This is a genomic window from Luteibacter anthropi, from assembly GCF_011759365.1.
GTDB classification, from domain to species: Bacteria; Pseudomonadota; Gammaproteobacteria; order Xanthomonadales; family Rhodanobacteraceae; genus Luteibacter; species Luteibacter anthropi.
Genome location: NZ_JAARLZ010000002.1, coordinates 574,311 through 631,981 on the forward strand (window position 1 = coordinate 574,311; position 57,671 = coordinate 631,981).

Here is a 57,671-nt window from a genome sequence, read left to right on the forward strand (position 1 = left end):
TCTACGGACAGTACGCCTGCATCCACGAGTTCTCCGAGGTGGATTACGGCCCCGACCTGGACAAGATCGACGTGCCGGTGCTGCTGATCCATGGCGACGACGACCAGATCGTGCCCATCGATGCCGCCGCCCGTGCCGGCGTGAAGCGCCTGAAGCACGGCACCCTGAAGGAGTATCCCGGTGCCCCGCACGGTCTGGTGGTCACCCACCAGGACCAGTTCAACACCGACCTGCTCGCCTTCGCCCGCAGCTGATCAGCTGCTGCACGAGAGCATCGAGCACCCCACCCGGTTGCGCGCCCACTCCGGCCGGCGCGCAGCCAGGTGGTCCCGGCCGGGCTGGTCGTCATACGGGCGGCGCAAGGCATCCTGCAATTCATGGATGCCTTCGTCGTCGCCCTGTTCCGCCCGGTCGATGGCCTGCTGCGCCAGGTAATTGCGCAACACGTAACGCGGATTCGAGGCGTGCATCAGCGCCATGCGCTCGCCTTCCGGCGCACCTTCTTCCCTGACCCGGGTGGCATAGCGGCGCAGCCAGCCGTCCAGCGGCTCCGCGATGGCGGCCCGGCGGGCCTCTTCGTAGAACGCGAAACCCACGACGCCGACATGAGGGGCATCGATATCGAGTTTCGACAGGTCGCGGTAGAAGATGGTCATGTCCATGCCTCCCGCAGCCAGCAGGCTACGCAAATCCTCGATGAGCGCCTCATCCCCGGGCCGACTTTCCAGTAGCCCCAGCTTTGCCAGGGCAAACGCCGCATCGGTGGCTTCGAAGGTGGCCACGTAGTGATCCAGCCCCGCCTGCAGCGCCTCCGCGCCATCGAACAGCGGCGCCAGCGCCTGCGCCAGCCGTTGCAGGTTCCACCAGGCGATCCTGGGTTGATGGCCGAAGCGGTAGCGCTTCTGGCGGCGGTCGGTGGTGTTGGGTGTCCAGTCGGGGTCGAAGTCGTCGACCCAGCCATAGGGGCCGTAGTCGATGGTGAGCCCCAGGATGGACAGGTTATCCGTGTTCATCACGCCATGGACAAAGCCCACGCGCATCCAGTGGGCCATCAGCAGGGCTGTGCGCTCGCACACGTCGCGATAGAAGGCCGCCAGGCGTTCCGCGGCCGGCAAGGCCTGGATCGCAGGGAAGTGCGTGGCGATGGTGAAGTCCACCAGCCTGCGCAGCAGGTCGATGTCGTTGCGTGACGAGGGCAGCTCGAATGAACCGAAGCGGATGAAGCTGGGCGCCACCCGGCAGACGATGGCGCCCGGCTCGGCAGCCGGGTGGCCGTCATAGAGCATGTCGCGCACCACGTCATCGCCAGTGGTCACAAGGGACAGCGCCCGGGTGGTCGGCACGCCCAGATGATGCATGGCTTCGCTGCACAGGAATTCGCGAATGGACGAACGCAACACCGCGCGGCCGTCAGCACCGCGCGAGTAAGGCGTGCGCCCGGCTCCCTTGAGCTGGATTTCCTGGCGACCGTGGCTGGCGGTGAGCACCTCACCCAGGCCAATGGCCCGGCCATCGCCCAGTTGCCCCGCCCACTGCCCGAACTGGTGTCCACCATAGGCCATGGCATAGCCGGTCATGCCCGGCAGGCTGGCATTGCCCGAGAACACGGCCGCAAAGTCGGGCCGCGCCGGGTCCACGCCCAGCATGGTGGCGACGTCGGTCGACACCGCCACCAGCCGCGGCGCAGCCACGGGCGTCGGCGCCACGAAGGAGTACGCCGCGCCTTCGACCTGGCGTGGCGTGTTCAGGTCCGAGGGGTCCGCAGGCAGCTCGCGGACGAAGGCATTATCGAAACGGGGATCGGTCATCGGCATCGGACACTGGAACGTTCAGTGGAATATCCGGGCGCCTGGGCGCCATGCAAGCCCTTTCGTCATGTCTGCCCTCCCGCCGGCCCCGAACTCGTGCAAACTAGCGCCCCCGATTCCATGCCGCCGCGCCCCATGCGTCCGTACCGCCCGCTCGCCGCCCTGCTCGTCGCCACCCTGGCCATGACCGCCGGCGCGCAGCCCGTGGCCGCCATCCAGCGCAGCGACAAGACCCTGGTGGAGCTGATCAACGGCACGATGGGCACGCTGCCCAACGCCATGGACATGCTCTCGCGCAAGCTGCCGGGCGGCCTGCACGCCACCCAGGACGCACCGCCACAGATCGTGCGCAGCGAGCCCTTCGTCACCCGCGACGGTTTCCGGGTGAGCGCTTTCGAGGCGCGCGGTTTCGACGAGGGTGGCGACGTGTCCATGGTCCGCTTCACTTCCATCCAGCTGGAGCAGCGGCCGTGCTTCTCGCGCGCGGAGCTTTCCGCCGCGTTCCACGTGACGGGCACGGACACCCGCCTGCCCACCGCGCCGTCGATGCTGCCCAATCGCTATCTGATGATGCAGATGTCCTGGGGCCGGCTTTCATTCGGCACGTCGCAGGAAAGCGGTGACTGCGTGATCGCCATCGTGGGCGATGCCACGGGCGACACGCCGGGGGCGCGCATGCCGCTGCCCATGCCCCAGCCCACCACGGTGCCTGGCATGCCCGACCTGCGACACACCTGGCCCATGCCCTATGTCGCCTCGTCGGTCGACGGACAGATGGATGACGAAAGCCCGATCCGGGCGCTTCCGTCATCGGGCGGCACGCCAGGGAATCGCTAAAAAGCACGCCTGCATCGCGATGCGAATGCAGGCTTCTCGTCAGCCGTTGGGCCGGACCGGCCGCAACGATTCAAACTTCTGCTGGTATTCGTCGGTGACCTTGCGGGCCTCGTCGCCATTGGTGATGACGCGCGGCGTAATGAGCACGATCAACTCCGTGCGCTTGCGTCCACGACTGGTGGTGCCGAACAACCTGCCGAAAACGGGTATCCGGTTGAGTCCGGGAATCCCTGTGTCGGTGAGGTCTTCGGTCTGCTTGATCAGTCCGCCGAGCAGTACGGTCTGACCACTTTGCACCGCCACCTGCGTTGCCACTTCACGCTGCTGGATGGGAAAGTTGCCCGTGTTGGCGTCCTTCAGGCCCGGCGAGCTCACCACCTGGTTCACGTTCATGTAGACAAGGCCACCGGGATTCACGCGCGGTCGCACGTTGAGGATCACGCCGGTGTCCTTGTACTCCACCTGGCCCACGGTGTTGTTCGTGTTCGAGTTGGTGTTGATGTAGGTCTGTGTGATGGGGATCTGGTCACCCACCTGGATGTGCGCCTTCTGGTTGTTCAGCACCACCAGCGATGGCGCGGAGAGAACCTTGGTATTACCGTTGGTTTCCATCGCGCGGATGGCGACCGAAAGCTCGTTGTTGACGAAAGAATAGAAGAAGCTGTCGGTCTGCGGGTTGTAAACGTTTCCGCCGTTGCCCAGCGCCCACTGCTGCTTGTTGCCGGGCTGTCCTACCGAGCCGTTCTTACCACCCACCAAGCCTTCCAGATACCACTGCACACCGAACTGGAAACTGCCCGAGAGGGTCACTTCGAGGATGCGCGTCTCGATCTGCACCTGAAGAGGCACGGTGTCCAGGCGCCGGATCGCCTTTTCGATTTCGTTCCACTGCGACGGCCGGCAGCGCACCATGATCTGGTTGCTGCCATCGACGGAGGAGATGCGCACGCCGTCTTCCGTGGTACCCGACGAGTGACGCGCCGAGCCGCTGCCGCTGCTGTCCGAACTGCTGTCACCAAGGCCACTGGTCACCGCGCCGCCCGATGCGCCCCCGCCGGCACCATTGGCACCCGCGGCAATCGACGACCCCGTCGACGAACCGGAAGGCGACGCGCTATTGCCGAATGCCCCCGTGGTGCTGCCCAGGCCCGAGCCACCACGATTACCGAGGTCGCTGTCGCCACCGCCGATCGTGCCTGAATTCAGGCCCGGCCCCACGCGACCGCCACGATCGCCTGAACGACCACCGGAGCTGCTGCCGTAGATGTCGGTGAGGTAATCGGACAGATCCGATGCCTGCACGTTGCGCACGTCGTAGACATACAGCTGGGGCTCGTTGCCACCACCGCTGTCGATGCGGTCGATCCAGCCCTTCACTTCCTCCAGGTACGCCACCTGCGGGCTGATCACCACCAGGGAGTTGGTGCGCTCGATGGGAATGAAGCGCAGCAGGCCCGCCATGGGCGTGTTGCCCTTTTCACCGAACAGTTTGTCGAGCGTGGGCGTGAGCTCCTTCACCTGCGCGCGCTGCATGCTGAAAACCCCGACGGACATGCCCTTGAGCCAGTCCACGTCGAACGTCTTCACCGTGCGGTTGTAGTTGTCCAGCTCGCTGGTGGTACCCGCCATCACCAGCACGTTGCGCGTGGGGTCGGCCAGCAGGATCGAATCGGGCCGTGCGAACGGCTTGATGAGCTTCTGCATCTCGGTGGCCGAGATGAAGCGCAGCGGATACAACCGTGCCTGCAAGCCGCCAATGGGCGCGGTCGCGCCGATGCTGGGCACCACGTTGCCCGGCACGGCATCCTTCGTGGGCATCACCACGTAACGGCCGTTGGTGCGGACCAGGGCATTGCCGGTCCACGACAGCAGGGTTTCGAGAATGGGCAAGGCCTCCTCGGCCGTGACCGGCTGCGACGTGGAGAAGGACACGTTGCCCTGCACGCCCGGCACGATGGAGAAGTTCTCGTGCAGCAGGTCGCCCAGAATCGCCTTCACCACCGCCTCGACCGGCTGGTTCTCGAAGTTGAAGGTGACCGTGCCCGCGCCCTGCACCGCCGGTTTCGGCGTGGCAAGACCCACCGGCTTCACGAACTGGCCGGTGCCGCGCTCGATCTGCGGATGCATCACCCCGGGCTGCTGGACAACGCCGGAACCCAGTATCGCGAGCGGACCGGGAGCGGGTTTTTCGGTGCCAGCCATGGCTTCGCGTTGCAGTGCGCCATCGTCACTGGGTTGCGGCAGCGTGGAGCATCCGGCAATGAGGGCCGCGAGAGCGAACGAAGCTGGAAGATGTGGGCGCATAGAGGTCGAGTGTCGCAGTACGAGATGACGGGAACAAGATGTTGCGAATCGCAAGGCCTCGGGGACCGGTACACACCCTCCCGTTCAGGTCGGGGGCACGTTCTGCCAGCGCAGGATGGTGTAGAGGGGGATGCGCGGATCACGCGTGGGGAAGAGCTGGTCGAAGCGCACCGTCACTCGCAGCGTCGTCGCGATCTGCCCTTCGCCCTTTGCCGTGGACTGGATGGTGACGACGGACGAGCCCTGGGCGAACCCGGCGGGCACGCTGCCCAGCATGGCCGGCAGCCCGGTGCCGGCCGGATCGTTGCGACGCTGGGTGACGTACGCCGCGACCGCACTGGCGTCCACGCCAGGCAGCGAGGACAACACGAGGGGAGGTGCGAAGTAAGGCTCCGGACGTGGTCGCTCAGACCAAAGCGTAACGGCCGGGGCTACCCGTGCGTACAAGGCGGCGTCCATGCCGAGCACCGACTGCAATTCATCGATCGACGGGAAGGGCCCCTGCCGTGGTGCATACGTGCGTCCCGACGACTCATATCGCCGGCGCGCATCCGGATCGGGAAAACGTGCAGGCTTGCGCCAGAACTCCACTTCGGATGCCAGCCGCGTGGCCCGGTCGGTATCCGCTCCTGCGGCGACGAACAAGCCTTTCAGGATATCGACGTCGGCGGCATTGAGATCGACCTTGCCCTTCTCATCTTCCACGGTCACCGTCACCACGGCCTGGTCGATCGTGACCGCGTAGGGCTGTCCATCGCCCACCCAGCGAGCACCGGCCGGCGGCGGTTCGGCATCGCTGCGCCGTTGCAGGTTGAGATCGTGGATGGCACGCATGATGCCCGCCTCGGCGAGGTAACGCGAACGATCCATGGATGCCACGTAACGTGTCTGTTCTCCTTCCACGCGTGCCAGGGAGGCGTAACCACCGATCATGATCGCCAGCAACGTGCAGGCCCACAGGACCACCAGAAGGGCGACCCCTCGCTGCGTGCCCCGATGCCTCATTGCAGATCCCTGCCAAGGCCACGGGCAATCGCTGCCCCATTCAATGCCGCCGCACTCTCGCGCGGCGCCACCCGCAGCGTCGGCCATGCCGCGTCGCGATCCTTGTCGTTCGTATCGATCTCCACCAGCGCCGGCAGTGTCGAACGATCGCTCCAGTGGTCGTACCAGGCCCCACCCTTGTCGGCATAGCGGAAGCGCATGCCCCGCAGATCGCCAAGCAACGTTTCCGACGATACCGGCGGCGCCGTCGCGACACTGGTAGGAAGCGTGCCGAAAGACACCTCCATGGTCTGCGCACCTTCGCGTTCCACCAGGTGAAGGGTCACGACCTGCGCACCCAGTTGCCCGAGGTAACCAGGCAGTGGCGCGACAAAGCGAAGTTCATCGGAGCGTCCGCTGAACACGACAGGTTTGCCCTTCTCATCCACCGCCCATGGCAAGGCCGTCGCTTCGGACAATTCACGCTGGAGGAAGTCCCTTGCACCGCGCAGGGCATCGAGCCGGTCGATGGCCGATGTGCCGCGCTGCACGCTCACGGTGGTCATCTTCACCCCGGAGTACACCCCCAGCAGCAACAGGGCCAGCAGGGCCAGCGCCGCAAGCACTTCAAGCAGACTGAAGCCACGTGCCGGCGTCATATCTCCCCGCCTTTTCCACGAGGCTTGATTTCGTCCTGGAGACGCAAGGTGATGAAATGCAACCTTGCCGTCGTCATCCCCTCCTTCCACAGCACGTCGAGATCGACGCGATACAGATGAAGGTCACTCGTATCTTCGGCGGCCGGCGTGATGGTCATATCCCAGCGGAACGTCGTGTCGAAACGCCCTTCGCTATGGCCGGCGATGAATGGTTCGCCATGTCCCAGTGCTTCGAGCTTACTGTCTGCCCACATGGCAGCGCGACTTTGCTTCGTGGCTTTCGTCGTCAGGTGAGTCGACGCACCGGACACCTGAACCAGTGCGCCAAACGCGATCGACAGCAGCAGGATGGCCGCGATCGTTTCGAGCAGGCTGAAACCCCTTTCGCGCAACACGCCCTTCCTCCGTCGGCGATCCACCGCAAGCGTGGCATCCGCATGTTTCAGCAGCACTGCGAAAAGAAAAAGGGAGGGGCTCCATGCCCCTCCCTCCAGAATTCCGGGTCCTTCCGGATTACTTCATTACTGCGTGACGCAACGGCTGGCGAACGAGGAGTCGATGCCCGGAGCCGTCAGGAACGACAGACCCTGGCCCGCACCGATCTTGGTCACGTTCGAGCGCACGGTGGTGTTGTACGGCGAGATCAGCAGGGACTGCACGTGCGCGAGATCCGCACCGTTGCCCTTCGCGTTGACCAGGAAGTAGGACACGGCAACGATCGGGTAGCCCGAAGCCGGAACGGCGTAGGCAGCCGGATCGACGACGGCGACGCACTGGGCGACGGCCGGGGCCGGCGACAGGCTGGCGAGCTGCGGACGGCCAGCGGCGTTGTTGCTGCCGATGATCTTGTCGTAGGTCACCGTGACCGGCAGCGGGCCGCCGAAGGTGGCCGGATCGACGAACGTGGTGGCGGCGCTATCGTTGGAGATGCTGGCGCGCTGGGTGCCGCTCTGGACCGAGTTGGCGGTTTCAGCGTAGCCGATGCTGCCCTGGTTGGCACCGATCGCGGTGATCACGCCCGGGTTGCCGGAGGCGCCGACGCTGGACGAGTAGGACGACAGGTAGGCCGCAGCGGCCGTCGCATAATCCTGGTTCGTCTGGAACTGCGTGGCCTGTCCATTGCCACCGAAGGTCGCATCCGTGCCGCACTTGGCCGACAGATGGTTCGTGAAGGCGAACGAGGTGCCGCTGCCGTCAGAACGATAGGCGATCTTGATCGGGCCGGTGACGGTCTGACCCGGCATCGGGACGATGGCCGAAGCGAGGGCAGCGTCTTCCCAGTTCTTGATCTTGCCGGAGAAGATCTGGCAAACCTGGCTTTCGTTCAGACGCAGCGCGCGGACCTGCGGCTTGTTGAAGACCACGGCGATCGCACCGGCGACGGCCGGAGCCTGCACCGGCTGGGCGCCAGTGGCCGTGTGGCCGGCCAGGTAGTTCGAGTAATCCGACGCAGAGAGCGGCGAATCCGAACCCACGAAGTGCGGCTGGCTGAGGCCGGTGCCACCGAAGCCGATGGGCGAGGTGCCATCGCAAGCAGCATTCACATTGAAGCCCGAGACGCTTCCGGCGAGGATGTTCTTGCCACCGCCGCTGCCGGTCTGGCAGTAGGTGGTGCCGACGCCGTTGGCGCTGCCGTAGGCGGCGAGCAGCGTGCCCGTGCTCGGCGTCATCAGACGGTTGGCCGTGTTGCCAGCGTAGCCGGCGGCCGGAAGGGTGGCACCGCCACCGACGAGCGTGGCGCTCTGTGCGAACGAGACCGAAGCGAGGCTCAGAAGAACAGCGCCCGCAACGAACTTCATGCGGGTATTGCAGAATGCATGACGCATGGTGTTTCCCCTTGCATAGAAGCCCCCCAGATGGGGGCCCGACAAGAGTGGCCTTCTACAGTGACGCCGTGTTTTCTTCCGCATGTCGTGATTTATTTTGCTTAGATGACGGCATACACATCCGCTTTACGTAGTCACCTCACTACGCCATACGCCGTCATATTCACTGTCATCACACACAAAAAAAGAGCGAAAGCCGAAGCTTTCGCCCTTGCATGCGCATCGGCCTGCACATCCGCATTTTCGGCGTCAGTGCAAGACTCACCTTCCCTGCATTCGCCCCGCAGTCCGTAAGACATGCAGGGGCGCCTGCTGCATCAGTTGTACTTCAGATGCTTTCGCTCTTCAGGGGTAAGCAGGCTTGCACGCGCACTGTCGATGGAACCTGTACCGATCACGCTAACAGGACTGGCGCCATCGGGAGCCGTGACACTCGCACCCGCATCCGAACCACCAAGCACGTGCACCGAGATGACAGAGGGAAGCTTGTCACGCGCGTCGTTCTGCTGCTTGCGTGCGGTTTCCTCCGCCGCCTTGGTTGCGGCACCCGCTGCTGCACTGGCCGCATTGAGTGCACCGATGTTGACGGACGCCACGACGGGAATACCCAGGGACTCACCCTTGACCTGAATGTTGTCGGCATTGGCCACACGCGCCGCAGCGATGAAGATATCGCCCGAAACACGAATGCCCGCATCACCTGCGTCGACCGTGCCTCGCGGAGCAATGAGATACACGCTTCCCGGCGGCGCACCTTCCACCGTCTGCAGCGTTGCGATACCGGCGCCGCTGACCTGACCGCGAGCATCCAGCCGGCACCAGGCGTCGTTGTCGCAAACGTATACCGGCGGCGGTATTTCCGCCGTGGTCTTCGCACCCTGGCCTGCGTTGATATCGCCGTTCGAACTCCAGATCACCATGTTGCCACCCTGCTCGGTGAATATGCGGCTCTGGGCCAGCAACACGCTGCGATCCGAGAAGATGTTGATATTGCCCTTCTCCAGGGTAAGGATGCCCATCGTGTTCGGCCCGGCAAGAACATTGCCGTTGGAATCCGTGATCTGGGAAGGGGCTGCCGTGCTTCCGACGATGATCTGTCCGCCCGGCCCCACCAGCGTCACATCACCACCCTGCTGGGTCTGGATCGTTGTGCTGCGGATATCCAGGTTGCCCGTATACAAAGGCTGCGCCGCACCGTTGCCACCACCTTCGCCGTTGCCGTTCGCCGTGTAGCCACGAGCTGCCGGGAACAGGCTGTCGAGCGCCTGATAGCCGCGCGCGTACTGGTTGTGGAACGGACTGAGGGCGTTGTTGTAGTCACTTCCCACCGTCGCAAGGATGCGGAACAGGACGCGTTCCGCAAAGAGCCTCTGTACGTACTCCGGCTCCCTGGACAGAAGCTGCCTGGCCTGTGCCACGGTCAACGTGATGACCGGCTTGTCTTTCACGTAACCGGTATCGACGACCTGTCCTGCAACACGACGGGTCATGAACGCAACCAGATCATCATCGAAGCTGCCAAGGCCGGAGGTCGCATCGGGCTGATCCAGGTACCGGGCCAGGAAGGCTGCCGTGTCTGTTCCGGGGCCGACACCGAACGCCACATTCACATCGGCGCCTTCGTGAGGCAGGGCTGGATTGTAAAGATTACCGACCGACTGGATGCCCGTAGGCATCTTTGGTGTAGATGTCGCAATCACCTCGGCCTGGGTGGTAAGAGGACCAATATCCCGACCCGCTTCCACAAGGAAACTTCCCGGGCCGCCCACAAGCATCTGCCCGGGCAATGCGTAGCCATTCAGGATGTAGCCGTCGAATCCCTGGGCCTGGAACGCCGTGTCATAGATGTCCCTGCCCGCCGCGATCCGCGTTATGTCGGCATCATGCGCATGCTGGCCGATGAAAGCCAGGTTCACGATATCCCGGCCCGCATAGATCATCGCCTGCTTCTGCGGAGCAATCAGAAGGGACAGGTAGTTGAAGCCATTGGGTGCCTCGATGCCATCCTTGATGTCGCCGTGCAGCGAATAGATTCGCACCGGTTCGTGGTCGTCTCCATGAAGCGGCGTGGCATCGTGATAGTTCAGCGGGGAATTTTCCGTGAATAGAATATACGTGCCCGACCGCGTTATCGGATTCAATGGCGAAGGCAGACTGGTCGCGGAATCGATCAATCCGAAGAACGACGCCCGGCTATCGGATACCGTCTGGCGGGAAAGGCTGATGTCATCGCTGGCCATGACCGTGAGATTGCCCTTGGCCGACGGATAGAGCTGGCCATCGGCAAGTATGTCGATGGCACCATCCAGCGCCGTCATCGACACGGTCGCGGGGAGGACGGGTCCTGCCACGCCGTTCATGCCAAACACGGCGCCTGGCGCTTTCAGGCTACCGAAGCGCAGATCGCCCGTCGTTGTGGACACATCGATCGACGAATCACTGCTGTAGGACTGGCTGTCTGCGTGGCCAGCCGGCAGAAGCGCCTGGAAGCCTGGCGCAGAATAGTAGGACGGGTTGTACACCCCGCCGAGATCCAGGCCATTCGTCGCATGAACAGAGACGTTGCCGTCCTGCATCGCGATAATGGTTGACAGAGGTGTTGAAGGCGCGCCTGCCGTGGCTGGCAGCGCAAACTGGGCCAGATCGGGCGACGCCCCGATGATTCCATCGGCATCGATGCGACCCTTTCCGCGAGCGACGAAGTAGCCACCGCTGAGGATGTCTCCTCCCGCGTGCACGGAAAGATCCCCTCCGCCGACCGTTACCACGCCCTGGCCTGACGGATTCATGTACCAGGTGGTCGGCAACGAGACGAAGAGCTGCGAAACGTCTCCACCCGCGTTCACCGAGACGTTGCCGCCAACGCTCATCACGCCCTGACCGAAGTTCCCGAAGTTGATGGACGAACGACTGCCGTCAGCCGCGTTGCCCGTCTGCATCCACTGCCACCAGTACTGGGCCAGCGATGCACCTGGTTTCGTGCGGGTACTGCTTCCGTCCGGGTCGGTGGGGTTCTGGATGGCATCGATATCACCCTTCGCGACCAGGCTGATATCTCCGGCACGATCAGGATTGACCAGCCCCGTGACAAGCATGTCCGGCTGGGTGTCTGCCTGCCCGGGCGCCTTCACCGAGGGCCGCAGGACCGCAACATCCGTACCCGCCGTGGTGCCGTCGGCGGGTACGCCCGCCGTATAGATGCCCGCCGGTGACGCGTTGTCCAGCCATCGGATATCGCCGGAGGAGGCCACGTCGATGGAACCGCTTCCCGTGCGAATGGTCGTGGGCAGCAAGACCGTCTTGCCGGTGTACTGGTTTGGCGCTCCGACGACGTTACGGTCAGTTACCGCATCGGGAATGGCAAAATGACCATCCAGCGTGACATCGCCCGACGACGCACCCACGGCCAGCGGATTGGCCGACGCGAAGTCGGCGCCGGAAACGAAGCGGAACGAAGAACTCTGGCCACCGAGGAGTGTCGCGGACGCAAACGATGCGGGCATGCCAAGCTTCGGCATGTTCGACGGACTGTTATCGGGCGTAGCCGGCGGCACGGGCAGGTTCGTCGGCGCGGTCGGCGGCAGCGCATCCGCACGAGGCGCAAATGGGGCATAGAAAAGCTGCGTGCCGATGTCGGTGGTGCCGACATTGAGCGACACATAGCTTACATAATCCGCATGCCCGCTGATGTACTTCGCATAGTTGGATGAATAAGCCTTGTAATCGCTATCCAGCGGCTGTAGCAGCGGTGACGGAGTGGTCTCACGGAAGCCCTGGAAATCGAAGAAGTTATCGAATATCCAACTCTGGTAGGCCGCGACATAACCGTCGTAACTGCTGAAGTCCCCGGGTTGCGGCGCGACCAGCGAACTGGGCTGGTACGAGTAGAAGCCGGGTCCCGAGTTGACCATGTTGAAGGTGAAGGCCCATTTGCGGTTATCGCCGTCACCTACTTCATCAATGTAGCGCCCGTAGTTGGCGTAATAGTCGGACGACTGCTTGCGTAGCGGGGCCTGAATAGGTGCCCAGTAGGGATCCTTTGTCAGGTCGGCCGTACCGCCGCCGGGCGTGCCGCCGTTCGACGCATCGCCGTTCTTCAGGTTGATGGTGCCGTTGTCCCAGAGGCTATGCGAATCCAGGTAAGCCAGCGAGCCCTGGTAGGCGGCAAGCGCCTTGTCATAGACCGGATCACGGACCGCTGCATCCGAACGCGGCGCAAACGGTGCGTAGAAGAGCTGCGTACCGATACCCGTGGTGCCGACGTTGAGCGATACGTAATTGACGTAGTCGGCATGGCCGCTGATGTACTTCGCGTAATTGGTCGAGTACGCGCCGTAATCGACGTCCAGCGGCTGCAGAAGCGGCGCAGGCGTCGTCTCGCGATAGCCCTGGAAATCGAAGAAGTTAAGGAAGATCCAGTCCTGATAAGCCGCCACGTAGTCTGCGTAGGTACCGTAATCTCCGATCCGGGGAGCTGCCAGCGTACTGGGACTGTAGGAATAGAATCCGGGACCTGAATTCACCAGATTGAAGGTGAAGGCCCATTGGCGATTGTCGTTGTCGCCGATTTCGCCGATATACCGGCCGTAGTTGGCGTAGTACGTGGTGGACTGATCCTTCATGGGTGCCTGAAGCGGAACCCAGTACGGATCTTTCGTCAGGTTGGCCGTACCACCGCCAGGCGTACCACCATTGGAGGCATCACCGTCCTTCAGGTTGATGGTGCCGTTGTCCCACAGATTCGTCGCATCCATATAAGCCTGCGATTTCCGGTATTCCCCCAGCGCCACGCTATAGCCGTTGTCGTCAACCGGGACCGGTGGATCGTTCAGCACGGCGCCGTTGTTCTGCTGGTAGAAGCCATCGCTGATGCTTGCCTTGACGTCGACGGTCCCGCCTGCCCGGAAGGTCAGGACGGGCGCCTCGGCACCATACCGATAGGCCAGCGAAATGTTTCCGCTGCTGTCAGTGGTGCCTGCGCCGAGGTTCCAGTTGGTGAGGATATGGATGGCCCCGGTGTCCACGTTGGCCGCCAGAGGGTTGTCCAGTTCCACACCGGGCCGGACGTGGATGTTGCCGATCGAGGCAAAGCGACTTCCAAAGGTGAAGCCGGGCTTCTGGATGAAGCCCATCAGCGTGCCGGGGCCGTTGGCGGCGTCGCCACCGGCATAGCCGTAAAAACCCGCATGGTCCGCGTTGACTGTCGACGGCTGGAAGAAATACTGCGACAGGTAGGATTTGAGCTGGTCGTCCCCTTGGGGTGCGTCGAGTACCTTGCCCGTTGCGTCGGTCCAGATGCCTGCCACCATCACGGGCTTGCCGGTCGACGGGTCCCGCATGAACCAGCCTGAGGGGTCCACGATGCCATCGAAATGCTTCGCCAGGTCGCCCGACGCATCGGCCGTGCTCCACACCGCATACGGTTCAACGGTGACATCGCGTGCACCGGTGAGCCCCGCCGGGCGATCGATCTGTACGGGCACGTCACCATCGGCAAGCAACGGTGCGCGGAAGCTGATGCGACCGCCCGCGATCGGCGTGCTGGAGCCACCGGCTACGTTGATCGTCGCATTGGGGCCGACGTGAATGCTGCCGGCATCGGCACGCTGCACGCGCTGGTAGCCGTACGTGGGATCCAGGCTGCCGTCGCCCTTCCCGGTCGTGCCAATCACGACATCGCCGCCGCGCTGCTCCGGAATGCTGCTGCTCGCGTCCAGCGAACCTTCCACGTCCACGCCGTCACGACCGTAGAGTTCGATACGCCCACCGACCGGACCCGACGCATCGATGCTGCCATCGATACGGGTGGTACCGCCATCGGCGTACAGGTATACCTTGTTCGCGCCGATGCGCTGGCCCGATGACAGCACCAGGTCGCCGTTGCCGCTGGTGATGTCCAGCAGGCCCGTAGCGCCCGCCGCCGAAGCGATGCGCGCCAGGTTGTCCAGATTCACCGCGGTACCCGCCGCGTAAGTGAAGTAGCCACCGCGCCAACCCGAGGCGGCATGTCCATCGATGCTGCCATCCAGACGCGCCGCCTGCGCCGCTTGCATGGTGAACGTGCCGGCGTCGCCGCCCGCCTGCCCACCACCGAAACGCAGTGACGAGCCGGCCGCCACATTGACGTTGCCCTTGCTGGACACCAGCGAGAGACGACCGCCCGGGGCATACGTCGTGGTATCGAAGAACGTACGGTTGATACCCGCCACGTCCAGCGTGGTCCCGGCAGCTACGTTGACATCGCCCTGCGTTGCGCTGGCCGAAAGCGCACCGGCGGTGGCGCGCACGTTCATGCCCAGGTCGATGTCCGAACCCGTGAGCGACAGGCTGCCACCAAGCGCATCGCGATCCAGTGCCTGGCCGGCAGCGCTCTTGAGCACCATGCTGCCCGTGGTGGTCAGCGCCGTATTGGCGGCACTGTCGGCAAGGAACACCGGTGCCGACAGGTTGACATTGGCCGCGCCAAAATCGACCGCGCCCGAACCCTGGCCCGCCATGCCCTGGCCTGCCGTCGCCGTGAAGGTGCCAAATCCGTTGAAGGCCGTGGCACCGGCGCCAAAATCGATTTCACTGGCGCTGACAGCGAGTCGGCCACGGGCCGCGCTGTTCGTCGCGCCCGGCTGTGTGCCCAGCGCGTTTCCGAACGCCACCGTGCCGGCACTGATGGAGACGTTGCCGCCATCACCGACCATCGTCGCCGCATTGAGGGTCAGCGACTTGCCGAGGGCAATCGCGAGATCGCCAAGGAAATCCATTTCGCCCCGGCTGCGCAAGGTCACCTGATCCGCATTGCGGAACAGGTTGAGCGTACGGCTACCGATTACCAGGCCATTGTCGCCACCGTCACGCCCGTCGGCGACGAAGGCAATACGGTTGGCATTCGCATCAATGGCCGAACCGGTGAACGATGCATTTTCATCGACGAGCATGCGTCCGGTGGCATCCAGCGTGAGCGCCGTGCCTCCCTGTACGACCGCGCCTGCGTCGATCGTGAGCTTGCCTGACGGCGTACCGGCCGGACCGTCGACGCCGGTCACCTGATGGCGGATCACCGCTGCGGTGCCATTCTGGGAAACGCGCACCAGTGCACCATCGCCGTTCACCGCCGGCGTCGGCTTGCCATCACTGCCCGTTCCAGGATTCACACCGAATACCACCGGCTGGCTGCCCACGGGGTTGGAGGTGCCGCGCGCCTGCAGGACGCTTCCTGACTCCAGCGTCACGCCATCACCGGTTCCGCCGTCCTTCGCCACCAGCATGATTTCCTGGCCCGCAAGCGGATGGCTGGCATCGTTGGAGAGCAGCACGCTGTCGGCCACCGTATCGATGCGGTCGCCTTCCGTCGTGCTGGTGCGCGTGCCGCCCAGCAACAGGCTGCCCGCGCCAAGCTGGGTCAGTCCATCGGCCGACAGGCCAAGGTAGCCGTCGCGCGCCGTGGTATCGGTGCCAAGCACCTGGATCGCCTCCGCGGCAATGTCTACCTGGGAACTGCGTCCCTTGCTGGCCGGCTGTGCCGTCAGCGTGGTGCCGAGATTCAGGCGCGAGCCGGCATCCAGCATCAGGCGTCCGGCGTCGGCTGCCAGGCGCGGAGCCACCTGGCCGGCCTTCGTCGCCTTGTTGCCGAAGAAGGTATCGGCATCCGTGAAGGTGTATTGCGAATACTGCTGCCAGACGTCGCGCGACTGCACCCGGAAGTTCGACGTCAGTGCGTCGTGCGCTCCCGAGAGCCCGTCGCCGAAGTAACCCGAAACCACGTACGAGCCATCCGGCTGCTGGACATTGCGCCCGGCAACACCCACGCCCGGCTGCTGGACGATCCGGAAGGCACCTGCGATCTCCGCATAGCGGGCCGGCAGGAGCGTGTACCAACCTGCCGGCAGGCCCGGCACACCACTCAGGTAAACCTGCTGCCCCACGGACGGGCCGTCGCCACCTTGCGCGGCGAAGGCCGAGTCGTATGACGCCACGTTCGGCTGCTTGCCGGGAAGGACGGCGTAGATGGGACGCCCGTCGGCATACAGCGGATCGCCTGACGATGGTTTGCCACCCGGCACCGTCGCCCGCTGCGCGAGCACGTCACGGCTGCCACCCGTACCCGGCACCCACTCACCTGCCTGCAATGAGCCGCCGCCGGAGAGATCGATGGTGGCGCCTTCATCAAGGGAAAGGTTGTCGCCATGCAGCGCGACCTGCTTGGAGGGGGGAGCCGTCAGGTCGTTGGACGCGGTGACGGGGGAGCCGTTGTAACGCCACTGGACACCATCGATCGTGCTTCCATAGGGCACGGTCTGGTTGTCGAGCGACACCGAGGTCACGCTGCCCTGTGCCAGGTGAACCGACGAGGTGGTCACCAGCGGGATCTGCTTCGGATCCAGCCCGATCGCTGCGGCTTCGCGCGTTGCATCCTTGACACCGAGGATGATGCTGCCCGAAGGAGCACGGATGGTGCCTCCCTGCTCGATATGATCTGCATCCAGGAGCAGTGTCCCGCCCGCAGAGAGAGGACTCTGCGAAGCGCCTCCGGGCAGCATCGTTATGGTGGTTTGTAGCGAATTGCCATGGGCATCCAGTGCCCCGCCGGCGTTGGCGATAATGGCGTAGCTGTAGTCCGTGACCGGATACAGCTGAGCTGCCTTGAATGTAAGGTCACCCGTGGCGTAGAGCACGCCGGTAATCTTCTGCCCGAGCGACGTGTATGCCTGGTTCGTAGGGGCGACGAAACGGATGTCGCCGCTGGCATCGAATGTCGCCGATGCCCAGTTTGCAAGGCTCAGCAACCCACCTATGTCGATCTGCGTGCCCGTCATCCGAAGCTGTGCGTCACCTCGTGTCAGTGACGGCGACGCCGTCGGGCTCATGAGGCCCACGAACGACAGGTAGGGTGCGTTGACCTCGACATGGCTTCCTGCCGTCGCGGACAGGCTGTTGGTCGCCGCCTGGAAGGCGCGACCCAGCGACAGGCTGACGTCGCCCGAGAAGACAACGGGCAGGATGTCCGTGCCATCGATGCCCAGCTGCAAGGTAGTGATACCCGAGTCGCGCAGCGTATCGGCCGTCAGGTTGAGTGTGCCACTGGCGCTGCCAGCCTCGATGGCGCCACGCTCGCTGGCGGCATCCGGCAGCTTGCCACCACTTGCGCTGATGACAAAACGGGTGGGTGCCGGATACCCGCCATTCTGGTTGATGACATGCTCACCACCGAGTGACAACGTGCCCCCCTCGGCAAAGGGCGAGCCCCCTTGCGCCTTCAAGGTGGCACTGCTGTAGAGTCCGGCTGCCGCCAGCATGGTGATCTTGCCGCCGTCACTCCACACGGGCGTGGCGACATAATCCGTATTCTCGCCATTGAGGCGCTTCGACGACACCGGTACGTCAAAGGTATCCGAGGTACCGGAGACATCCAGCACCGCGCCTGCCTCGGCCACCACATAACCACTGTTGGACGCCAGCCCGATACTGCCGCCATCGAGAATGGTACCCGTACGAGGAGATGCGCCTGTCGGCAATCCGCCGGTACTGCGGGTCACGGCAGCCGCAAGCGGATCGATCAGGGCGATGCCGCTTGCGTCCAGCTTGCTGTCCGACCCCAGCCATACGCGCGTCGATACGGCGGGCAGTGGCGTCGTGGTGATGAAGTCCCGGGTGCCGACATCGATCTGGCCACCGGGTGCCCTTACCGATCCATGGATAAGCGTTGCCTGCGTACCGCGCAAGGACACCGCCCCACCTGCATCGACATCCACGCCGGCCCCGTGCTCCACGGAGAGCGTACCCGTTGCGCCAGCGTAAGACGGTGCCCCGGCGCCGGGTGAACCGGGCAACAGGTTCCAGAACAGGTAGTCGCCGGCAGCCAGCGAGAAACCCGGGCCATGCCCGGTACGTGTATCGCGCGTTGCCCAGCGCGTATACGGAGCCAGCTGCGCCAGCGAGGACAGTGCCGGGTTACGGACATCGCCCCCCGTACCGAGCAGGCGCAGGGCATCGACGTCGGCAACGAGGTTGTTGTGGCGAACCGTGACCTGGGTGCCCTTTGCAATCGTTGCATCGGTGATCGCGTCGAGCTGGTAGTTGTCGAACCCCTGGCTTGCGAAGAACGAAGGATCCAGCCACAGGCCATTGGGATTGACCAGGTCCGTGCGCTGGCCGCCAATGCGGATCTCCGGCGCCTGTAGCGTCAGGGTGCCACCGCCGCTGAATCCTTCACTGAGGATCGTGCCGGCCATGGTGACGCGGCCACCATTGAGTGCCTTGGGCGGCGCGGGAATCACGCCATAGTCAAGCGCGCCGCCCGTGACGTAGGTACGCAGCGAAACATCGCCACCATGACCGGCCGGAACCCCGTGGGTGAGGCGGACATCCCCGCCCGCATCCACATAGCCACCACCGGAAACGTCGATGACACTTCCCTGCTGGAGGTTGATCGAACCCGTGCCGTCGATGCCCTTCGCCGCATCGCCGGAGAAGGCCTGCTGGGTCTGCAGGCTGATGCTGCCACCATTGATGTAGCGATAACCTGCCTGCTGCTCCGGTGCCTTGGCCGTGTCGTTCACCCACAGGCCGCGTGTACTGAGCGAGGCGCCGTCCGCCAGGGTGATATCCGCCGGCCGTACGGCATTGCGGTCAATCCCCGGCCCGGGTGCCGCGATAGGCTGGGTCGCGGTCAGCGAGATGCTCCCCGCCGGAGCGGCAATCGCACCATTGACGTCGATGCGGCCACCGGTGAGCGACACGCTGCCGCCCGCCCCCACCACCAGGTTGCTGCCCGCTGCCACCACGATGGCCGATGGCGAGGTGATGTCGACACTGTCAAAGCCGGCGCGGGCAATCTTGTCCGCCGAGACCACGAGCCAGCTACGCAGATCGTTATCGTCCGTGGCCGTGCTGTCCTGCGCGGCCAGCACATCTTCCCACGGTGTATCGGCGTTGAATCCGGGTGTGAGGTGATCAAGAACCAGCGACGACTGCTGTACCCGGATACCCATGCTGTAGGGCGCGCGGGTCAGTGCGGCCGGTGTTTCGTTGATGGTGATCTTGCCACCATGCGGCTGAGTGCCATTGGCCACCTGTCGCGTGCCCGGCGTCGCCTGAGCCGAAATATCCCCGTCGAGCACGAGGGCATCCGCGGCCCTCACCGTCATCGTGCCGGCATCGGAACCCACGACGAAGCCTTCGCTCCAGCGGTGGCTGCCGCCCATGATCGGCGAGTTGTACGTTTCGCTGACGCCCCAACGCGCATGGTTACTGGTGAACTGGCCTGCAAATCCCACGTACATCACGTTGGGATCGGCATCGGCGATGTTATGGATCAGGCCGTCGGCGCCCAGCAGGTTCGGCGTGTCGATCCAGCCGGCCTGGTAGGCCAGGTAACCGCCGTCCATGCTGATTCGGGAGCCGTCGCGCACAATGACCTGGCGACCGTCCAGGGTGACATTGCCGCCGTGCGTGAGCATCTGGGAAATGTCGCGCGGCACGTTCTCGACATAGCCGCCGACATTCAGGATAGGACTGCCGATCCAGTCCAGCCCGTCCGCGCGCGTACCGGAGACGCTGCCGTCCACCGTCACGTTCTTCTGCGTATAGAGGAAGCTGTTGCGCTGGAGCGGCGAATTCGCCAGCTCGTTCTGGCCGATGCGGGGAATGGTGATCAGCAGCGCGGAAGACGGCAGCATCACATTGGCGATGCCGGACACATCGATGATCGCGCCGCTGTCGACGTAAACCCGGGACGCATCGGGACGGAGGTCGCTGTATACAGGCAACGCCTGCAGGGTGACATTCGCCCCTGGCGCCTCCACCAGCGAACCACCATCAAGCCTGACCTGGTTGCCGCCCATGTACACGGAACCGGTCACGAAGGCCTCGTCCGCCGCTGCGCTGGAAGAGGTGGTCGTGCCATCCTTCTCCGGCAGGATGGCGGTCACCGATCCTTTGGTCAGCTCCAGAGTGCCGCCGGCGGCGGGATTGGTGGGGGTAAAGGTACCCGTGGCGGCAAGAAGAGAGATGGCGCCCGGATAGGCGATGCTTGTCGATGCCAGCACCACACCCGCTTGCGTGACGTCGTAGCCGAGTATCGAAACCGTTCCGCGACGGGATTGCACGATACCCGTATTGGTCACGGATCCATCCGTGTGAACGCGGGCCGGGTTGTTGTCGTAAAGATCCAGCGGCCCCGTCGTGTTCCGGTTGGTGAGTACGGTCGATGCCGCCAGGATGGCGTGTCCATCGTCAGCCACGATCGAACCTGCGTTCGATACATTCGGCGCAGCGACCAGCACGAATCCCTGGTTGCCGCTGGTAATCGACGCACCCTTCTCGATCACGACGTCGTGGTTGCGGCCATCAGTGAACGAAGCCGTCAGGATCGGTGCATCGTTGACGCCGATACCATCCTTGAGGAAGCGGGCGTTGCTGGCCTTCACGTCGTCACTGAACAGGTTCAGCGAGCTGGCGATCAGGGAACGCGTATTCACCTGCGAACCGGCGCCGAAGATGACGCCATTGCGATTGAGCAGGTACACCGTACCCTCGGCCTTCATCTGGCCAAGGATCTGGCTGGGCTGGGCTGACGGATCGTTGATGCGGTTGAGCGCGATCCAGTCGTTCTTGCCGTCGCTCTGGTTGCCTGCGCTCTGGTTGAAGTACAAGGTGGTGTTGCGACCGACGTTGAAGCTGTCCCAGGTAAGGATGGCCTTCTTGTCGGTCTGCTTCACCTCGACCGTGTGCTTGCCAGCGGCCACCGTGTCGGTGGGCATGTTGGCGTTCTGCCAAAGGCTGGGATCGGCACCGATGCCCGCCGACGGCACCAGGCCACCGTTGGCCACGCCGTCGGACACCTTGGACGCCAGCTGCTGCGCAGCGCTTTGCGCGGCTTTCTGCGCCTGCATCTGCGCGGCCACCGCAGCCGCGGCGTTGTCGAGGTTCTGGATCGATTGCTGGACGCGCTGCTGCAGGAGCGCGCTGCCCGGCGTGAAGCTGACGTTGCCACCGGCTGCACCGCCCTGCCCGCCCGGAGCAGGCGCCGGGGCGGGTGTCGTGCCGGCCTGTTTGCTGGCGAACCATGCCGGCGTGAAGGCTGGCGGCGTCGCTGCATGCGCAGCGCCACTGCCAGACAGCGCGATGGCGATGAGATGGCATACGGCGCGACGACGCAGCGTCGGCCGGAGTGCGGGAGGAGCCGGGCGGCGGGGTTCGGCGGAAGTCCTGGTACGTACGATCATGGCAGACCTCGAAGAGCAAAGGGTCGCGGCCGGAGGCCGCCACGTGTTTCGGCGTGGATCACAGGGGGCTTCCGCCCGCGAAGTCACCTGTCATCGACGCCACTTCATCGTTCAGTTCGGGCAGCGCGGCGAGCTCCCTGAGCTCCACCTCGCCGAGTTCGCGCAGCACCGTGCGGATCGCCAGCCGGCGCCCGTCGTGCAGCCACGCATTGAGTACGCTCGCGATCGCCCGGATCGTCGGTAGCGCCGCATCATCCAGGTGCGGCTTGCGATGGCGCAGGCGATCGGCCACCGCATAGCGCACGCGGGAGCCGAGAAAGGCCGAGGACTCGCTCAGCAGCGCTTCCAGCGCCTCGCGCGAACAGCGGTCCATGAGTACATCCGCCTGGCGACCCTGCCGCGCTGCGTAGAGCTGTCTCAGCATTTCCGCCAGCGCGTTCATGCAGCTCATGCCGCAGACCCGCGCATCCACCTCCGCACGCCCCCGCGACAGGCGCGGTCGCTGCGCACGGTGCTCCGGAAAGCTGTCGATCTCATGGTCGTGATACACGCTTGGCCTCGTTGCACCATGACGACGGGAGGGGACGTCCCTGTCCATTGCGGTTTCCTCTACAGTCCGTTGCGCCCAACCACTGGGCTGAAGGGTCCGGGTTCATGGCGAGGCAGCAGCCTGCCCAGCCCGGGGGTCGAAACGCTGTTCGTAGAGCCGGTCACCGAACGACTGGGCGGCGTTTTCCAGCCGTACCCTTGCCTTCGCTGCGAACGGCTGACGCGAGGACAGCACATCGCCCATGTCCAGTTTTTCGTAAGCCGTGATCACTTCCTGGCCCACGCGATACATCTGCACGTTGCGCGCGGTGCAAGCATCCACCTGCCCCTTCGCGGCGTCCAGTTCCTTCGCCAGGCGTGCCCGCTCGGTCTCTGCCGTACGCAGGGCCAGCGCGGAGGATTCGCTGTCCGCCTTGCCTTTCTGCAGGCTGGCCTCGGCTTCTTCCCTGCGCTGCCGTTCCGCCGCGATGGTCCTCGACGCCTCCGGAGACATCCCTGTCGCCTTCTTCGCCTCCGTGCGCGCCGTCTCCGCATCCTGCTTCGCGGCGTCCCGTTCCTTTTCCAGTGCGGCTTTTTCTGCCGCCCACTGCGACTGCTCGGCCTGCAACGACTGCAACTGCGAACGCGTATCGCGCAGTTGGTCGCGCAGGCGGGATTCCAGACTGGCCGTCTGCCCGAACGCGGCAGGCACAATCGACAGCAGGGCCAGAGCGATGAGCTTGCGTTTCATGCAGCCTCCTCAGAACCGCGCGTTCATTTCAAGCTGGAACACATCGATGGCCAGCGGCGCACCGAACACCTGGCGGGCATTGAGGTAACGCGCCGTAAGCCATGCGTACTTCGACACGCCGTAGCTGCCGCTCAGGATGAAGCCCTTCGCGTTGGTGCCGCCCAGATGGAAGTCGGGGTCGTTCAGGCCGTCCACCGTCGCATCGGGTTGCAGGTACTTGTAGGCCACGCTGGCGTTCCAGTCGCCTGCACCACTCGGATCCGGGTTGCCCAGGGTGGCGCGGAGCATCCAGCCCACCGGACCACTCTTGTAGTTGTCGGCAGTGAGATCACCCGCGCCAAAATTGTTGGCCAGGCGGCCCACGCCAACATCCGGACGGAACGCATCCCTGCGGTGGTACGCCATGTTCCTGACGTAATCGCCCTCGATACGCAGCGGCGTACCCGCCACCTTCATGTCCAGCTGGGTGTTGGCGTTGAGGACGTGGTAGTCGTATACCAGGCCGACGAACTGCGGCTGCGCGTAGCTGGTCGGCGCGCTCGGGTCCGGCACGATGTCGCGGATCAGGAACAGCGAATTGCCCTTCTGCATGAAGGTCGGGCGCGTCGCATCCGTGCTGCAGTAAGCCGCACCAAGGTAGATCGAGCACGGCGAGGAAAGCTCACCGCGCAGCTTGTCGAAGCGGTAGTACGCCAGGGCAAGCTTCCATTCGGCATCTTCGTTGAACTTCCAGGCACCGCCGACCTGCGCGGCCGTCAGCCATTTGTCACGACTTGCATTCTTCGGGCTGGCCGACGAGGGGAAGTCGTCAGCCTGATAATCGAACGGGAACAGGCCTGCCGTGGCGAAACCGCGGAACTGGTCGTTGAAGGGCACGTCGAACTTGCCGGCCACGCCGTCGAAGTTGAGGTGGTCCGCGAAGACCAGGTTCGTGCTCATGAACGGGTTCTGCATGCGGCCGGCCACGACCTTCGCCCAATCCGTGGGCTTCCACGCGATCCATGCCTGATCGAGCCAGATGTTCTTCTTGGTGAGACCACCGCCCAGCGTCTGGGTGGTGGATACCGGATCGTTGAAGTTGCCCGACGCCAGGCGGATACCCGCCGTCACCGAATCACCGAGATTCAGCAGCATGCCGAAGCGGGCCATGATGCGCATCGAATTCGTGCGGTTTTCCAGGGTATTCAGCAGCGGCGGCGCAACGCGGCTGTTGAGGTCATACGGGCCCGTGCGGTTGAACTGGGCAAAATCCACCAGCGACGCGGCATTGCTCTTGTCGTAGTAATGGAATTCGTCACGCACGCGCAGGTCACCCGTCCAGGTGACGCGGTCGAGCCACTCGGGCAGCTTGCCCGGTTCGGCCCAGTGTTCGTTCTTCGCCTGTGCCACCACTTCCTGGCGCAGTTCATCCTTGATCTGGTTGCGAACCACCTCCGGCACGTAGGTGACACGCACCTGTCCGGGCGTGGCCGGTGCCGCATTGGCCGTACCCGCCAGCTTCTGTGCCTGCGCGGCTTCGCTGTTGGCCTGGGCGATCAGGCCGTCGGCATCGGCCTGGGTCAGTACACCACGCTTCACCAGCAGGCGCACGAGGTTGATGGTGGCATTGTCCGAGGGAGCGCTCTGTGCGTGCGCCGCGCCGGCACACAGGGCCAGGCCGATGGTCAGGGCCAGCATGGCTCGCGCGGGACGATGGCGGGCCTTTCCGATGGTCATGAAAACTCTCCGGGTATTCGAATGATTTGGCGTGGCGGTCGTCATACGGGGCGCTTTCCGCGAATGGAGACGCGCAAGGGGAAGCGCAGCGAGGACGGCGGCGCGACATCGATGCGGGGCATCGAGCGCAGCGCCTCGAGCAAGGCTTCGTCGGTACGTGTATTGCCACTGGAGCCAGCGAGCTCCGCGCGGGTGAGCTTGCCATCGGCGTCCAGCCAGATATCCGCGCGCACATCGAACACCAGGCGGTTGACCCGGTCGTCGCGCTGGATGGCCTGCTGGATCGCGTAGCCCAGGTACTGGTCATAACTGCCGGTGCCCGTGCCCGTACCACCGCCCGAACCCACCATGCCGCCCCCCGAACCTGCGCCGATGTTGAAGGCATCGCTGCCGGCCTGGGCATCGCTGTTGATCGTCACCTGCTTCGCGACGTCGTTGCTGGGCTTGGGTGCATCCACCGGCTTTTGCGGCACTTCGGTGGGCTTTTCTTCAACCGGCTTGGGCTCCTCGGTCTTCTTCGGCTCCGGTGGCTTTTCCTTCGGCGGCGGTGGCGGCGGCGGCAACGGCGTAATCGTTGCCACGCGCGGCGCTTCACGGCGTACGCCCACGCGGCTGCTGGAGAAGTGCCAGATCAGCGCACCCACCAGCAACAACACAACGACACCGACCGCCGGACCGAGCCAGCGGCGAGGTGGAGCGCGACGGGAATCGTTCGGACTCACGCGCTCAGTCCTTCGCCGGTTTGCCGGTGACCAGACCGACCTGAGGCAGGTCCACCCGGCGCAGCAGATCGAGGATGTCCATCACCTTCTGGTACTGGACCGTGGAATCACCCTTTACCACCACCGGGAAGTCCGGATTCAACGCCTTCAGCGAGCGCAGGCGGTCTTCCAGCTCGCTCAGCGTCACGGGATAGGCATCGAGGAAGATCTGCCCCGAGTCCGAGATGGTGATGGCCTTGGTCTGCGGCTTGGCCATGCTCACCGCCGCACTGGCCTTGGGCAGGTTCACCTTGATGCCCTGCACCGAGGCGGTGGTCATGATGATGAAGATCACCAGCAACACGTACGCCAGGTCGAGCATCGGCGTGATGTTGATGTCGTCGTACGGCTTGTCTTCGTCTTGGGCGCGCATGATCCGGACCTCAGGCCGCCACGGCGGATGGGTGGACGGTGCGCTGCTGCTCAGCCAGTCGCGTCACGAACTCGTCCACGAACACCTGCATGTTCGCGGTGACGTTCTTGTTGCGGATCAGCAGGTAGTTGTAGCCAAACAGCGCGGGAATCGCGACGAACAGGCCCGCCACGGTGGCAAGCAGCGCGGCGGCGATACCCGGCGCGATGGCGTTGACGTTGACGTCGCCGGCCGCCGCGATCGCGGCGAAGGTGATCATCACGCCAACCACGGTACCGAGCAGCCCCAGGAACGGGCCGCCGGAGATAGCGATGGTGAGCATCACCATCGACTTGGCCAGGCGCTGGTTCTCGCGCACCAGCGTCGCGTCCATCGTGGCGCGGATGGCCTCGATCGACTCCGGAGCGATATGGTCGTGACCATCGTCGTCGCGGCGGCTCCATACTTCGCCGGCGCCGACCTTGTAGAGGCGATACAGCGAAGCATCCTGAAGACGCGACGCCGTCGGATCGCGGGACAGCGCAAGGATGTTGCGGCCCTGCTGGCGGAAGGCGTCGAGGAAGTTGTCGTTGGCGCGGGTCACGCGATTGACGTAGGCGGCACGCTGCCACATCACGACCCACGAAATCGCCGCCATGACCAGCAGGATGGCGATCACCACCCATGCATCGACCGTGACCGACTTGACGATGACACCGAAGTAACCGAAGCCGATGCCGGCCTGCTTCTCGTCGGCACCGTAGTTCAGCAGCTTGGATTCGGCACCCTGGGTCTGCGCATCCAGCGCAATCAGCGCGGCCGGGCGGGCGACCCGCGACAGGCGCACTTCATCCATCTGTCCGGCGAAAGGTACGAAGGTGTCGGTCTGGCCGGCAGCGTCGCCACCGAGGGTGGCCTGGCTGGTCAGCGCGGGGAGCTTCGCATCCAGCGAGGCGTAGGGGCGGCCATCCACGTAGAGCTGGATCTTGCTGTCGGCCGCCGTCACGGCCAGATGCATCCATGCGCCCGCCTTCACGGGCTCACCAGCGGTGGTGGTCGCGTCATCGACCTGCACGAAGGGCACGCCATTGTCGAAACCAAGCAGCAGCTTGTGCTCCGCCTGGCGGCGGGCATAGACGACGGCACGACCGGCCGGCAGCGCATCGAGCTTCACCCAGGCGCTGAACGTGAAGGCACCGCCTTCGGCGACGTTCATCGACACGCTACCTGGCAGGTTCACCACCTTGCTGCCATCGAAGCGCGCCGACTTGCCGATCACGCCATCCACGGTGGCGACGTCGTTGCCCACGGCGTTGTTGCCGTACGCCGTTGCATCGTGCGGCGGCGTACCGGCAGCGTCTTCGAAGTGGTAGACGGCGGCGTAATCAGCGTCATACGCCGCAGCACCCTTGTCGCCCCCCTGCGCCTTCGGGTTGCCGTAGTACATCCAGATCTGCTGCTGTGCGTCGGCGGCCAGCTGCGGCACGTCCACCCAGATCAGGGCAACGCCAAGCACCGGGTCGAAGCTCTCGATCTGGTAATTCAGCGGCGTCTTGTCATCGGCGGCGACGAAGCGAATGTCGGCACCGGTCTCCGAGACACCGTCGAAAGTGAAGTTGCCCGAATGCAGGCGCACCAGGACCGGCGTGCGGCCAGGCGCGGCGCTCACGGCCGCTCCCTTCGCCGTGGTGTCGAGGGTGATCGCCTTGCGGAAGGAGAAGTCCTGGTTCCACCACGAGGCGTCGGCGTGTGCCATCGGCACGAAGCCGAGAAACAGCAAGCAGGTCAGTAACAAAAATCGATTCACGGTAATACCCCTGGATGTCTGTGGTCCGACCTGCCGGTCAGAGGTCTGCCTTGAGAGAGAAATGGATGCGGGTGTCGTGCGCGCGCGTGTTCTGGCTGTTCTGGAACGGATAGGCCACTTCGAACGCGCCGGTGACGATGTTGAAAATCTGGAAGCGGGTGCCGAGACCCACGCTGGACAGGTCGTAGCTGGTCTTGCGCGTGCTTCCCTTCGACGCATCCTTCTGGTCGACAAGAGACGGCAGCGCATTCATGAGTACGAGGTGTGCGCCATCGACGAACGCGTGGAAACGCCAGTCGTTCATCCACTGGCCGATGTGCGAGGCGAGGGACGGCGTGCGCAACTCCAGTGATGCGATGGCGCCGTGATCCGCGGTCTGCTCCGCTTCCAGGTAGCCACGCACCGTACTCTGGCCGCCTGCCGCGAACTGCTCGCTGGAAATGAGCGATGTCGTGGCAAGCTGCACTGCCAGGCGCCCCGCCAGGCTGAAGCCATCGGCGAAGTTGCGTACGTGGTTGCCTTCGGCCTTGACGTAGAGGAAGTTCGCCCGGGCGCGATAACGCTGGGTATCGAAGGCTTCGGAACTGCTTCCGCCCACGCGGAAACCCGCCGTGGCACCCAGCGAAATGCCACTGTTGGACTTTTCGCCGTAAGACTGCCCCTGGTAGGTGATCGACAGGGGTATGTAGGTTACCGGCGCCTTGGACGTATCCGTGCCAAGCGTGATGTTCTGGTCGAAATGCTTGCGCGTGACGCCGATGGCCAGCGACTGCGAATAGGTTTCGTGAGATGGCAGGTTGCGCAGGAAGGTAAAGCCATAGGCATTGCCCTTGCCCAGTACGGTACTGCCACCGACGGAGTTGGCATTGCTGTTCGATTTATAACCCGATGCCAGCACGCTCCAGTCGCCACCCAGCGGCACGAGATACGAACCTGCCCACACTTCTGCCGCGTTCCTGTCCTGCGGCGCCACGATATAGGTAATGGATGCCGCCTGGCCGTCCTGGAACAGGTTGTCGTTGCGCACGCTGGCAATGGTGCGAAGCTCGGGCGTGTTGACGCTATGGTCGTTGTTTACCTCGACACTGCCGTGCCAGGGCGCTGTATCAGTGACCTTGAGCGTCACGTCCATGGTCTGCGGCAGCTTGCCCGGCGTGAGCACCGGCACGACCTGGCTGCCGCCCTTGCGGTTGACGTTGGTCAGTTCCTTCTGTGCCTGTGCGAAATTGGGCACCTCGCCCTCTTTCAGCGCAGGCACCGCATCGCGGATGTCCTTCGGCGAACGATAGGTCGCGCCTTCGACACGCACGCGGCCGATGGCATTCTCGGTGACCTGGAGACGGATCACGCCGTCCTTCACCTGCTGCGGCGGAATATCCACCACGACCGACTGGAAGCCGTGCGCCTGGTAGACCTTCTGCAGTGCATCGCGCGCACCGCCGACGTCGGTCATCGACTTGCCGGGACCGAGGAACGGATACACGGCCGTCTCGATGTCCAGCGCCTGCAGCGTGGTGTTGCCATCGACGACGTATTCGTTCACGTCGAAGGAGGTCGGCGCTTCCTGGGCAGATGCAGCGCCGGCGATGGCGGCTGCGATGGCCAGCGCAAGGGCGCGCGCGCCCCGCGAGGTCGTGACACGCATCATGCGCTCACCCGTGCTGCTCGTGTAGCCACTTGAAAACTTCCCCTGTCGATCCGTTTGCCCACAAGACGCCTGGGCGCGGGTGGCACTGAACCGTTGTCACGAAAAATTCATCGTTCCAGCGGTTCCTTCCCTGTCAGCTCAGCAACACCCAGTCACCAGGAAGATGTGTAACGTGCGCGCCATAGGCGTCATGGATGAGCGATGCGACATCCGCCATCTGGTCGAGCGTGAAACGTGCATGCACACGACGCTCGCCCAGCGTGCGATCGGTGATCACGATGCGCCCGTGGCGGTAGCGATTGATATCGGCGACGACATCCGCCAGCGGCTGGTTGTCGTAGATGAGTACGCGCTGGCGCCAGGCGAAGGCCGTGTCGGGATTGACTGCCACGGGCTGCGTCATGCCCGAGGCATCGAGCGCTACCTGCTGCGAAGGCTTTACCAGTGTCCTGGCGACGCCCCGCTCCAGCACCGTCTCTCCATCAAGGCAGGTCACCGACGACACGCCGTCGACACAACGTACTGCGAAGGAGGCTCCCGGCGACGAAAGGACACGTGCGTCGTCGAGTTCGACGACGAACGGCGCGGCGCGTGCCGCATCGATACGGACCATGGCCTCGCCTTCGCGCAGGCGCATCCCCGTGACATGGCCTGCGGACTTGTTCAGGCCGATGGCGGTATCCGTATTCAGTTCAACGTCCACGCCGTGGCTGACCTGGACCTCTTTCTGTTCACCCACCGCGGTACGCAACCCCGGCTCGCTCCCCATGACACCCGCACCCAGGCCATAGCGCACGAAGGCGATGGCAGCCACCGAGGCGGTGACGGCGGTGCTGATGAACATGCGACGCCCCATGCGCACGCCATGCCGGGGCGCGGGACGATCACCCCGGCCGGGCGTGCGGTTCCGGTGCTCGATGGCAGGACCCAGGTCCTCCCACAGGCGTCGCGCATGCGCGAACGCCTCGGCATGCTGCGGACTGGCAAGGCACCAGCGCCGGAAGGCCTCACCGTCCTCGGTGGTCGCCGTGCCCGACGTCAGGTGTACGAGCCAGGCACGCGCCTGGCGCTCGCTCTCGTGGCTGGTGGTCGTCTCCATATCCGTCATGACGGTTCTCCGGCACCCGGACCGAACCGCTGAACGGACTTACGTCCCACTTTTTCGGCACAAGTATCGAGTGCTTTTTTCAGTTCCTTGCCGACCATCCTCACCGAGATACCGAAACGGGCCGCGATATCAGCCTGCGGCAGTTCATCGATACGCGCGGCAATGAGGATTTCGCGCTGCCGGCGAGTGAGGGCATCGAGTGCGTGGGACAGCGCTTCCAGATCCTGCCGGGAGGCGAGCACGGCCTGAGGGTCCAGTGGATCGTCCACCGACTGGATCAGGTCGTCCACCTCTTCGCCCGTCAGCAGGCGGCCGTGGGACCGGTGATGGTCCACTGCCATGTTCAGCGCCATGCGAAACAGGTAGCCCGTGGGATGCGTGGCTCGGACTTCCGTGGGCCCGAGCTTTTCCACGCGCAGGTAAGTCTCCTGCATGACGTCATCCACGAGGTCGTCCGAGCGCAGGCGTCTGCGCAGCCGTCGACGAAAATCGTCGTAGTTGTCGAGGAACACTCCCAGGAGGGACGTCTCCACGTCAGCCGCCTCCCGTGCAACGCCGGGCCCCATCGGGCGACGGCGCGACCAGGACTGTCACAGGATTGAAACGGCGGGTCACCGATGGCAAGTGCACGCCCATCAATGCCTGCACCACCATCGCATCGCGATCGTCATTGCCGGACGGTGCCAGAGCAGCGACCTCGACGATGGCGCCCCCGTCATCGACCCAGAGCTGCATGGCCTGGCGCCAGGCGCCAGGCATGGTCTTCTTGTGGGCGCACAACGCATGTTCGATCGCACGCTGGATCGCTTGCGCACGCGTGCCGTCGATGTCCGGTGCGACATCGCGCGCACCCCGTGCGGATGGCGGCTCTCCATCGGCCGGCTGCGATACATGGGCTGCGGTGACCGTGAAGGCATTCATCGAGGCGAACTGCGCTTCAAGCCCCGTATCCACGAGGAGGATACGCAGCGCATCGCGCGGATCGACATTACCGTGCACTCCGTGTGTGGAGAGCGATGCGACCAGCGCATCGTCGAACAGCACGGCGATGCCAGTGGCTTCACTGAATGCGCGCAACGCCTTCGCAAGCGGTTGTGCATCGATGTCGAAGCGCGCTGGCGCATGCGTTTCATCCGACCCCTGTGGCTTCGCCGTCGAGGACCCGTCCTGCGCCATGCATGGCTGCACCGCAATGAGGAACATGCACGCGACGAGCGCGATAACGCTGCGTGCCACGGCCATTCCTCGCGCAGGGACTTACGGGTCTCGTTCGGGCCGAAGGCTAGGCGCGGCAAATGACACAACGGCGCATGTTTCGTGACAGAAAAGGCTACGAAAACATGACAAGCCTGCCGTAACATCACGATGCCATGGGGCGCGCCATAATCCGGCCATTCGCCTGCATGGAGCATGCATATGCATATTCGGCAATTATTTATCGGCGCGATTCTGCTGGCCGCCACGGCGACTCATGCGCAACACGTGGTGCAGTTGCCCGGGGTCAGCGCCACGGCCTCGCCAGAGGGCTGCGTGTCGCCGGCAAGCGCAGGCAGCGCCGCGCTCTCCTATAGCTGCCTGACCCGCCTGGTGACGGCGGAAGCGACGCCCAAGGCGCCGGAGATCCCGGGCGCCGATATCTCGAAACGACCCAGCAACACCCTGGGCCTTTACAACGCCAGCAGCCTGCAGAACCGGATGGGCCCCAACCTGGGCATCTCGGTGCAGCCTTACCGGCCGAAGCTGGTGTATCCCAACCCGCTCGGCCGGTAGCCCGTCAGTGCATGGGTGCCGTCACAGTAGGCTGGCCGCTGCCCAGCCTGGCAGGCACGGGCGTGGCCGGCGCTGCGGTTTCCTGCAGAGGGCGCAGTGACTCGAACTTCTGCTGATACTCGTCCGTGACCTGCTTGGCTTCCTCGCCGTTGGTGACCACGCGCGGGGTGATCAGCACGATCAGCTCGGTGCGGTTGCGGTTGCGTGAGGTGGTGCCGAAAAGCCTGCCGAAGATAGGAATGCGGTTGAGACCGGGGATGCCGGTGTCCGTGGTGCCTTCGTTCTGCTGGATCAGACCGCCCAGCAGCACGGTCTGCCCGGTCTGCACCGCCACCTGGGTTGCGACTTCGCGCTGGTGAATCGTCACGTTGCCATTGGCTGCCGTGGCCGTATCGGCCGCGCTCACCACCTGGCTGATGTTCATATAGACCAGGCCACCGGGATTCACGCGCGGACGCACGTTGAGGATCACGCCGGTGTCCTTGTATTCCACCTGGCCCACCGTGTTGTCGGTGTTGGCGCTGGTGTTGACGAAGGTCTGCGTGATCGGAATCTGGTCGCCGATCTGGATGTGCGCCTTCTGGTTGTTCATCACCACCAGCGACGGCGCGGATAGCGTCTTGGTGTTGCCGCTGGTTTCCATTGCCCTGAGTGCGACAGCAATGTTCTTGTTGACGAAGGAGTAATAGAACGAATCACCCGGACCGCTGGCACTGTCCGGTGTATAAGTCAGTCCGCCGTTGCCCAGCGCGACCTGGCGCTCACTGGGATGTCCCGGCGTCGTCGTGGTACCTCCCGCCAGGCCCTCCAGGTACCACTGCACGCCGAAACGGAAGTTACCCGTGAGATTCACTTCGAGGATGCGGGTTTCGATCTGCACCTGCAGCGGCACGGTATCCAGGCGCTTGATGGCCTGCTCGATCTCGTTCCACTGCGACGGACGGCAGCGCACCATGAGCTGGTTGCTGCCATCCACCGCGGTGATGCGCACGCCATCTTCGGTGGTGATGGGGCCGCTGCGCTGCTTGCGGTTGGCATCGAGGTCGTCGAAGCCACTGCCCGAAAAGCCGCCACCCGCCGCGCCATAGGAGGAACCACTGCTGCCGTTCGACGAACTGCCGAATCCGTTGCTACCCGAACTGCCGAACGAGCTGGAGCCCGACGACGAGCCAAAGGACGACGAAGACGACGAACTGTTGCCGAAGGAGCCCGTCGTGCTTCCAAGCCCGGAGCCGCCACGGTTGCCGAGATCGCTGTCACCGCCGACCGTGCCGGAATTGAGCCCCGGGCCGACACGGCCGCCACGATCGGAGGAGCCGCCGCTACCTGAACCGCCACCGTAGATGCCCGCAAGGTAATCGGCCAGGTCGGCGGCCTGGATATTGCGCACGTCGTACACGTATAGCTCGGGCTCGTTGCCGCCGCCGCTGTCGATGCGATCGATCCAGCCCTTAACCTCTTCCAGGTATTCCGACTGCGGGCTGATCACCACCAGGGAATTGGTGCGCTCGATCGGGATGAAGCGCAACAGGCCGGCCATGGGCGTGTTGCCCTTCTCGCCGAAAAGCTTGTCGAGCGTCGGGGTGAGGTCCTTGACCTCGGCGCGCTTGAGCGCGAACACACCCACGGACATGCCCTTGAGCCAGTCCACGTCGAAGGTCTTGATCGTGCGATCGTAGTTTTCCAGCTCGCTGCCCGTGCCGGCCATGACCAGCACGTTGCGGGTGGCGTCGGCCAGCAGGGTGGCATCGGCCCGCGCAAAGGGCTTGATGAGCTTCTGCATCTCGGTGGCCGAGATGTAATGCAGGGGATAGAGCCGGGCCTGCAGGCCACCTACCGGTGCCGTGGCGCCCATGCTGGGCACGACGTTGCCCGGCACGGCGTCTTTCGCGGGCATCACCACGTAGCGATCGTTCGTGCGTACCAGCGCATTGTTGGTCCAGGACAGCAGCGTCTCGAGGATGGGCAGCGCCTGGTCCTCGGTGACCGGCTGCGACGTGGAGAACGACACGTTGCCCTGCACGCCCGGCACGATGGAATAGTTCTCGTGCAGCAGGTCGCCCAGGATGGCCTTCACCACCGACTCGACCGGCTGGTTCTCGAAATTGAAGGTCACGGTGCCGGCGCCCTCGGCGGCCGGCTTCGGCTTGGCCAGCCCTACCGGCTTGACGAACTCGCCCGTGCCGTTGGTGATCTGGGGCGGAACGATGCCCGTTGCCGTCGGGTTGGTGTTGGGCATGATGCGCGGCTTCGGCGCCGGCTTCTCGGTGCCCGCCATGGCTTCGCGCTGCAATGCACCGTCATCGCTTGGCTGCGGCAGCGTCGAGCAACCGGCAAGCGCGACCGCTAGCGCCGTGGCGCCGATCAGCGAACTTCTGAGCATGGAACAACGTACTCCCTCGTTGACGCGGCCCCGTCGCCGCTCCTTTCGGCGAAACGCCGAATTGCCCAACTCTATAGGGAGGTTTGCTACCAGCGCTAGCACCATGCTGCGCAAGCGCGACGCAATTCCGCTCCGATGTGGCAGGACGCGGCGCGCAAGGCCGCGTCCCCACATGGCGTCAGGCCTGCGGCGTGGCCCATTCCAGATGGAAACTGCCCTTCTCGTCCACCCGCTCGAAGGTGTGCGCACCAAAGAAATCGCGCTGGGCCTGGATGAGATTCGCGGGCAAGACCGGTGCCCGGTAGCTGTCGTAGTACGCAATGGCGGCGGAGAAACCGGGTACCGGAACCCCCGCCTTCACGGCGGCGGAAACCACGTCACGCAGCGAAGACTGGTAATCCCGCGCGATATCGCGGAAATACGGGCTCAGCAGGAGATTCTTCAATGCCGCATCGTGGTCGTAGGCATCGGTGATTTTTTGCAGGAAGCGTGCACGGATGATGCAGCCGGCCCGGAAGATCTTCGCGATCGCGCCGTAGTGCAGGCTCCACCCGTGTTCTTCCGATGCGGCGCGCAACTGCGCAAAACCTTGCGCATAGGAAATGATCTTGCTCATGTAGAGCGCCTTGCGCACGGCTTCGACGAAGGCCTTCGTGTCCTTCACGGGCGCCACATCCGCAGGTCCCGCAAGCGCCTTGCCTGCCTCGACGCGCTCGTCCTTCATCGACGAAAGCACGCGCGCGAAGACCGATTCGGTGATGAGGGTCAACGGCACGCCCAGGTCAAGCGCACTCTGGCTGGTCCACTTGCCGGTGCCTTTCTGCGCTGCCTTGTCCAGGATCACGTCGACCATGGCCTTGCCGGTGCGATCGTCCTTGCGGGCGAAGATCTTCGCGGTGATCTCGATCAGGAAACTGTCCAGTTCGCCTTCGTTCCATTCCCGGTAGACCGCCGCCAGATCGTCGTTGGACAGCCCGGCCACATGCTTGAGCACGGCGTAACTTTCTGCGATCAACTGCATGTCGCCGTATTCGATGCCGTTGTGCACCATCTTCACGTAGTGACCCGCTCCGTCCGGGCCGATCCAGGTGACGCAGGGCTCGCCATCGGGTGCCTTCGCGGCGATCTCCGTGAGGATCGGCGACACGAGGTCGTAGGCGTCGCGCGGGCCGCCGGGCATGATCGACGGTCCCTTGAGCGCACCCTCCTCGCCACCGGAGACGCCGGTGCCGATGAAGTGCAGGCCATCCTTTGCCAGCTCCTCGCCGCGCCGGATGGTGTCCTTGAAGAAGGTGTTGCCGCCGTCGATCAGGATGTCACCCTTGTCGAGCAGGGGGCGCAGCTCCTCGATCACCGCATCGGTGCCCTTGCCCGCCTGCACCATCAGCAGGATGCGGCGCGGCTTCTCCAGCGAATCCACGAATTCTTCCAGGCTGGAGGTAGGCACCAGCCTGCGCCCCTTGCTCTGCGCCATCACCTCGTCCGTCCGGGCCTGGGTGCGGTTGTAGATGGATACCGCGTGACCACGGCTTTCGATGTTCCAGGCCAGGTTGCGCCCCATCACGGCCATGCCGATCACGCCGATCTTCTGCTTGCCCACGTCGTCACCTCTTGAGGGTTTCGGTAAGGAAATGAATGCCATCCATCATCCGACCATGCACCAGGGGACAGCCACGGAATGTGACGACGGTCGGCTATGATGGGCGGCGAACCGGCGGCCGGACCGCGCGGATTTGGACTGGAAGGACGCATGAACCAGGTGAAGTCGCACAAGCGCGACAAGCGTGTCGCCACCGCCCGCGAGGCGCTGGCTGGCCTCGTGGCCGATGGACAGACGATCGCCGTAGGAGGCTTTGGCCTCTGCGGCATCCCCGAACTGCTGATCGAGGCGCTGCGCGACTCGGGCGTGAAGGGCCTCACCGCGGTCTCCAACAACGCCGGCATCGACGGCGTGGGCCTGGGCCTGCTGCTGGAAACCCGCCAGATCCGCAAGATGGTCTCGTCGTACGTGGGCGAAAACAAGGAATTCGAGCGCCAGTTCCTGGCCGGCGAGCTGGAAGTGGAATTCACCCCGCAGGGCACGCTCGCCGAGAAGCTGCGCGCCGGCGGTGCCGGCATCCCGGCCTTCTTCACCCGCACCGGTTACGGCACCCAGGTGGCCGAGGGCAAGGAAACCCGCGAGTTCGACGGCAGCATGTACGTGATGGAACGCTCCATCGTGGCCGACGTGGCCCTGGTCAAGGCGTGGAAGGCCGATCCGTCGGGCAACCTCGTATTCCGCAAGACCGCGCGCAACTTCAACCCCATGGTCGCCACGGCCGGCAAGGTCTGCGTGGCCGAAGTGGAAATCATGGTGGACATCGGCGAACTGGACCCGGACCAGATCCATACCCCGGGCATCTACGTCGACCGCATCGTGCTCAATCCCGCGCCGTCCAAGCGCATCGAACAGCGCACCGTGCGCGCCTGAAGGAGACCCACCATGGCCTGGAACCGTGAACAGATGGCGCAACGCGCCGCGCTGGAACTCTCCGACGGCGATTACGTGAACCTCGGCATCGGCCTGCCCACCCTGGTCGCCAACCACCTGCCCGACGGCGTGGACGTGTGGCTGCAATCCGAAAACGGCCTGCTCGGCATCGGCCCCTTCCCGACCGAAGACGAAGTGGACGCCGACCTCATCAACGCCGGCAAGCAGACCGTGACCGCCCGCCCGGGCGCATCGTATTTCTCCAGCGCCGATTCCTTCGCGATGATCCGCGGCGGCCACGTGGACATCTCGATCCTCGGCGCCATGCAGGTCACCCATGAAGGCGATATCGCCAACTGGATGGTGCCCGGCAAGATGGTCAAGGGCATGGGCGGCGCCATGGATCTCGTGGCCGGCGTGAAGCGCGTGGTGGTGGTGATGGAGCACACCGCGAAAGACGGCTCGCCGAAGATCCTGCAGGAATGCAGCCTGCCCCTCACCGGCAAGGGCGTGGTCGACCGCATCATCACCGACCTGGCGGTGTTCGACGTCACCCCGGAGGGCCTGGTCTTGATCGAGTTGGCGCCGGACGTGGACGAGAATCAGGTGCGCGCCAGCACGGAGTGCGATTTCGTTTCGAAGGTCTGAGGGATCGGGTCACCCGGGCTTCGGTGCGGGTGGCGCGGTGCTTTGTGTACTGCCGGGTTACCGGTCGCGCGCAGGCGCGCTCCTACAGAGCGGCTGTTGTAGGAGCGCGCCTGCGCGCGACCGGCGAAGCCGAAAACACACCGCCAAACTCACCGCACAAAAAAGCCCCGGTCTCTCGACCGGGGCCTGGAAAGAAAGTCGCCCTGCGGGAGACGCCTCAGCATGGGCCTCGGGGGGGAGGTAGGCCAGATGCCGGATATTAGCGTCGCCGCAGGGCGAGGGACCTACCGACCCAGGGGGAGGGGTTGGTGGTAGGTCGAGGTGAATCATAGATTTCCTAGGAAATGTTCGCCAATATATCTTTCAGCGATCACTTATACGAAAATCGACTATGTTCGATCTGCGCCAACTGCGCTACTTCATCGAGGTAGCGGAAACCCTGAGCTTTACCCAGGCCGCCCAGCGCCTGCATATCTCGCAGCCACCCCTGTCCCAGCAAATCCTGGCCCTGGAGGCCGATCTCGGCGTGCGCCTGCTGGACCGCAACCGCCGTCGCGTGGCCCTGACCGAGCCCGGCCGCCTGTTCCTGCTCGAGGCCAAGGCCATCCTGGCCCGGGCCGAGACGGCCCGCACGGTCGTGGCCGAGGCAGCCGCCGGATTCACGGGTCAGCTGAAGCTGGCCTACGCCACCTCCGTATCCTTCCATCCTGCCCTGCCGGAAACCTTGCTCCGCTTCACGCAATCGGCTCCCGGGGTCAGCCTGCACCTGGGCGAGATGCCCACCAAGGCCCAGTACGACGCGATTCTCAGCGGACAGCTGGACCTGGGCCTGCTCCGCGCTCATCCGGAAGGCATCGCCAACGCCCGCCAGCTCAACGTCGAAGTCATCGACCACGAGCCGCTGGTGGTCGCCCTGCCCGCCCGTCATCGTCTGTCCGGGCGGGAATCGGTGCGCATGGAGGAACTGGCGAACGAGCGCTTCGTGGCGCCGCCGCGCGGCCAGGCCGCCACCCTGATCGATCGCCTGAGCCTGCTCGCCGACAAGGCCCGTTTCCGTCCCAATATCCGCCAGGAGGCCCAGCAGATCCCTTCCCTGCTGCCCCTGGTGGCCGCAGGGCTCGGCCTGGCCCTGGTGCCGGCCTCGCTGCGTACCGTGCGGCTGGAAGGCGTGACCTTCGCGGCCCTGGACGATCCGGAGGCTTATCTGTTGCTGGCGGTGGCCAGTCGCGTCGACAATACGTCCCCCGTGCTGGAAAGTTTCCTGCGCACGGTGCGCGAGGCCCGCAGCGCTCTCGGCACCTCATGAAAGACGAATCAATCCGAGGGCTTGCGTGACCCTCGCAGTATCGCTACAATTTCGTTTTTCCTTGTCTGCAATATCTCAGGAGCTGGCCGTGAAGGTGCTTTCCTCTTTGAAGTCCGCGAAGTCGCGTCACCGTGACTGCAAAGTCGTGCGCCGTCGCGGCAAAGTGTTTGTGATCTGCAAGAGCAACCCGCGCTTCAAGGCTCGTCAGCGCTGATTTCAGCTGCGATGGGTTGTTAAAAAAGGCCGCGAAAGCGGCCTTTTTTTATGGGTGTTGTTTGGGAATCTTCCGGGGTGTGGCCTTGTGCAGGTAACGGTCGCGCGCGAGGCGCGCTCCTACAAGGCTACGAATACCTTGTAGGAGCGCGCCTTGCGCGCGACCGCTCCGATTTCCACGACATCACCCCCGCGCCTCACTGGGCACATAAGGCGAATCCGGAATATCCCCCGTATCGCCCACCATGACGCAATTGCGCCCCGCACGCTTCGCGCGATACAGCGCGGCATCGGCCACCACCAGCAAACGGTGCAGTTCAAAGCCGCATTGCAGGGTCGAAGCCACGCCAAAACTGGCCGTCACCTGAAGATTGGGTAGCGACTCCGTCGCCGACGTGGCGGCGATCGACAAGCGCAGCTGCTCGGCGCGCGCACGCGCCTGCGTGGCACTGCAATCGGGCAACAGCACCGCGAATTCCTCGCCGCCCAGCCGCCCGAACACATCACAGGCATGCAATGCCCGCCTGCACACGTCCACGGCCCGCTTCAGCGTTTCGTCGCCCACGGCATGCCCGTACGTGTCGTTGACGTTCTTGAAATGATCCAGGTCGAACAGGATCAGGCAGGCGCCGCGGTCGGAACGCGCACCGTAAGCAAGCACGCGCTCGGACTGGTCGACGAAATGCTCGCGATTGCTGATGCCGGTCAGGCCGTCGCGCCGCGCCAGCTTCATGAAACGCAGCTGGGAGCGTCGCAACCAAAGCAAAAGCCATCCGATCGCCACCATGCACACCAGCAGCACGAAGATGTAGAGGCGCCCGGTTTCCACGTCCTTGCGCGCCAGTGCGCCCGTCAGTCGAAGGATTTCGTTCTGCTTGTTGAGCGCATCGACTTCGGATTTGCGCGCCAGCAATTGCTGGTTGACGATCTGGAACGCAAGGCTCCGGGCGCTGATATCGTCTATGTAGGCCTTGTCGGCGGCCATGAATTGCTCGTGGTAGGTCAGTGCAGCACTGATGTTGCCCAGCCGCTGTTCCACCTGATACAGCACTTCATAGGCTATGCGACGTGAATCGGTGAATTCGTTGCGGATGGCCACGGACGCCGCGGACATTGCCGAACGCCGTGCCTCGGGCAATTGCCCCAGCTTCAGATACGACTGCGCGAGCGTCGCGTCGACCTCGGCCAGCAGCACCGGATAATTGAGCGCACGCATGGCATCGCGATACGTGGTCAGCAGTTTGACGGCGTCCGCCGGGCGACCATGCGTGAGGTAGAACGTCGCGATGTCGGAGCGCATCGCATGGGCAAACACTTCATCACTGGGGCCCGTGCAGCTGGCCAGGGCCTTTTCGAACATCGGGTCGAGCACATCCAGATGGCCGCCCTCGCGACGCGCGCGGATCAGGTGCTGGGCCCCCTTGCAGATCGACTCCCCCGGAGGCGGGTCGGCCATCATGGCGCGTGCGTAAGCTTCGGCCTGTTCGTCCTGGCCTGCCGAACTCAGCAACTGCGACGCCTCGCCCTGCCCCTGGAAACGTGCCCTGTGGTCGCGAATGGAAGGCAACATCTCCTGCAGCTTTGCCAGCCGCTGGAACGCCTGCTCGTAGCGGTGCCCGTTGCCCAGCAGGTTGATCAGCGTAGCCGTGGCGCGGAAGCGCAGCACGGTGTCGGGCGAGTTATCGGCCACATCTTCGAGCAGGGCGCGGCCCGTGTCGTAATCACCGATCCACGTGGCACGCCAGCCGCGCAGGAAGTGCAGCATCGAAAGGTCTCGCGGTGAAAGTGTCTTCTCCACCGCGCCAAGCTCTTGAAGCAGGCGACTGAAGCGCCCTTCATCACCGGTCTTGACCGCATCGGCCTCGGCCAGCATCGCAGCCGGCGTGACCGGCGTGTCGCTGGCATGCACAGCAACACCCGGCACCAGCCACCCGGCAATCACCAGGCAGCAGAGACAGGCCAGTTGCCTCACGGCGTCATTGGGGCGATTCCGCCGGCGCGGGATCATCGGTGGATGGCTCATGCCCTGGCTCCTCTTCCCTGGATGGCGGCACTTCGACATTGTCGGGTGGCGGCTCCTCTCCCATCTGCGTTTCAAAGTAGGCACGCTGCCCCAGCAATGCGCGAAGGGTAGCGCCATCGCGGGCCCTCAGCACCTCTGCCGTAGGTGGATCGAATCCCGCCCCCTCCAGTGCCCGGTCATACCCGTCGCCACGCGCATGGCGCAGCGACGCTTCACGACCGACACGGGCCAGGAACTCGATGACATTGCCCATATACCCTTGTATCCCCGGGGCGACGGCGACCCGGCGCCCAACCGCGCGTCGCACCTCCCCTCGAGGACGATCGCCACTTGATGATATCGCCTGCACCGCCGCCGGGAGTAGTAGGCCTTCTGGCCGGGCCGGCCGGAATGTGAAGCCGATCAAGTGCCTGCGTCGGCCGACAGCCTGCGCAGGCGAGCCAGGATGCTTGCGTTTACATGGAGATCTGCGCAAGGCGGGATGACCAGGGTATGACTGGTGCCGAAATCGGCCTCCGGCAACGCGCGCAATGGCAAACGCATGATCTGCGGACCATCCACGGGCAGCACGGGCGCCCGGTAAAGAATGACCTCGTGGTCTGCCGGCACGTCCTGGCAAAGCACATCGACTAGAACCTGTCGGTATGCCCTTCCCGTCGTCCGCTGGCGCAGGGTCACGTCACCCACGAGGCCGACCTGCCACAGGATGAGCCACGCCGAGGTATCGAAGCGACGACCATAAAGCAGGAACTGGGTCGCCTCGTAATGCTGGCAGCCGACACTGCCGGGGTCGATGCCGAGATCGGCATACAGGCAGTCCGATGCGGAAATGCCCGGCTCCATATGCGCGGGATAGCCTTCGGCAAGTGCCTGCCGGATGCACTCATGGGAAGCGGAAACGAAGATGCCCGGATGACCGTAGAACACAGCACATACCCGTCGCCCGGCCCTGACCTCTGTGAGAATGACATCGACCATGTGCGCATAGGTTTCCGTGCGCGGCTTGTCCTCGGCATAGAGCGGTTGCAGGCTGCGCGCGTCCGGGTGCATGGCGATGATCCAGCGCTCTACCAGTGCATCGGATACCGCCACGAAGACGACGTCCGCACCTTCGATTTCGCTGCGTGCCAGCGGCGTGAGATGCGAACCGAGCATCATCCCGACGCCCACGCAAACCAGACTTCCCGTCACCGAAACACCCCCTGCACTGCCAACGATTTCCGTTATAGCAGCGCGGCAGCCTTCTGCAAGGCAATCCATACGCCAATCAGGAAAGGTATGCCCACGGCCAGCCACGCGACGATTCCCAATGCTCCTAGCGGGCCGCGCGCGGCGGCGGCCAGAGTTGCCTCGGAGGCCATCGCCTCGTGCTGCATCGAGCGCTCCCTCTGGAGCTGCGCTTCGCTCATGTGGTGACGTGAATCCACGGGGCGCACCAGCAGGTTGCAGACCAGACCGACCAGCAGCAGCCCGGCGAGAATGTAGAGCGTGCGATCGTAGACGAGATTCTTCGGCACGCCGGCGCCGAGCTGGGATTCGCGGATGCTGGCGATCAGTACCGGCCCGATGACGCCCGCCACGGACCAAGCGGTCAGGAGGCGACCATGGATGGCGCCTACCATCTGGGTTCCGAAAATATCCGCCAGATAGGCGGGCACGGTGGCGAAACCGCCGCCGTACATCGAAAGGATCACGCAGACCGTAATGACGAAGAGCGCCGCCATGCCGAAGTGGCCGAGGCTGGGCAGCAGGCAGTAGAGCACGATGCCAAGGATGAAGAAGATGGCGTAGGTCAGCTTGCGCCCCAGCACATCGGACGCCGACGCCCAGAACAGACGACCCACGCTGTTGAACAGGCTGACCAGCCCCACCAGACCGGCCGCCGCCGCGGCAATCGCCGCCTTCTGCGCAGCGGTGAGTTCAACGGCCGGGCCCACGCCCAGCAGTCGTCCACCGAAGACGTCCTGCAACATCGGGCTAGCCATGGAGATCACCCCGATGCCCGCCGTGACGTTCATGCACAGCACGCCCCAGATGAGCCAGAACTGCGGCGTCTTCCAGGCACGGTCGAGATGCACATGACCGCGCGTCACCATGGGGAGCGCCCGGCTATACGTACCGGGCTCCCATCCCGCAGGCTTCCACCCCGCCGGCGGCACGCGGAAGCCAAAGGCGCCCAACGACATGACCACGAAATACAGGACGCCCATCACGACAAGGGTCACCGCAACGCCCGCAACCTCACCCTGGCGGAACACCTCCATAAGTTTCACGGCAATCGGCGCCCCGATCATGGCGCCGCCACCGTAGCCCATGATGGCAAAGCCCGTGGCAAGCCCTCGTCGGTCCGGGAACCACTTGATCAGGGTGGATACCGGCGTGATGTAACCCAGGCCCTGCCCTATGCCACCCAGCAGGCCACAGCCGAGGTAGACCAGCCAGAGCTGGTGGACCGCGACGCCAATCCCTCCGATCACGAGGCCGCCACCCCAGAAACAGGCGGCGATGAATCCTGCCTTGCGTGGCCCGGCGTGCTCCAGCCAGCCGCCCCAGATGGCGGCAGCCAGCCCCAGCATGGCGATGAAGGTCTCGAAGACATGGTTGACCGACGGCACCGTCCAGTTGCACGTGGAGGTGGTGAGCTGGTCGATGAACCCCTGGCTGGCACAAGCGGCCGCATCCGCGCCGGGAACCAGTTTCGTCATGGGCAGCCAGAAGACGGAAAACCCGTAGGCCATGCCGATGCACAGGTGGATGGCCAGCGCGGCAGGCGGTACCAGCCAGCGGTTGAAAGAAGGCCCTGCGATGGTGCGCTCACGTGCCAGTGGCCCCGTCACACGGCCATCCGTTCTTGCTGCGCCCATATCCACCCCCGCAGATTCGGCTACCTTGCGGGCATATTAGAGGTCTGCCTGCCGATTTGCAGTGCCCCGCCAGCAAGCAGCAGTATCAACCCTTCTACAACACGAACTCTCGCCTACCTGTCATCCTGCCCACGGCACTCAACGACTCCAGGGAACGGCAATGGGCTACGAGAAAATGGTCGTCATTTTCATCGACATCGTTGGATCAAGGGACATCACGGGCTTCGAGAAGAAATACGCGATACATCGCCTTTTCCATTCCAGCGTACGGGAGAGCCAGGAGCGCCAGGCTTCTGATTCGCACTCGTATGTCGCGTACGACCGCAAGCTCTTCAGTTTTTCGGACTGCGCATACATCACCTACTTTCACAAGCCCGGCCTTCCCGCTGAAAAACGCAGCGACGAGCAGTTATTGCATGTTGCTCTCTTCAATACGTCGATATTGGCCTTGAGGCTGGCACGCCACGGCTATCGTGTCCGGGGTGGCGTGACGCTGGATGACGCTTTCGTCGATTCCGATGGATGCTTCGGCCCTGCAATCAATGAGGCCTACCGGCTGGAATCGAAGGACGCGAACTACCCGAGAATCCTGCTATCCGAGGAAGCGGGCAAGCTACAGCACGATTTCGAGACACGAAATCAGTCAGAGGAATCCGTCGCACTCATGAACAAGCTGGTGCGTGACTGGACTCCACGGATCGTGAATCAGGACGATGAGGACAAACGCTTTTACCTGAACATCTTCTACATGCTGGAGATGGAGCGCACACTGAGTTACGACGGTGATGAGTTCACCCTTGAAGATGTAAGAGACGTGTTGATGGAAAAGATCCAGGACGAACGCATCCAGCACCAGAACGATAAACGCAAGACGGAGCAGATCGAGTGGTTCGCCAGCTATCTATCCAGAGCTAAATGCAGCCTTAGAACCGGACAGTACTCGTACAGCACCACCCTTTAGATGCGCGCCATCAATTCTCGGCACCGGGCAGAAAAAACGCCCCATAAGGGGCGTTTTTTCACCACGGCATGACGCAACGAAATCAGCTGTAACGCACGCCCTTGATCTCGTAGCTCTTCACGCCGTTCGGCGCCGTGAAGTCGAACTCGTCGCCTTCGCTCTTGCCGATCAGTGCACGCGCGATCGGGGAAGACACGGCGATAAGGTTCTTCTTGATGTCCGCTTCCACGTCGCCCACGATCTGGTAGGTGACTTCCACCTCGGAGTCCAGATCCACCAGTTCGACGATGGCGCCGAACACGATGCGCGAACCGACGCCAAGACGCTCGGTATCGATGACTTCCGAATTCGACAGCGCGGCTTCCAGCTCCGCGATGCGGCCTTCGTTGAAGCCATGCTCTTCGCGCGCCGCGTGGTACTCGGCGTTTTCCTTCAGGTCACCGTGCGCACGCGCCTCGGCCACCGCGGCGATGATCGCCTGGCGCTTCGGGCCTTTGAGGTGTTCCAGCTCGGTACGCAGGCGGTCGGCGCCCTTCTGGGTCATGGGTGGACGTGTGCTGCTCATGCATGAAGCTCCTTGTGCAGTTCCTGCAGGCTGTTCACTTCCGGGTTCGTGTGGAAGTCGAGCGAGTGCACCAGGGCACGCGCACCTGCGACGGTCGTGGAATACGTGACACGCTGTTGCAAGGCTTCGCGACGGATGGAGAAGGAGTCAGAGATGGCCTGCTTGCCTTCCGTCGTGTTGACGATATAGACCACTTCGCCGTTCTTGATGAGATCGACGATGTGCGGACGACCTTCGAGCACCTTGTTGATGCGCTCGCAGGCAACGCCGTTGTCCTGCAGGAACGTGGCCGTGCCCGCCGTGGCGACGATGACATAGCCGCGATCGGCCACGTCCTTCGCGATGGGCAGCAGGCGGTCCTTGTCGGCGTCACGCACCGACATGAACACCTTGCCCTTCGGCGGGGCCTTGATGCCGGCGGCGTCGTGGCCGCGCGCGAAGGCGGCGCCGAAGGTGCGACCCACGCCCATCACTTCGCCCGTGGAACGCATCTCGGGGCCGAGGATCGGATCGACGTTCTGGAACTTCAGGAACGGGAAGATGGCTTCCTTCACCGAGTAGTACGAAGGGATGATTTCCTTCGTGGTGCCCTGCTCCACCAGCGTGCGACCGGCCATGGCGCGCGCGGCGATCTTCGCCAGCGACATGCCGGTGGCCTTGCAGACGAAGGGCACCGTGCGCGAGGCGCGCGGATTCACTTCGAGGATGAACACGTCGTCGCCCTGGATGGCGAACTGCGTGTTCATCAGGCCGATGACCTTCAGTTCCTGCGCCATCAGCTTCACCTGGCGACGCATTTCGTCCTGCACTTCCTGCGAGAGCGAGTACGGCGGCAGCGAGCACGAGGAATCGCCCGAGTGCACGCCGGCTTCCTCGATGTGCTCCATGATGCCGCCCACGAGCACGTTGCCCTCGGCGTCGGCGACGATGTCCACGTCCACTTCCACGGCGTGGTCGAGGAAGCGGTCGAGCAGCACCGGCGACTCGTTGGACACCTGCACGGCCTCGCGGATGTAGCGCGAGAGGTCGGCATCGGCGTAGACGATTTCCATGGCACGGCCACCGAGCACGTAGCTCGGACGCACCACCAGCGGGTAGCCGATCTCGCGAGCCAGGGCCAGCGCTTCGTCGGCGTTGCGCGCCGTGCGGTTCGGCGGCTGCTTGAGATCCAGCTTCTGGATCATCTTCTGGAAGCGCTCGCGATCTTCCGCCAGGTCGATCGAGTCGGCGCTGGTGCCGATCACGGGCACGCCGGCAGCTTCAAGCGCACGGGCGAGCTTGAGCGGGGTCTGGCCGCCGTACTGCACGATGACGCCCTTCGGCTTTTCGAGGTCGACGATCTCCAGCACGTCTTCGAGCGTGAGCGGCTCGAAGTACAGGCGATCGGAAGTGTCGTAGTCGGTGGAGACGGTTTCCGGGTTGCAGTTGACCATGATGGTTTCGAAACCATCCTCGCGCAGGGCGAGAGCCGCGTGCACGCAGCAGTAGTCGAACTCGATGCCCTGGCCGATGCGGTTCGGACCGCCACCCAGCACGATGATCTTGTTCTTGTCGGTCGGGTTCGCCTCGCACTCTTCCTCGTACGTGGAATACATGTACGCGGTGGTGGTGGCGAACTCGGCGGCGCAGGAATCCACGCGCTTGTACACCGGGCGCACGCCCAGCGTGCGACGCAGGTGACGCACGGCGCCTTCGTCGGTACCGACCAGCTCGGCCAGGCGCGCATCGGAGAAACCCATGCGCTTGAGCTCGCGCATGCGCGGCTCGTCCAGCGCGGTGAGGCCCTGGCGCTGCACTTCGCCTTCGGTCATCACGATGTCTTCGAACGCGGCGAGGAACCACGGATCGATGCGGGTCAGGTCGTGCACTTCTTCCAGCGACAGGCCGGCGCGGAAGGCATCGGCCACGTGGAACACGCGGTCCGGACGCGGCTCGCGCAGTTCGCGCTTGAGCGTCTGGAAGCCTTCTTCGCTGCCGATGTCCAGGCCGGTGGGGTTGAGACCGGTCTTGCCGATTTCCAGGCCGCGCAGGGCCTTCTGCATCGATTCGTGGAAGGTGCGGCCCATGGCCATCACTTCGCCCACCGACTTCATCTGCGTGGTGAGGCGGGCGTCGGCCGCCGGGAACTTCTCGAAGGCGAAGCGCGGGATCTTGGTGACGACGTAGTCGATGGACGGCTCGAACGACGCCGGGGTGAGGCCACCGGTGATGTCGTTGCGCAGTTCGTCCAGCGTGTAGCCGACGGCGAGCTTGGCGGCGACCTTGGCGATCGGGAAGCCGGTGGCCTTGGAAGCCAGCGCCGACGAGCGCGACACGCGCGGGTTCATCTCGATGACGACCACGCGGCCGTCTTCGGCGTTGATGCCGAACTGCACGTTGGAGCCACCGGTGTCCACGCCGATCTTGCGCAGCACCGCGATGGATGCGTTACGCAGGCGCTGGTATTCCTTGTCGGTGAGCGTCTGTGCCGGGGCAACCGTGATGGAGTCGCCGGTGTGCACGCCCATCGGATCGAAGTTTTCGATCGAGCACACGATGATGCAGTTGTCCGCCTTGTCGCGGACCACTTCCATCTCGAATTCCTTCCAGCCCAGCACCGACTCTTCGACCAGCACTTCGTGCGTGGGCGAGAGTTCGAGGCCGCGACCGACGATCTCGACGAATTCTTCCTTGTTGTAGGCGATGCCGCCACCGGAGCCGCCGAGGGTGAAGCTCGGGCGGATGATGGTCGGGAAGCCGACGGTGGTCTGGATTTCGAGCGCCTGCTCCATGGAGCGGGCCACGGCAGCCTTGGGGCATTCCAGGCCGATGTCGGCCATGGCCTTGCGGAACAGGTCGCGGTCTTCGGCCATGCGGATGGCTTCGCGCGACGCGCCGATCAGCTCCACGCCGTACTTTTCGAGCACGCCGTTGTCGGCGAGATCGAGTGCGCAGTTGAGGCCGGTCTGGCCGCCCATCGTGGGCAGCACGGCGTCCGGGCGCTCCTTGGCGATGATGCGCTCGACGGTCTGCCAGTTGATCGGCTCGATGTACACCGCATCGGCGGTGTCGGGGTCGGTCATGATCGTCGCCGGGTTCGAATTGACCAGGACGACGCGGTAGCCCTCTTCCTTCAGGGCCTTGCAGGCCTGGGCGCCGGAATAGTCGAACTCACAGGCCTGACCGATGACGATCGGGCCGGCGCCAATGATGAGGATGGTCTTTAGATCGGTGCGCTTTGGCATGGTATCTCTCGCAAATCGAAGGCTGGATGGAAGGCAGGGGCGTGCGGCGTGTTACGCCTGCTTCGCCTTGTGCGCTTCCAGCGCGGCGATGAACGTGTCGAACAGGTAGCCGACGTCTTCCGGACCCGGGCTGGCTTCCGGGTGACCCTGGAAGCAGAACGCCGGGCGATCGGTGAGGGCGAAGCCCTGCAGCGAGCCGTCGAACAGCGAGGTGTGGGTGACGCGGACGTTGGCCGGCAGCGTCGCGGGATCCACGGCGAAGCCGTGGTTCTGCGAGCTGATCAGCACGCGGCCGGTGTCGTGGTCCTTCACCGGATGATTCGCGCCGTGATGGCCGAACTTCATCTTCAGCGTTTTCGCGCCGATGGCGAGGGCCATGATCTGGTGACCGAGGCAGATGCCGAAGGTGGGAATCTTCGTGTCGAGAATCTGCTTCGTGGCCTCGATGGCGTAGTCGCAGGCAGCCGGATCGCCCGGGCCGTTGGCGAGGAACACGCCATCCGGATTCATGGCGAGCACTTCCGAGGCCGGCGTCTGCGCCGGAACCACGGTGATATCGACGCCGCGACCGGCGAGCAGGCGCAGGATATTGCGCTTCACGCCGAAGTCGTAAGCCACCACGTGGAATTTCTTCGGCGCGTTGTAGAAGGCCTGGCGGTCGAGGTCGTAGACGCCTTCGGACCACTGGTAGGTCTTCGTGGTGCTGACCACCTTGGCCAGGTCCATGCCGTTGAGGCCAGGGAAGCCCTTGGCCTTCGCCACGGCGGCGTCGGCATCGATGGCTTCACCGGCGACGATGCAGCCATTCAGGGCGCCCTTCTCGCGAAGGATGCGGGTGAGACGACGCGTGTCGATACCCGCGATGGCCACGATGTTGTGGCGCTCGAGGTAGTGCGGCAGGGGTTCCTGGCTGCGCCAGTTGCTGGCCAGACGGGGAACGTCGCGGACGATGAGGCCCGCCGCGTGGACACGGTCGGCTTCGACGTCGACTTCGTTGGTGCCGGTGTTGCCGATGTGCGGGTACGTCAGCGTGACGATCTGCTGGTTGTACGAGGGATCGGTCAGGATTTCCTGATAACCGGTCATGGCGGTGTTGAACACCACCTCACCGACGGTCTCACCGCGGGCACCGACCGAGTGGCCGAGAAAAACGCTGCCGTCTTCGAGAGCAAGCAGAGCAGGAGTACGCATGGGATGGCCGCCTTCAGGTGCAGCAAAGCCCGCAAGCCAGCGTTTAGCGGCTCGTGGGCCTTGGGGATAAGTAATCGTTGGGCGGGTAAGAATGATAGGCGCGAAGCCCTCTTCTGTCCACCATTTCAACCGTGAACGAGAGTACACGATTTGCCGCAGGAACAGCGGTCTGCCACGATACAATCGAACGAGGCATCACACGAGAACCACCCGCCATGCTGCTGGACCCTGCCCGCCTGGATCGTCCCGACACCGACATCCGGCATGAGCCGTTCTCGTTCATGATTGCGCACGGCCAGCTGCCCGACGAGGCCCGCCCGGAACTGGAGCGGGATTTCCCCCAGTATTCCAGCGCGGGGTTCTTCCCGTACGACGCCGGCGACTGCGGTCCGTCCGTGAACGAGCTGGTGGGGCAGATGACCTCACGGGCGTTTTCGGCAGCCATCGGGCGGCATCTGGGTATCGAGGGGCTTGAGAACTACCCTACCCTGGTCACGCTCTGCCGCCTGCTCAACCGCCGCCACGGCACGATCCATACCGACAGCAAGTCGAAGATCGCTACGGCGCTGATCTACCTGAATCCCCTGTGGCCGGACACCAGCGATGGCTGCCTGCGCTTTCTGAACTCCATCGACAACATCGACGACACGGTGGTGCCGGAGCTGAAGCCGCTGTACGGCGAGTTTGCCGTGTTCCGCCGCGCCGAGAATTCCTACCACGGCCACCTGCCCTACGAGGGGGAGCGCCGGGTGATCCAGGTGGCCTGGCTCACTTCCGAGGAAGAGAAGAACCGCAAGACCAAGCGCGGTAAATTCTCTCGGGTGTTCAAGAAGATCTTCGGCAAGCTGGATCGCCAGATGGGCGCCGGTCGCGACCGGAATGCGTCGCATCGGGATTGAGGTGCGAGGGTTTCGCTTCTGACGGGTCGCGCGCAATGCGCGCTCCTACATGGCGGCGTCATCGCTTTGGGCCGGTCGCGCGCAGGCGCGCTCCTACACAAGCCGCCCTGTAGGAGCGCGCCTGCGCGCGACCGGGCCGAAGCAGCATCTGTAGGAGCGCGCCTCGCGCGCGACCGGGGTAGCACAAACGCCCCATGCTCAGCGGCGCTCACCCCCGCCCGAAATACCACCCCACAAACACCGCAAACACGCCATAAAGCAGACCGATCGGCATCAGCCAGCGTGCCTCCACTGCCCCGCGACGGAACATCGCCCACAACGCCACCACCGCCACGGCGGTGATCACGCCAGCCACGATCAACGGCGTATCGAACAGCCACGGCGTGGCGAACAGCGCCAGCGAACTGGGAATAGTGGCCTGGATCATCATCGCGCCGGAAATGTTCGCCAGTGCCAGTCGCTCCTTGCCCTGCCGCACCCAGATCAGCGCATTGACCGTCTCGGGCAGTTCTGTCGCCACCGGACTCAGCACCAATGCCACGATATGCGGCGAAAGATGGAAGAACTCACCAAAGGCTTCCAGCTGCCAGACGAAGGTGCGCGAGGCGATGGCAATGACGAGCAAGGCCAGTCCGGTCTGCAACATCACCCATCCCATGGACGGATTGGCGTCGTTAGGGCGGAAAGTAAGCGCCTCCAGCTCCTCGTCCTCAGGAGCACTCGTGTCGTCACGCATCTCGCGCCAGACATAGAGGACATACGCCAGCAGAAAGAGCACGCCCAGCCAGGGCTTCCAGGCAAAGGCGATCAGGCCCAGTCCCACCTTCACCACGAAGATCGCCAGAAACCAGGACTGGTCGCGGGCCAGCCGCTTGTTGTCCACGCGCACCCGGGTATCCGGACGATTCAATCGCTTACGGCCCAGATATAAGGCAAATCCGACCACGGCATAGGCGATGGTGGCGAGCACCAGCGGGCCGCCGAGCGCAGCACCCACGCCGATGTCCCTGGCTTCCGGAGTCTTGCCGAACATCACGGCGACGAAGGTCACCGCGCTTTCGGGCAATGCCGTGCCGAAGGCGGCCAGCACCGTGCCGGTGGCCGTGGCGCCCAGGTTGAGCTTGCGCCCGAACCATTCCACGCCATTGACGAAGTATTCGCAGGCGAAATAGATAGCCCCGGCCGAAACCAGGAAAAGGAAGCATGTCAGCAGCATGATTCAGACAGGGCCGGGCGAGCGCGAAGAACCGATGGCACAACGACACCGCTCGCCCGGCCGGGTGAGCATGTCGAAGGCCAAAGGTCTCGCCGGGCCGGCGACGCACTCTCCATGCGTCGCTGCCGTTCGCGCCATGGGGCACAAGGCCACCAAGTCTGTTGACGCGAACTCCTCAGGGGGAAAGAGGATGGCTACTCCCCAATGACATCGGTGCGGATGCTACCACGATTTGTGTAGGAGCGCGCCTCGCGCGCGACTGGGCACGAAGCCGTGAGTTCATTACTCCAACCCGGTCGCGCGCAAGGCGCGCTCCTACACCTTGGCGGCGATGACGTCTTCGATGGTCCAGGCGCCCGGTGCACGGCCGGCCATCCAGGCGGCGGATTCGAGGGCGCCACGCGCGAAGATCGAGCGGTCAGTGGCGCGGTGGCCCAGCTCCACGCGCTCGCCCTGCCCCATCAGCAAGGCCTGGTGCTCACCGACGATGTCGCCGCCGCGCACCACGGCGAAGCCGATGGTGCCAGCCTTGCGTGCGCCTGGTCGGCCTTCGCGCGAATAGACGGCCAGTTCGTCCAGCGTGGCGCCGCGCCCGGCAGCTGCCGCGTGGCCGAGCGCAAGCGCCGTACCCGACGGGGCGTCTTCCTTGCGGTTGTGATGTGCCTCGACGATATCGAGGTCCCAGTTGGGCAGTGCGGCCGCCGCTTCGCGCAGCAGGCGCGTGAGTACGGCCACGCCGAGGCTGAAGTTGGCGGCGCGAAGCACGGCGATGCGTTCGGCGGCGTGGGTGAGGCGTGCTTCCTGCTCGGCTGAAAGACCGGTCGTGCCGGTAACGAGCGCCGCGCCACTGGCTTCGCAGTGATCGAGCGCCTGGTCGAGGCCCTCCGGGCCACTGAAGTCGATGACGACGTCGATGCCGGTTGCGTCGTTCCATGCGGAGAAGCGCAGCGGCGAAACATCGCCGTAGACGGCCTTGCCGAGGCGCGTGGATTTCGAAGAAACGATGGCCCGCACGAGTTCGAAGCGTCCGTCGTCGCGCACGAGATTGAGCAGCGCGAGGCCCATACGGCCGGAAGCACCGCTGATGGCGAGACGAATGGGGCGGGTCATGGGAAAGCCTTCTTATAAAATCGAAGGGCTATCCTAATGTAGGAGCGCGCCTTGCGCGCGACCGGGACGGGGCGTGCGGTTCACGGCTTCCGAACGGTCGCGCGCGAGGCGCGCTCCTACAGGGGGTTTATGAGGTGACGCGGGACCAGAAGTCCTTGATGCCGTCCATGAAGGTGTTCGAGCGCGGGGTGTGTTTTGCGGCTTCGTCGCCGACGAAGGTGGCTTCGAACTGCTGGAGCAGTTCGCGCTGTTCCTTCGTGAGGCGTACCGGCGTTTCCACCACCACCGTGCAGATGAGGTCGCCCGGGCGTCCGCCACGCACCGACTTCACGCCACGTCCGCGCAGGCGCACCTGGTGGCCCGTCTGCGTTTCGGGCGGCACGTTGACCGGCACCTCGCCTTCCAGCGTCGGCACCATCAGCTCGGTGCCGAGCGCCGCCTGGGCGATGCGGATGGGCACTTCGCAATACAGGTCGGAACCATCACGCTGGAAGATCGCATGCTCACGCACGCGCACTTCCACGTAGAGATCGCCCGACGGCGAACCCGCCGGACCGGCTTCGCCCTGCCCCGTGAGGCGGATGCGATCGCCATTGTCCACGCCGGCCGGAATACGCACCGATAGCGTGCGCTCTTCCTCGATGCGGCCCTCGCCATGGCACTTCTTGCAGGGCTTTTCGATCTTCTGCCCCGAACCGTGACAGGTAGGACACGCCTGCTGGATGGAGAAAATGCCGTTCTGCATGCGCACGCGGCCATGGCCGGCGCAGGTGGGGCACTTGGAGACCTTGCCGTCTTCCGAGCCCGACCCGTTGCAGTGGTGGCAGTTCACCTGGGTGGGGATTTCAATCTTCTTCTCGACGCCGAACACGGCTTCTTCGAGGTCAAGATCCATCATGTAGCGCAGGTCGGCGCCACGGCGCGCGCGCTGGCGTCCGCCGCCACCGCCGAAAATATCGCCAAAGATGTCGCCGAAAATGTCGCCGACGTCGCCAAAACCACCGGCGCCACCGCCACGACCGAAGCCGCCGCCCTCGAAGGCGGCATGGCCGTACTGATCGTACGCCGCGCGCTTCTGCGCATCGGAGAGCACGTCGTAGGCCTCTTTGGCTTCCTTGAATTTGTCGATCGCCGCCGGGTCGTCCGGATTGCGGTCGGGGTGGTACTTCATCGCGACGCGACGAAAGGTGGTCTTGAGGTCGCCCTCGGTAACGGTGCGTTCCACACCGAGAATTTCGTAGTAGTCGCGCTTGGTACTCATGTCACGCTTGCTTTCCCTGGACGGACGAACGCGCCGTCAGCTTTCGCCGCGGCGCGTCCGAACCGATTGACCGTTGGTGACGGTGCCGGCATCCACCGGCACCGCCCTACCCTTCGAGGACGACTTACTTCTTTTCGTCCTTGACTTCGGTGAACTCGGCGTCGACCACGTCGTCCGGCTGGGCGGAACCGCCACCCGGCGCCGACTGCTGGGCCGAATCCTGCGCACCGCCGGCCTGGGCAGCAGCGGCCAGCGACTGGGCCACCTGCTCGAGGTTGGCGATCTTGGCTTCGATCACGTCCTTGTCTTCGCCCGTCAGTGCTTTCTCCAGGTCGGACACGGCACCGTCGATGGTTGCCAGCTGCTCGGCCGGGATCTTGCCGCCGTGCTCCTTCAGCTGGCTACGGGTAGCGTGGACCAGCTGGTCGGCCTTGTTGCGCACCTGCACCAGTTCGTGGAACTTCTTGTCTTCCTCGCGGTTGGCCTCGGCGTCGGCGACCATGCGCGCGACTTCCTCGTCCGACAGGCCCGAGCCAGCCTTGATCTCGATCTTCTGTTCCTTGCCGGTGTCCTTGTCCTTCGCGGACACGTGCAGGATGCCGTTGGCATCGATGTCGAAGGTAACTTCGATCTGCGGCGTACCACGCGGCGCCGAACGGATGCCCGACAGGTCGAACTTGCCCAGCGACTTGTTGGCGTTGGCGCGCTCGCGCTCACCCTGGAGCACGTGCACGGTCACGGCCGTCTGGTTGTCGTCGGCGGTGGAGAAGACCTGCGAGGCCTTGGTCGGCACCGTGGTGTTCTTTTCGATGAGCTTGGTCATCACGCCGCCCATCGTCTCGATACCGAGCGACAGCGGGGTGACGTCGAGCAGGAGGACGTCCTTCACGGTACCGCCCAGCACGCCGCCCTGGATCGCGGCGCCCACGGCGACGGCTTCATCCGGGTTGACGTCCTTGCGCGGCTCCTTGCCGAAGAAATCCTTCACGGCTTCCTGCACCTTCGGCATGCGGGTCTGGCCGCCGACGAGGATGACTTCGTGGATGTCGGACACGCGCAGGCCGGCATCGTTGAGCGCGGTGCGGCACGGCTCGATGGTGCCCTTGACCAGGTCTTCCACCAGCGACTCCAGCTTGGCGCGGGTCAGCTTGATGTTGAGGTGCTTCGGGCCCGTGGCGTCGGCGGTGACGTACGGCAGGTTCACGTCGGTCTGGTGCGACGACGACAGTTCGATCTTGGCGCGCTCGGCGGCGTCTTTCAGGCGCTGCAGGGCGAGCTGGTCCTGGCGCAGGTCGATGCCCTGCTCCTTCTTGAACTCTTCCACGAGGTAGTCGATGACGCGGTTGTCGAAGTCTTCGCCACCCAGGAAGGTGTTGCCGTTGGTGGCCAGCACTTCGAACTGCTTCTCGCCGTCGACGTTGGCGATCTCGATGATCGACACGTCGAAGGTGCCGCCGCCCAGGTCGTACACGGCGATCTTGCGATCGGTGGTGGACGCCTTGTCGAGGCCATAGGCCAGCGCGGCCGCGGTGGGCTCATTGATGATGCGCTTGACGTCGAGGCCGGCGATCTTGCCTGCGTCCTTGGTGGCCTGGCGCTGGCTGTCGTTGAAGTAGGCCGGCACGGTGATGACCGCTTCGGTCACCGACTCACCGAGGAAGTCCTCGGCGGTCTTCTTCATCTTCATCAGGACCTTCGAGGAGATCTCCTGCGGGGCCATCTTCTTGCCGTCGGCGGTCTGCACCCAGGCGTCGCCGTTATCGTGCGCGACGATGCCGTAAGGAACGATCTTGAGGTCCTTCTGCACTTCGGCGTCGGTGAACTTGCGGCCGATGAGGCGCTTCACCGCGTAGAAGGTGTTCTTGGGGTTGGTGACGCTCTGGCGCTTGGCAGGCGCACCGACCAGGACTTCGTTGTCCTTGGTGAACGCGACGATGGACGGCGTGGTGCGATCGCCCTCGGCGTTCTCGATGACGCGTGCAGTCGTACCTTCCATCACTGCAACGCAGCTGTTGGTGGTACCGAGGTCGATGCCGATGATCTTGGCCATGATGAAGTTGCTCCGAATTTCAATGCGGCCCCCGCGGCCGCTGCTGTGAAGAAAGTGGGGCTGCGCCCCAGCGATTCAATGCTTTGTGAGATCCCGTCGCACGTCGCCGGAGCGCGTGCAGCGAGCTTTCGTTCAGTTGTCGCGCACCACGGCGACGAGCGCCGGACGCAGCAGACGATCGTTCAGCACGAAGCCCTTCTGGACCACGGCCACGACGGTGTTCGGCGCATGCTCGTTCGACTCGACCGAGCTGATGGCCTGGTGGTGTTCCGGGTTGAACGGCTGGTGCAGCGGATCGACCAGGGACAGGCCGTTGGCCTGGGTCACCTTTTCGAGCTGCTTAAGCGTGAGGTCGAGACCTTCGCGCAGCGTCTTCGCGTCCGCGTTCTCGTTGGCGAGGCCGAGCGCGAGACCGTCGTAGACCGGCAGCAGTTCGCCAAGCAGTTTCTCGTTGGCGAAGCGGCGGGCCTGGTCCAGGTCGCGCTGGAGACGGCGACGCTGGTTTTCGATCTCCGCCCGCTCGCGAAGCACCGTCTCGCGCGCCTGGGACAGCTCGGATTCGAGGGCCGCCAGCCTGGCGGTCAGGGCGTCGAGGTCTGCGTTCACGCCGTTGTCGGCGCCGCCTTCCTGCGCCGGATCCGGCACGTGGGGATCGTTGTTATGCATGTTTACTCCAAATGTCAGCTAACCGGCCCATCCCGTGGAAGGGCCGAACATTCGCGGGAAATACTAAACCCGCCTCCCGGGGCGGTTTATGAGGTCGCCGCGGCGCGATTCAAGGCATCGCTGAGCAGTCCGGCAGTGGCCTGCACCACCGGAATGACCCGCTCATATGCCATACGCGTCGGTCCAATAACTCCGATCGCGCCGAGCATGCGGCCGTTCGTGCCATAGGTGGCGGTGACGATGCTGCACCCGTCGAGGGCCGAGAAACCGGACTCCTCGCCGATGAACAGGCGTACGCCCGGGGCTTTGACGCACATTTCCATGAGCTGAAGCAGGTCGCGCTTCTGCTGGAAGGCGTCGAAGAGGTCGCGGAGCCGGTCGATGTCGGCCAGTTCCGAATAACCCATGAGGTTGGTCTGTCCGCTGACCAGCACGTCGTCGGCGTCCTGGTCGCCGAACGAGGCCGTGGCCAGCTCCACCACGCTGGACAGCAGGCGGTTCAACTCACCACCGGCCTCCCGCAGCTCCGTCGCCAGGTGGGCGCG

At 64.3% G+C, this 57,671-nt stretch carries 41 protein-coding genes and 1 riboswitch (2 of these 42 cut by a window edge); of the genes, 9 read left to right on the forward strand and 32 right to left on the reverse strand.

Annotated elements, in window-relative coordinates:
• Positions 1–254: the end of an alpha/beta fold hydrolase gene (locus HBF25_RS05150; protein ID WP_166946858.1), read on the forward strand. The gene continues 568 nt to the left of window position 1, outside the view; the window shows 254 of its 822 coding nt (coding positions 569–822); its start codon lies beyond the left edge, outside the window; it ends in the stop codon at positions 252–254.
• On the opposite strand, the gene HBF25_RS05155 is transcribed toward HBF25_RS05150, so the two are convergent.
• On the reverse strand, positions 255–1,808 hold the full coding sequence (locus tag HBF25_RS05155; protein ID WP_166946859.1) for a protein adenylyltransferase SelO: 1,554 nt from the start codon (positions 1,806–1,808) through the stop codon (positions 255–257). It lies immediately after the preceding gene.
• A 135-nt stretch (positions 1,809–1,943) separates the two neighbouring features.
• Between HBF25_RS05155 and HBF25_RS05160 the strand changes: the two genes are divergently transcribed.
• A complete protein-coding gene (locus tag HBF25_RS05160) occupies positions 1,944–2,645 on the forward strand; it encodes a hypothetical protein (RefSeq protein WP_166946860.1) in 702 nt (233 codons plus the stop codon).
• A gap of 39 nt (positions 2,646–2,684) precedes the next feature.
• Here HBF25_RS05160 and gspD (HBF25_RS05165) read toward each other — a convergent pair whose 3' ends face one another.
• The 16 genes from gspD (HBF25_RS05165) to HBF25_RS05240 form a co-directional block, all read right to left on the reverse strand.
• Positions 2,685–4,847 carry a type II secretion system secretin GspD gene (gspD, locus tag HBF25_RS05165; protein ID WP_341778043.1) on the reverse strand — a complete coding sequence of 721 codons (2,163 nt, stop codon included), beginning with the start codon at positions 4,845–4,847 and terminating at the stop codon, positions 2,685–2,687.
• Between the two features lie 186 nt (positions 4,848–5,033).
• Positions 5,034–5,954 (reverse strand): type II secretion system minor pseudopilin, encoded by a 921-nt coding sequence (locus HBF25_RS05170; RefSeq protein WP_166946862.1) that lies wholly within the window; start codon positions 5,952–5,954, stop codon positions 5,034–5,036.
• The gene (locus HBF25_RS05175) at positions 5,951–6,592 is read right to left on the reverse strand and encodes a prepilin-type N-terminal cleavage/methylation domain-containing protein (protein WP_166946863.1); all 642 of its coding nucleotides are present in this window, start codon (positions 6,590–6,592) and stop codon (positions 5,951–5,953) included. Before HBF25_RS05175 ends, HBF25_RS05170 begins: the two co-directional genes overlap by 4 nt.
• Positions 6,589–7,044 carry a type IV pilus modification PilV family protein gene (locus HBF25_RS05180; protein ID WP_166946864.1) on the reverse strand — a complete coding sequence of 152 codons (456 nt, stop codon included), beginning with the start codon at positions 7,042–7,044 and terminating at the stop codon, positions 6,589–6,591. The genes HBF25_RS05175 and HBF25_RS05180 overlap by 4 nt, the downstream gene beginning before the upstream one ends.
• A 69-nt stretch (positions 7,045–7,113) precedes the next feature.
• Positions 7,114–8,418 (reverse strand): substrate-binding domain-containing protein, encoded by a 1,305-nt coding sequence (locus HBF25_RS05185; RefSeq protein WP_166946865.1) that lies wholly within the window; start codon positions 8,416–8,418, stop codon positions 7,114–7,116.
• 317 nt (positions 8,419–8,735) lie between these two features.
• On the reverse strand, positions 8,736–21,635 hold the full coding sequence (locus HBF25_RS05190) for a filamentous haemagglutinin family protein (protein WP_166946866.1): 12,900 nt from the start codon (positions 21,633–21,635) through the stop codon (positions 8,736–8,738).
• A gap of 58 nt (positions 21,636–21,693) precedes the next feature.
• Positions 21,694–22,185, reverse strand: a complete 492-nt coding sequence (locus HBF25_RS05195) for a hypothetical protein (RefSeq protein WP_166946867.1) — start codon at positions 22,183–22,185, stop codon at positions 21,694–21,696.
• A 102-nt stretch (positions 22,186–22,287) separates the two neighbouring features.
• Positions 22,288–22,914 (reverse strand): DNA repair protein, encoded by a 627-nt coding sequence (locus tag HBF25_RS05200; protein ID WP_166946868.1) that lies wholly within the window; start codon positions 22,912–22,914, stop codon positions 22,288–22,290.
• Positions 22,915–22,923: 9 nt separating this feature from the next.
• A complete protein-coding gene (locus HBF25_RS05205) occupies positions 22,924–24,630 on the reverse strand; it encodes a putative porin (RefSeq protein WP_208392413.1) in 1,707 nt (568 codons plus the stop codon).
• Positions 24,631–24,671: 41 nt separating this feature from the next.
• Positions 24,672–25,352, reverse strand: coding sequence for a TonB family protein (locus tag HBF25_RS22515; protein WP_166946869.1), 681 nt, complete (start codon positions 25,350–25,352; stop codon positions 24,672–24,674).
• A 4-nt stretch (positions 25,353–25,356) separates the two neighbouring features.
• Positions 25,357–25,764 carry an ExbD/TolR family protein gene (locus HBF25_RS05215; RefSeq protein WP_166946870.1) on the reverse strand — a complete coding sequence of 136 codons (408 nt, stop codon included), beginning with the start codon at positions 25,762–25,764 and terminating at the stop codon, positions 25,357–25,359.
• A 10-nt stretch (positions 25,765–25,774) separates the two neighbouring features.
• Positions 25,775–27,550, reverse strand: a complete 1,776-nt coding sequence (locus HBF25_RS05220; RefSeq protein WP_208392414.1) for a DUF2341 domain-containing protein — start codon at positions 27,548–27,550, stop codon at positions 25,775–25,777.
• A 37-nt stretch (positions 27,551–27,587) separates the two neighbouring features.
• A complete protein-coding gene (locus HBF25_RS05225; RefSeq protein ID WP_166946871.1) occupies positions 27,588–29,198 on the reverse strand; it encodes a ShlB/FhaC/HecB family hemolysin secretion/activation protein in 1,611 nt (536 codons plus the stop codon).
• 133 nt (positions 29,199–29,331) lie between these two features.
• Positions 29,332–30,306 (reverse strand): FecR family protein, encoded by a 975-nt coding sequence (locus tag HBF25_RS05230; RefSeq protein WP_166946872.1) that lies wholly within the window; start codon positions 30,304–30,306, stop codon positions 29,332–29,334.
• Positions 30,303–30,839 (reverse strand): RNA polymerase sigma factor, encoded by a 537-nt coding sequence (locus HBF25_RS05235; RefSeq protein WP_341778044.1) that lies wholly within the window; start codon positions 30,837–30,839, stop codon positions 30,303–30,305. The genes HBF25_RS05230 and HBF25_RS05235 overlap by 4 nt, the downstream gene beginning before the upstream one ends.
• Position 30,840: 1 nt before the next feature.
• Positions 30,841–31,542, reverse strand: a complete 702-nt coding sequence (locus HBF25_RS05240) for an STN domain-containing protein (RefSeq protein WP_166946874.1) — start codon at positions 31,540–31,542, stop codon at positions 30,841–30,843.
• A gap of 180 nt (positions 31,543–31,722) precedes the next feature.
• Here HBF25_RS05240 and HBF25_RS05245 point away from each other — a divergent pair, with 180 nt between their 5' ends.
• The gene (locus tag HBF25_RS05245; protein ID WP_166946875.1) at positions 31,723–32,076 is read left to right on the forward strand and encodes a hypothetical protein; all 354 of its coding nucleotides are present in this window, start codon (positions 31,723–31,725) and stop codon (positions 32,074–32,076) included.
• Positions 32,077–32,080: 4 nt separating this feature from the next.
• Here HBF25_RS05245 and gspD (HBF25_RS05250) read toward each other — a convergent pair whose 3' ends face one another.
• Together gspD (HBF25_RS05250) and gndA are read right to left on the reverse strand one after the other, a co-directional pair.
• On the reverse strand, positions 32,081–34,459 hold the full coding sequence (gspD, locus tag HBF25_RS05250) for a type II secretion system secretin GspD (protein WP_166946876.1): 2,379 nt from the start codon (positions 34,457–34,459) through the stop codon (positions 32,081–32,083).
• 178 nt (positions 34,460–34,637) lie between these two features.
• Positions 34,638–36,101, reverse strand: coding sequence for an NADP-dependent phosphogluconate dehydrogenase (gndA, locus tag HBF25_RS05255; protein WP_208392415.1), 1,464 nt, complete (start codon positions 36,099–36,101; stop codon positions 34,638–34,640).
• A gap of 108 nt (positions 36,102–36,209) precedes the next feature.
• On the opposite strand from gndA, the gene HBF25_RS05260 reads away from it, so the two are divergent.
• The 4 genes from HBF25_RS05260 (at position 36,210) to ykgO (ending at position 39,097) form a co-directional block, all read left to right on the forward strand.
• Positions 36,210–36,929, forward strand: a complete 720-nt coding sequence (locus HBF25_RS05260) for a CoA transferase subunit A (RefSeq protein ID WP_166946877.1) — start codon at positions 36,210–36,212, stop codon at positions 36,927–36,929.
• A gap of 12 nt (positions 36,930–36,941) precedes the next feature.
• Complete coding sequence (locus HBF25_RS05265) at positions 36,942–37,577, forward strand: CoA transferase subunit B (RefSeq protein WP_166946878.1); 636 nt, start codon at positions 36,942–36,944, stop codon at positions 37,575–37,577.
• Between the two features lie 391 nt (positions 37,578–37,968).
• Entirely contained in the window at positions 37,969–38,883 is a 915-nt protein-coding gene (locus HBF25_RS05270) for a LysR substrate-binding domain-containing protein (protein ID WP_166946879.1), read from the forward strand.
• Between the two features lie 88 nt (positions 38,884–38,971).
• Entirely contained in the window at positions 38,972–39,097 is a 126-nt protein-coding gene (ykgO, locus tag HBF25_RS05275) for a type B 50S ribosomal protein L36 (protein WP_029213509.1), read from the forward strand.
• 183 nt (positions 39,098–39,280) lie between these two features.
• Here ykgO and HBF25_RS05280 read toward each other — a convergent pair whose 3' ends face one another.
• From HBF25_RS05280 to HBF25_RS05295, 4 genes are all read right to left on the reverse strand, one after another.
• Positions 39,281–41,119, reverse strand: coding sequence for a tetratricopeptide repeat-containing diguanylate cyclase (locus HBF25_RS05280; RefSeq protein ID WP_166946880.1), 1,839 nt, complete (start codon positions 41,117–41,119; stop codon positions 39,281–39,283).
• Positions 41,073–41,372, reverse strand: coding sequence for a hypothetical protein (locus HBF25_RS05285; RefSeq protein WP_166946881.1), 300 nt, complete (start codon positions 41,370–41,372; stop codon positions 41,073–41,075). The genes HBF25_RS05280 and HBF25_RS05285 overlap by 47 nt, the downstream gene beginning before the upstream one ends.
• A 149-nt stretch (positions 41,373–41,521) precedes the next feature.
• The gene (locus HBF25_RS05290) at positions 41,522–42,289 is read right to left on the reverse strand and encodes an SAM-dependent methyltransferase (protein WP_166946882.1); all 768 of its coding nucleotides are present in this window, start codon (positions 42,287–42,289) and stop codon (positions 41,522–41,524) included.
• 53 nt (positions 42,290–42,342) lie between these two features.
• A complete protein-coding gene (locus HBF25_RS05295) occupies positions 42,343–43,983 on the reverse strand; it encodes an OFA family MFS transporter (RefSeq protein WP_166946883.1) in 1,641 nt (546 codons plus the stop codon).
• A gap of 160 nt (positions 43,984–44,143) precedes the next feature.
• Between HBF25_RS05295 and HBF25_RS05300 the strand changes: the two genes are divergently transcribed.
• Positions 44,144–44,944, forward strand: a complete 801-nt coding sequence (locus tag HBF25_RS05300) for a hypothetical protein (protein WP_166946884.1) — start codon at positions 44,144–44,146, stop codon at positions 44,942–44,944.
• A gap of 82 nt (positions 44,945–45,026) precedes the next feature.
• Here the strand turns inward: HBF25_RS05300 and greA are convergent, their stop codons facing one another.
• The 3 genes from greA to carA are packed head-to-tail and all read right to left on the reverse strand — an operon-like array spanning position 45,027 to position 49,924.
• A complete protein-coding gene (gene greA / locus HBF25_RS05305) occupies positions 45,027–45,509 on the reverse strand; it encodes a transcription elongation factor GreA (RefSeq protein WP_166946885.1) in 483 nt (160 codons plus the stop codon).
• Entirely contained in the window at positions 45,506–48,733 is a 3,228-nt protein-coding gene (carB, locus tag HBF25_RS05310) for a carbamoyl-phosphate synthase large subunit (protein ID WP_166946886.1), read from the reverse strand. Before carB ends, greA begins: the two co-directional genes overlap by 4 nt.
• A 51-nt stretch (positions 48,734–48,784) precedes the next feature.
• Entirely contained in the window at positions 48,785–49,924 is a 1,140-nt protein-coding gene (carA, locus tag HBF25_RS05315; RefSeq protein ID WP_166946887.1) for a glutamine-hydrolyzing carbamoyl-phosphate synthase small subunit, read from the reverse strand.
• 215 nt (positions 49,925–50,139) lie between these two features.
• Between carA and HBF25_RS05320 the strand changes: the two genes are divergently transcribed.
• Entirely contained in the window at positions 50,140–50,823 is a 684-nt protein-coding gene (locus HBF25_RS05320; protein ID WP_166946888.1) for a 2OG-Fe(II) oxygenase, read from the forward strand.
• 208 nt (positions 50,824–51,031) lie between these two features.
• Here HBF25_RS05320 and HBF25_RS05325 read toward each other — a convergent pair whose 3' ends face one another.
• The 6 genes from HBF25_RS05325 to hrcA form a co-directional block, all read right to left on the reverse strand.
• Positions 51,032–52,039: a sodium:calcium antiporter gene (locus tag HBF25_RS05325; protein WP_166946889.1), complete on the reverse strand. Its 1,008-nt coding sequence runs from the start codon at positions 52,037–52,039 to the stop codon at positions 51,032–51,034.
• A 15-nt stretch (positions 52,040–52,054) separates the two neighbouring features.
• Positions 52,055–52,254, reverse strand: a riboswitch (yybP-ykoY riboswitch).
• A 100-nt stretch (positions 52,255–52,354) separates the two neighbouring features.
• Entirely contained in the window at positions 52,355–53,149 is a 795-nt protein-coding gene (gene dapB / locus HBF25_RS05330; protein ID WP_166946890.1) for a 4-hydroxy-tetrahydrodipicolinate reductase, read from the reverse strand.
• 127 nt (positions 53,150–53,276) lie between these two features.
• Positions 53,277–54,410, reverse strand: coding sequence for a molecular chaperone DnaJ (gene dnaJ / locus HBF25_RS05335; protein WP_166946891.1), 1,134 nt, complete (start codon positions 54,408–54,410; stop codon positions 53,277–53,279).
• Positions 54,411–54,534: 124 nt separating this feature from the next.
• Positions 54,535–56,460, reverse strand: coding sequence for a molecular chaperone DnaK (gene dnaK / locus HBF25_RS05340; protein WP_166946892.1), 1,926 nt, complete (start codon positions 56,458–56,460; stop codon positions 54,535–54,537).
• A gap of 132 nt (positions 56,461–56,592) precedes the next feature.
• On the reverse strand, positions 56,593–57,126 hold the full coding sequence (grpE, locus tag HBF25_RS05345; RefSeq protein WP_166946893.1) for a nucleotide exchange factor GrpE: 534 nt from the start codon (positions 57,124–57,126) through the stop codon (positions 56,593–56,595).
• An 86-nt stretch (positions 57,127–57,212) separates the two neighbouring features.
• A protein-coding gene (hrcA, locus tag HBF25_RS05350) for a heat-inducible transcriptional repressor HrcA (RefSeq protein WP_166946894.1) crosses the window boundary here: on the reverse strand, positions 57,213–57,671 show its 3' portion. The gene runs 600 nt beyond the window's last position; only the last 459 of its 1,059 coding nucleotides appear in the window; its start codon lies off the right edge, out of view; the stop codon is at positions 57,213–57,215.

What these genes read in the sequence shown, in the direction of transcription:
- HBF25_RS05185 (WP_166946865.1), bottom strand. Translation starts at nt 8,418, where the DNA reads ATGCGTCATGCATTCTGCAATACCCGCATGAAGTTCGTTGCGGGCGCT.
- greA (WP_166946885.1), bottom strand. Translation starts at nt 45,509, where the DNA reads ATGAGCAGCACACGTCCACCCATGACCCAGAAGGGCGCCGACCGCCTG.
- HBF25_RS05160 (WP_166946860.1), top strand. Translation starts at nt 1,944, where the DNA reads ATGCGTCCGTACCGCCCGCTCGCCGCCCTGCTCGTCGCCACCCTGGCC.
- HBF25_RS05280 (WP_166946880.1), bottom strand. Translation starts at nt 41,119, where the DNA reads ATGAGCCATCCACCGATGATCCCGCGCCGGCGGAATCGCCCCAATGAC.
- gspD (WP_166946876.1), bottom strand. Translation starts at nt 34,459, where the DNA reads ATGCTCAGAAGTTCGCTGATCGGCGCCACGGCGCTAGCGGTCGCGCTT.
- HBF25_RS05170 (WP_166946862.1), bottom strand. Translation starts at nt 5,954, where the DNA reads ATGAGGCATCGGGGCACGCAGCGAGGGGTCGCCCTTCTGGTGGTCCTG.
- HBF25_RS05155 (WP_166946859.1), bottom strand. Translation starts at nt 1,808, where the DNA reads ATGACCGATCCCCGTTTCGATAATGCCTTCGTCCGCGAGCTGCCTGCG.
- HBF25_RS05295 (WP_166946883.1), bottom strand. Translation starts at nt 43,983, where the DNA reads ATGGGCGCAGCAAGAACGGATGGCCGTGTGACGGGGCCACTGGCACGT.
- HBF25_RS05265 (WP_166946878.1), top strand. Translation starts at nt 36,942, where the DNA reads ATGGCCTGGAACCGTGAACAGATGGCGCAACGCGCCGCGCTGGAACTC.
- HBF25_RS05190 (WP_166946866.1), bottom strand. Translation starts at nt 21,635, where the DNA reads ATGATCGTACGTACCAGGACTTCCGCCGAACCCCGCCGCCCGGCTCCT.
- carB (WP_166946886.1), bottom strand. Translation starts at nt 48,733, where the DNA reads ATGCCAAAGCGCACCGATCTAAAGACCATCCTCATCATTGGCGCCGGC.
- HBF25_RS05320 (WP_166946888.1), top strand. Translation starts at nt 50,140, where the DNA reads ATGCTGCTGGACCCTGCCCGCCTGGATCGTCCCGACACCGACATCCGG.
- HBF25_RS05245 (WP_166946875.1), top strand. Translation starts at nt 31,723, where the DNA reads ATGCATATTCGGCAATTATTTATCGGCGCGATTCTGCTGGCCGCCACG.
- dapB (WP_166946890.1), bottom strand. Translation starts at nt 53,149, where the DNA reads ATGACCCGCCCCATTCGTCTCGCCATCAGCGGTGCTTCCGGCCGTATG.
- HBF25_RS05260 (WP_166946877.1), top strand. Translation starts at nt 36,210, where the DNA reads ATGAACCAGGTGAAGTCGCACAAGCGCGACAAGCGTGTCGCCACCGCC.
- dnaK (WP_166946892.1), bottom strand. Translation starts at nt 56,460, where the DNA reads ATGGCCAAGATCATCGGCATCGACCTCGGTACCACCAACAGCTGCGTT.
- HBF25_RS05215 (WP_166946870.1), bottom strand. Translation starts at nt 25,764, where the DNA reads ATGCGCGCCCAAGACGAAGACAAGCCGTACGACGACATCAACATCACG.
- HBF25_RS05285 (WP_166946881.1), bottom strand. Translation starts at nt 41,372, where the DNA reads ATGGGCAATGTCATCGAGTTCCTGGCCCGTGTCGGTCGTGAAGCGTCG.
- HBF25_RS05200 (WP_166946868.1), bottom strand. Translation starts at nt 22,914, where the DNA reads ATGAAACGCAAGCTCATCGCTCTGGCCCTGCTGTCGATTGTGCCTGCC.
- HBF25_RS05325 (WP_166946889.1), bottom strand. Translation starts at nt 52,039, where the DNA reads ATGCTGCTGACATGCTTCCTTTTCCTGGTTTCGGCCGGGGCTATCTAT.
- carA (WP_166946887.1), bottom strand. Translation starts at nt 49,924, where the DNA reads ATGCGTACTCCTGCTCTGCTTGCTCTCGAAGACGGCAGCGTTTTTCTC.
- HBF25_RS05225 (WP_166946871.1), bottom strand. Translation starts at nt 29,198, where the DNA reads ATGATGCGTGTCACGACCTCGCGGGGCGCGCGCGCCCTTGCGCTGGCC.
- gndA (WP_208392415.1), bottom strand. Translation starts at nt 36,101, where the DNA reads ATGGCATTCATTTCCTTACCGAAACCCTCAAGAGGTGACGACGTGGGC.
- HBF25_RS05205 (WP_208392413.1), bottom strand. Translation starts at nt 24,630, where the DNA reads ATGACCATCGGAAAGGCCCGCCATCGTCCCGCGCGAGCCATGCTGGCC.
- gspD (WP_341778043.1), bottom strand. Translation starts at nt 4,847, where the DNA reads ATGGCTGGCACCGAAAAACCCGCTCCCGGTCCGCTCGCGATACTGGGT.
- HBF25_RS05230 (WP_166946872.1), bottom strand. Translation starts at nt 30,306, where the DNA reads ATGACGGATATGGAGACGACCACCAGCCACGAGAGCGAGCGCCAGGCG.
- dnaJ (WP_166946891.1), bottom strand. Translation starts at nt 54,410, where the DNA reads ATGAGTACCAAGCGCGACTACTACGAAATTCTCGGTGTGGAACGCACC.
- HBF25_RS05270 (WP_166946879.1), top strand. Translation starts at nt 37,969, where the DNA reads ATGTTCGATCTGCGCCAACTGCGCTACTTCATCGAGGTAGCGGAAACC.
- HBF25_RS05175 (WP_166946863.1), bottom strand. Translation starts at nt 6,592, where the DNA reads ATGACGCCGGCACGTGGCTTCAGTCTGCTTGAAGTGCTTGCGGCGCTG.
- HBF25_RS05300 (WP_166946884.1), top strand. Translation starts at nt 44,144, where the DNA reads ATGGGCTACGAGAAAATGGTCGTCATTTTCATCGACATCGTTGGATCA.
- grpE (WP_166946893.1), bottom strand. Translation starts at nt 57,126, where the DNA reads ATGCATAACAACGATCCCCACGTGCCGGATCCGGCGCAGGAAGGCGGC.